The sequence below is a fragment of the Vibrio penaeicida genome, from assembly GCF_002933855.1.
Classification (GTDB): Bacteria; Pseudomonadota; Gammaproteobacteria; order Enterobacterales; family Vibrionaceae; genus Vibrio; species Vibrio penaeicida_A.
Genome location: NZ_BFAQ01000027.1, coordinates 23,259 through 80,929, shown reverse-complemented (window position 1 = coordinate 80,929; position 57,671 = coordinate 23,259). Strand labels below are relative to the sequence as shown.

The 57,671-nt window shown below is 43.9% G+C and carries 49 protein-coding genes; 26 read left to right on the top strand and 23 right to left on the bottom strand.

All coding sequences use genetic code 11. The features are described from left to right. Window positions 1-9: 9 nt before the first annotated feature. Together VPNCDNU1_RS15670 and VPNCDNU1_RS29010 are read right to left on the bottom strand one after the other, a co-directional pair. Window positions 10-1,527 (bottom strand): hypothetical protein, encoded by a 1,518-nt coding sequence (locus VPNCDNU1_RS15670; RefSeq protein ID WP_201797132.1) that lies wholly within the window; start codon window positions 1,525-1,527, stop codon window positions 10-12. Between the two features lie 16 nt (window positions 1,528-1,543). Further along, a complete protein-coding gene (locus VPNCDNU1_RS29010) occupies window positions 1,544-1,765 on the bottom strand; it encodes a hypothetical protein (protein ID WP_201797131.1) in 222 nt (73 codons plus the stop codon). Between the two features lie 270 nt (window positions 1,766-2,035). Here VPNCDNU1_RS29010 and VPNCDNU1_RS15665 point away from each other — a divergent pair, with 270 nt between their 5' ends. Then, window positions 2,036-2,326, top strand: coding sequence for a hypothetical protein (locus VPNCDNU1_RS15665; protein ID WP_104401189.1), 291 nt, complete (start codon window positions 2,036-2,038; stop codon window positions 2,324-2,326). A 568-nt stretch (window positions 2,327-2,894) separates the two neighbouring features. Here VPNCDNU1_RS15665 and VPNCDNU1_RS15655 read toward each other — a convergent pair. Next, window positions 2,895-4,085 (bottom strand): benzoate/H(+) symporter BenE family transporter, encoded by a 1,191-nt coding sequence (locus VPNCDNU1_RS15655; RefSeq protein WP_104401187.1) that lies wholly within the window; start codon window positions 4,083-4,085, stop codon window positions 2,895-2,897. An 88-nt stretch (window positions 4,086-4,173) separates the two neighbouring features. Between VPNCDNU1_RS15655 and VPNCDNU1_RS15650 the strand changes: the two genes are divergently transcribed. Together VPNCDNU1_RS15650 and VPNCDNU1_RS15645 are read left to right on the top strand one after the other, a co-directional pair. Then, on the top strand, window positions 4,174-4,740 hold the full coding sequence (locus tag VPNCDNU1_RS15650) for a helix-turn-helix domain-containing protein (RefSeq protein ID WP_104401186.1): 567 nt from the start codon (window positions 4,174-4,176) through the stop codon (window positions 4,738-4,740). Window positions 4,741-4,862: 122 nt separating this feature from the next. After that, window positions 4,863-5,408, top strand: a complete 546-nt coding sequence (locus tag VPNCDNU1_RS15645) for an AAA family ATPase (RefSeq protein WP_104401185.1) — start codon at window positions 4,863-4,865, stop codon at window positions 5,406-5,408. Window positions 5,409-5,468: 60 nt separating this feature from the next. Here the strand turns inward: VPNCDNU1_RS15645 and VPNCDNU1_RS28840 are convergent, their stop codons facing one another. Continuing rightward, window positions 5,469-5,633 (bottom strand): hypothetical protein, encoded by a 165-nt coding sequence (locus VPNCDNU1_RS28840; RefSeq protein ID WP_167404811.1) that lies wholly within the window; start codon window positions 5,631-5,633, stop codon window positions 5,469-5,471. Between the two features lie 487 nt (window positions 5,634-6,120). Between VPNCDNU1_RS28840 and VPNCDNU1_RS15640 the strand changes: the two genes are divergently transcribed. Then, window positions 6,121-6,720 (top strand): hypothetical protein, encoded by a 600-nt coding sequence (locus VPNCDNU1_RS15640; protein WP_104401184.1) that lies wholly within the window; start codon window positions 6,121-6,123, stop codon window positions 6,718-6,720. A 92-nt stretch (window positions 6,721-6,812) separates the two neighbouring features. Here the strand turns inward: VPNCDNU1_RS15640 and VPNCDNU1_RS15635 are convergent, their stop codons facing one another. The 3 genes from VPNCDNU1_RS15635 to VPNCDNU1_RS15625 form a co-directional block, all read right to left on the bottom strand. Further along, the gene (locus tag VPNCDNU1_RS15635; RefSeq protein ID WP_104401183.1) at window positions 6,813-7,808 is read right to left on the bottom strand and encodes a trypsin-like serine protease; all 996 of its coding nucleotides are present in this window, start codon (window positions 7,806-7,808) and stop codon (window positions 6,813-6,815) included. Between the two features lie 494 nt (window positions 7,809-8,302). After that, a complete protein-coding gene (locus tag VPNCDNU1_RS15630) occupies window positions 8,303-10,003 on the bottom strand; it encodes a S8 family peptidase (protein ID WP_104401182.1) in 1,701 nt (566 codons plus the stop codon). A 234-nt stretch (window positions 10,004-10,237) separates the two neighbouring features. Beyond that, entirely contained in the window at window positions 10,238-10,735 is a 498-nt protein-coding gene (locus VPNCDNU1_RS15625; protein WP_104401181.1) for a GlcG/HbpS family heme-binding protein, read from the bottom strand. A gap of 159 nt (window positions 10,736-10,894) precedes the next feature. On the opposite strand from VPNCDNU1_RS15625, the gene VPNCDNU1_RS15620 reads away from it, so the two are divergent. Next, complete coding sequence (locus VPNCDNU1_RS15620) at window positions 10,895-11,575, top strand: response regulator (protein ID WP_104401180.1); 681 nt, start codon at window positions 10,895-10,897, stop codon at window positions 11,573-11,575. Continuing rightward, window positions 11,553-12,977 carry a sensor histidine kinase gene (locus VPNCDNU1_RS15615; protein ID WP_104401179.1) on the top strand — a complete coding sequence of 475 codons (1,425 nt, stop codon included), beginning with the start codon at window positions 11,553-11,555 and terminating at the stop codon, window positions 12,975-12,977. Before VPNCDNU1_RS15620 ends, VPNCDNU1_RS15615 begins: the two co-directional genes overlap by 23 nt. Window positions 12,978-13,043: 66 nt before the next feature. On the opposite strand, the gene VPNCDNU1_RS15610 is transcribed toward VPNCDNU1_RS15615, so the two are convergent. Continuing rightward, window positions 13,044-13,991, bottom strand: a complete 948-nt coding sequence (locus VPNCDNU1_RS15610) for a bile acid:sodium symporter family protein (protein ID WP_104401178.1) — start codon at window positions 13,989-13,991, stop codon at window positions 13,044-13,046. A 413-nt stretch (window positions 13,992-14,404) separates the two neighbouring features. On the opposite strand from VPNCDNU1_RS15610, the gene VPNCDNU1_RS15605 reads away from it, so the two are divergent. Further along, complete coding sequence (locus tag VPNCDNU1_RS15605; protein ID WP_104401177.1) at window positions 14,405-15,982, top strand: S8 family peptidase; 1,578 nt, start codon at window positions 14,405-14,407, stop codon at window positions 15,980-15,982. A 188-nt stretch (window positions 15,983-16,170) separates the two neighbouring features. Here the strand turns inward: VPNCDNU1_RS15605 and VPNCDNU1_RS15600 are convergent, their stop codons facing one another. Continuing rightward, a complete protein-coding gene (locus tag VPNCDNU1_RS15600) occupies window positions 16,171-16,746 on the bottom strand; it encodes a TetR/AcrR family transcriptional regulator (protein WP_104401176.1) in 576 nt (191 codons plus the stop codon). An 82-nt stretch (window positions 16,747-16,828) separates the two neighbouring features. Between VPNCDNU1_RS15600 and VPNCDNU1_RS15595 the strand changes: the two genes are divergently transcribed. Continuing rightward, entirely contained in the window at window positions 16,829-17,278 is a 450-nt protein-coding gene (locus VPNCDNU1_RS15595) for a GFA family protein (RefSeq protein WP_104401175.1), read from the top strand. A gap of 1 nt (window position 17,279) precedes the next feature. Next, window positions 17,280-17,846: a hypothetical protein gene (locus VPNCDNU1_RS15590; protein WP_104401174.1), complete on the top strand. Its 567-nt coding sequence runs from the start codon at window positions 17,280-17,282 to the stop codon at window positions 17,844-17,846. 15 nt (window positions 17,847-17,861) lie between these two features. On the opposite strand, the gene VPNCDNU1_RS15585 is transcribed toward VPNCDNU1_RS15590, so the two are convergent. Continuing rightward, complete coding sequence (locus VPNCDNU1_RS15585; RefSeq protein WP_104401173.1) at window positions 17,862-18,296, bottom strand: DUF2000 domain-containing protein; 435 nt, start codon at window positions 18,294-18,296, stop codon at window positions 17,862-17,864. Window positions 18,297-18,405: 109 nt separating this feature from the next. On the opposite strand from VPNCDNU1_RS15585, the gene VPNCDNU1_RS15580 reads away from it, so the two are divergent. Continuing rightward, on the top strand, window positions 18,406-18,849 hold the full coding sequence (locus tag VPNCDNU1_RS15580) for an Lrp/AsnC family transcriptional regulator (RefSeq protein WP_201797133.1): 444 nt from the start codon (window positions 18,406-18,408) through the stop codon (window positions 18,847-18,849). A 421-nt stretch (window positions 18,850-19,270) separates the two neighbouring features. Continuing rightward, entirely contained in the window at window positions 19,271-19,681 is a 411-nt protein-coding gene (locus VPNCDNU1_RS15575) for a hypothetical protein (protein WP_104401171.1), read from the top strand. Between the two features lie 108 nt (window positions 19,682-19,789). Here the strand turns inward: VPNCDNU1_RS15575 and VPNCDNU1_RS15570 are convergent, their stop codons facing one another. Beyond that, window positions 19,790-20,815, bottom strand: a complete 1,026-nt coding sequence (locus VPNCDNU1_RS15570) for an AraC family transcriptional regulator (protein ID WP_104401170.1) — start codon at window positions 20,813-20,815, stop codon at window positions 19,790-19,792. Window positions 20,816-20,940: 125 nt separating this feature from the next. On the opposite strand from VPNCDNU1_RS15570, the gene VPNCDNU1_RS15565 reads away from it, so the two are divergent. Then, on the top strand, window positions 20,941-21,675 hold the full coding sequence (locus VPNCDNU1_RS15565) for an AraC family transcriptional regulator (protein WP_104401169.1): 735 nt from the start codon (window positions 20,941-20,943) through the stop codon (window positions 21,673-21,675). Here VPNCDNU1_RS15565 and VPNCDNU1_RS15560 read toward each other — a convergent pair. Continuing rightward, window positions 21,665-22,567, bottom strand: coding sequence for a DMT family transporter (locus tag VPNCDNU1_RS15560; RefSeq protein ID WP_104401168.1), 903 nt, complete (start codon window positions 22,565-22,567; stop codon window positions 21,665-21,667). The genes VPNCDNU1_RS15565 and VPNCDNU1_RS15560 overlap by 11 nt on opposite strands. 244 nt (window positions 22,568-22,811) lie before the next feature. On the opposite strand from VPNCDNU1_RS15560, the gene VPNCDNU1_RS15555 reads away from it, so the two are divergent. Both VPNCDNU1_RS15555 and VPNCDNU1_RS15550 read left to right on the top strand, forming a co-directional pair. Beyond that, window positions 22,812-23,840, top strand: a complete 1,029-nt coding sequence (locus VPNCDNU1_RS15555; protein WP_104401167.1) for a DUF2804 domain-containing protein — start codon at window positions 22,812-22,814, stop codon at window positions 23,838-23,840. Between the two features lie 33 nt (window positions 23,841-23,873). Then, a complete protein-coding gene (locus tag VPNCDNU1_RS15550; protein ID WP_104401166.1) occupies window positions 23,874-24,776 on the top strand; it encodes a sterol desaturase family protein in 903 nt (300 codons plus the stop codon). Between the two features lie 44 nt (window positions 24,777-24,820). Here VPNCDNU1_RS15550 and cysS read toward each other — a convergent pair whose 3' ends face one another. Further along, entirely contained in the window at window positions 24,821-26,200 is a 1,380-nt protein-coding gene (cysS, locus tag VPNCDNU1_RS15545; RefSeq protein ID WP_104401165.1) for a cysteine--tRNA ligase, read from the bottom strand. 678 nt (window positions 26,201-26,878) lie between these two features. Here cysS and VPNCDNU1_RS15540 point away from each other — a divergent pair. Then, a complete protein-coding gene (locus VPNCDNU1_RS15540; protein ID WP_104401164.1) occupies window positions 26,879-27,694 on the top strand; it encodes an arylamine N-acetyltransferase family protein in 816 nt (271 codons plus the stop codon). Window positions 27,695-27,775: 81 nt separating this feature from the next. Here VPNCDNU1_RS15540 and VPNCDNU1_RS15535 read toward each other — a convergent pair whose 3' ends face one another. The 3 genes from VPNCDNU1_RS15535 to yegD form a co-directional block, all read right to left on the bottom strand. Beyond that, window positions 27,776-29,455, bottom strand: coding sequence for a PKD domain-containing protein (locus tag VPNCDNU1_RS15535; RefSeq protein ID WP_167404810.1), 1,680 nt, complete (start codon window positions 29,453-29,455; stop codon window positions 27,776-27,778). 366 nt (window positions 29,456-29,821) lie between these two features. After that, entirely contained in the window at window positions 29,822-31,630 is a 1,809-nt protein-coding gene (locus tag VPNCDNU1_RS15530; RefSeq protein ID WP_104401162.1) for a S8 family serine peptidase, read from the bottom strand. 734 nt (window positions 31,631-32,364) lie between these two features. Further along, window positions 32,365-33,735 (bottom strand): molecular chaperone, encoded by a 1,371-nt coding sequence (gene yegD, locus VPNCDNU1_RS15525; protein WP_104401161.1) that lies wholly within the window; start codon window positions 33,733-33,735, stop codon window positions 32,365-32,367. A 509-nt stretch (window positions 33,736-34,244) separates the two neighbouring features. On the opposite strand from yegD, the gene VPNCDNU1_RS15520 reads away from it, so the two are divergent. The 3 genes from VPNCDNU1_RS15520 (at window position 34,245) to VPNCDNU1_RS15510 (ending at window position 38,280) form a co-directional block, all read left to right on the top strand. Continuing rightward, window positions 34,245-35,564 carry a hypothetical protein gene (locus VPNCDNU1_RS15520; protein ID WP_104401160.1) on the top strand — a complete coding sequence of 440 codons (1,320 nt, stop codon included), beginning with the start codon at window positions 34,245-34,247 and terminating at the stop codon, window positions 35,562-35,564. 339 nt (window positions 35,565-35,903) lie between these two features. Then, window positions 35,904-37,277, top strand: coding sequence for an MATE family efflux transporter (locus VPNCDNU1_RS15515; protein WP_167404809.1), 1,374 nt, complete (start codon window positions 35,904-35,906; stop codon window positions 37,275-37,277). Next, on the top strand, window positions 37,267-38,280 hold the full coding sequence (locus VPNCDNU1_RS15510; RefSeq protein WP_104401158.1) for an AraC family transcriptional regulator: 1,014 nt from the start codon (window positions 37,267-37,269) through the stop codon (window positions 38,278-38,280). The genes VPNCDNU1_RS15515 and VPNCDNU1_RS15510 overlap by 11 nt, the downstream gene beginning before the upstream one ends. Window positions 38,281-38,299: 19 nt before the next feature. Here VPNCDNU1_RS15510 and VPNCDNU1_RS15505 read toward each other — a convergent pair whose 3' ends face one another. From VPNCDNU1_RS15505 to VPNCDNU1_RS15495, 3 genes are all read right to left on the bottom strand, one after another. Further along, the gene (locus tag VPNCDNU1_RS15505; RefSeq protein WP_104401157.1) at window positions 38,300-39,583 is read right to left on the bottom strand and encodes a patatin-like phospholipase family protein; all 1,284 of its coding nucleotides are present in this window, start codon (window positions 39,581-39,583) and stop codon (window positions 38,300-38,302) included. Between the two features lie 3 nt (window positions 39,584-39,586). Then, window positions 39,587-42,712, bottom strand: coding sequence for a hypothetical protein (locus VPNCDNU1_RS15500; protein ID WP_104401156.1), 3,126 nt, complete (start codon window positions 42,710-42,712; stop codon window positions 39,587-39,589). A gap of 378 nt (window positions 42,713-43,090) precedes the next feature. Beyond that, window positions 43,091-44,476 (bottom strand): multicopper oxidase family protein, encoded by a 1,386-nt coding sequence (locus tag VPNCDNU1_RS15495; RefSeq protein ID WP_104401155.1) that lies wholly within the window; start codon window positions 44,474-44,476, stop codon window positions 43,091-43,093. A gap of 140 nt (window positions 44,477-44,616) precedes the next feature. Here VPNCDNU1_RS15495 and VPNCDNU1_RS15490 point away from each other — a divergent pair, with 140 nt between their 5' ends. Continuing rightward, window positions 44,617-45,138, top strand: a complete 522-nt coding sequence (locus VPNCDNU1_RS15490) for a DUF2058 domain-containing protein (protein ID WP_101110214.1) — start codon at window positions 44,617-44,619, stop codon at window positions 45,136-45,138. 87 nt (window positions 45,139-45,225) lie between these two features. Here VPNCDNU1_RS15490 and VPNCDNU1_RS15485 read toward each other — a convergent pair whose 3' ends face one another. Next, a complete protein-coding gene (locus VPNCDNU1_RS15485) occupies window positions 45,226-45,423 on the bottom strand; it encodes a hypothetical protein (RefSeq protein WP_145959462.1) in 198 nt (65 codons plus the stop codon). 265 nt (window positions 45,424-45,688) lie between these two features. On the opposite strand from VPNCDNU1_RS15485, the gene VPNCDNU1_RS15480 reads away from it, so the two are divergent. Then, entirely contained in the window at window positions 45,689-46,456 is a 768-nt protein-coding gene (locus VPNCDNU1_RS15480; protein WP_104401153.1) for a hypothetical protein, read from the top strand. A 14-nt stretch (window positions 46,457-46,470) separates the two neighbouring features. Here VPNCDNU1_RS15480 and VPNCDNU1_RS15475 read toward each other — a convergent pair whose 3' ends face one another. Continuing rightward, complete coding sequence (locus VPNCDNU1_RS15475) at window positions 46,471-47,361, bottom strand: LysR family transcriptional regulator (RefSeq protein ID WP_104401242.1); 891 nt, start codon at window positions 47,359-47,361, stop codon at window positions 46,471-46,473. Between the two features lie 160 nt (window positions 47,362-47,521). Between VPNCDNU1_RS15475 and VPNCDNU1_RS15470 the strand changes: the two genes are divergently transcribed. Continuing rightward, window positions 47,522-49,441: an amidohydrolase gene (locus tag VPNCDNU1_RS15470; RefSeq protein ID WP_104401152.1), complete on the top strand. Its 1,920-nt coding sequence runs from the start codon at window positions 47,522-47,524 to the stop codon at window positions 49,439-49,441. A 60-nt stretch (window positions 49,442-49,501) separates the two neighbouring features. Here the strand turns inward: VPNCDNU1_RS15470 and VPNCDNU1_RS15465 are convergent, their stop codons facing one another. Continuing rightward, window positions 49,502-50,707, bottom strand: a complete 1,206-nt coding sequence (locus VPNCDNU1_RS15465) for an acyltransferase family protein (RefSeq protein WP_167404808.1) — start codon at window positions 50,705-50,707, stop codon at window positions 49,502-49,504. 706 nt (window positions 50,708-51,413) lie between these two features. On the opposite strand from VPNCDNU1_RS15465, the gene VPNCDNU1_RS15460 reads away from it, so the two are divergent. The 5 genes from VPNCDNU1_RS15460 (at window position 51,414) to VPNCDNU1_RS15440 (ending at window position 56,956) form a co-directional block, all read left to right on the top strand. Next, window positions 51,414-53,366, top strand: a complete 1,953-nt coding sequence (locus VPNCDNU1_RS15460) for a PTS mannitol transporter subunit IICBA (RefSeq protein ID WP_104401241.1) — start codon at window positions 51,414-51,416, stop codon at window positions 53,364-53,366. 110 nt (window positions 53,367-53,476) lie between these two features. Continuing rightward, window positions 53,477-54,625 (top strand): mannitol-1-phosphate 5-dehydrogenase, encoded by a 1,149-nt coding sequence (locus VPNCDNU1_RS15455; RefSeq protein ID WP_104401150.1) that lies wholly within the window; start codon window positions 53,477-53,479, stop codon window positions 54,623-54,625. 53 nt (window positions 54,626-54,678) lie between these two features. Continuing rightward, window positions 54,679-55,209 (top strand): MltR family transcriptional regulator, encoded by a 531-nt coding sequence (locus VPNCDNU1_RS15450; protein WP_104401149.1) that lies wholly within the window; start codon window positions 54,679-54,681, stop codon window positions 55,207-55,209. A gap of 143 nt (window positions 55,210-55,352) precedes the next feature. Further along, a complete protein-coding gene (locus VPNCDNU1_RS15445; RefSeq protein WP_104401148.1) occupies window positions 55,353-55,937 on the top strand; it encodes a sugar O-acetyltransferase in 585 nt (194 codons plus the stop codon). Window positions 55,938-56,008: 71 nt separating this feature from the next. Further along, complete coding sequence (locus VPNCDNU1_RS15440; protein WP_104401240.1) at window positions 56,009-56,956, top strand: alpha/beta fold hydrolase; 948 nt, start codon at window positions 56,009-56,011, stop codon at window positions 56,954-56,956. A gap of 100 nt (window positions 56,957-57,056) precedes the next feature. Here VPNCDNU1_RS15440 and VPNCDNU1_RS15435 read toward each other — a convergent pair whose 3' ends face one another. Beyond that, the gene (locus tag VPNCDNU1_RS15435) at window positions 57,057-57,608 is read right to left on the bottom strand and encodes a TetR/AcrR family transcriptional regulator (RefSeq protein ID WP_104401147.1); all 552 of its coding nucleotides are present in this window, start codon (window positions 57,606-57,608) and stop codon (window positions 57,057-57,059) included. Between the last annotated feature and the right edge of the window lie 63 nt (window positions 57,609-57,671).

Below are 57,671 nucleotides of genomic sequence, written 5' to 3'. Positions count from 1 at the left end.
ATTCTATTACTATTTATTTTCGTGTAACGGAGCAACTTTCGGCCATTGTTCAAGCCAGTATTTAGCTTTGTCTACTCTTTTTCTTAAAGTTCGTTCGCTAATTTCACTACCTACGCTACTCTGCAGCATATCTAAAAATTTACTCAATGATATTTTTCTAATAATGGTGTTATGCCATAGGTAACAAATGCCGAGTAGTAAACCTTCAAGTTCCTCAACCTCCATATTGAGGTTTTCTTTCAAGGCCTCCTCAATGTACTGACCTTTACATAGCAATCCCGCCAAATATAACCCCTTTTCTTTCGATAGGTTTTCTGGTGTATAGAAAACACAAAACTTCGTACGGTCTGAAGGGTATTGAACCATTATCGGCTCCTTCAGCCATTGTGAACTATCAAACTCATTAAGATATTTAGGAATCAATAGTACGGACTGTGCAAGCCCTAATTTTTTAAAGGACATGTTCCTTTGAGCTATATGTTCGGTACTCGTGTTGTTTTTGTCTCCAAAGTAATGCTCCATTAAACCAATCGGTTCAGGTAAACATCCCCAAAACATCCAAGGAAAGAGGCCGACTGGATTGCAATCAAATAACTCTTTGAAATCATCAAGTAAAGGTTCATCAGTGACATCTTCCCTCTCAGGAAAACAGATCAATTTGGTTAGAAAGTCTTGCGGGTAACGCTTTTTCAGCTTAGCTACGCACTCTCGTACTTGTATGTACCAAGGAGCATTATTCATGATCGCAAAATAAAACATGATCATGTTACACAACACTATTTTCCGTACTAGTGTTGGATCAATTTGCTCTAGTGGGTCTTGTAGCCTTTGGGCGAAATCGTCTGGGTGGGGCTTTAAAAAACGCCTTAGTGATAGCTCTCGCTTACGCAATCTATCAAACTGAGGGGTGACATTTCTACTGTCCAATTCGTGATCATATTTTATCGGTATGCTGCCGCTGTAAGTTCGGTAATACTCTACCGAAGTACTACTTTCGTAATGGCGACACAATGCGTGTAGTATTGGTGCCCACTGAGTATATTTTTTACCAGCCAATAATGGATGCGGCACTTCTTCTAAAGGGTCTTGCCCCAAAGCATGTTTGCGGGCTATCTCTATATAGTGCTCATGTATTTTTCCAAGGTTAAACCTTTCATTATTGGTTTTACTGTGTCCCTGATGAGTAAATAAATCATAAGAATGAATTATAAACGGAGTTAAGCTATCTTGGGACGGTCCATATTCGACATGTACTAAACTTGACGTTAGCTGTTGTTGATCCACGAGTTTAGATAGTGCAACTAGAGTTTTATCCTTAATTTCAATTACTTGTTCCCGATCATGAGTGCGATCTAATTTCGCGCGAATTAGATAGTAAGCGCGAACAATTTCTTTTGGGTCTAAAGAAGTAGAGGTTGCTGCCATATTAAATAACTGAAATGACATTTGGGGATAATTTTCACCGAGAATATATACACATGCTTGTAACTTGCCGCTAAAAGGCAAAGTAGGATCTAGATGACTCATAATTACCTGCATCGTGTTATATCGTGTTATATCGTGGATCAAATGCTTTTTTTAAGATCTCATAGTAGTTCGGTCTCTCTGTAAGTGGGATGCTAGAAAAAAGTCGACTAAGATCAATTACGCCCGCTTGTTTTCGAGCTTCTAAACTTCCAAAAATTAGGTTATAGGCAACCCCTGCTTCAAACCATTTCCTCAACACATTTTCAGCCTCACTTAGCTTTAATGCAACTATTGCCATTCACATTTTTCCTTAAATTGCAATACACAAATCAAAATATAACTCAGATGTTAAGCCAAATTAGTACAGATTACTATGTTCAACAAGATAGAGCTTTGACTCTTAAGAAAATCTTACAGATTCCGTTCATAACATGAAATTGTTTGTTAGCGTTTCTGCCGTTGTTTCGAGAACGGGAAAATGAGGGAAAACTAGGTAAGGCCTTTCTAAACGAAAGGTACTGCGATTAGGTTTTTTAAATTCACTTATGACAATAAACTGAGAGGTCACATGATAAGTTTTAATGACATTGTTTCGAGGCTTTCCACTGATTTATTTGACGCTGCAACCGCAGCTAGAGCAGGGTTGAACGGCGCTCAAGACTTGTATCACTTCCAAATGAGCATTAAAGAGCATGGAGAAGTAAAAGTCGTTAATGAAACTGCACTTGTTTTACAGGAACGATATCGATGCTCGTATGCTGAAGCAGCCAGTATGGCATCACATCGTGTGCAAGCAATGCTGGAACTTTCAGAGGGGCAAGATACGTTTCAAACCGTTCGAGAAAGATTAAACCAATAAATACGTGAACTGAATTACATGAGGAGTAAGAAATGGAATGCGAAAATGAAACATGCGCTCAGGAACTCGATATAGATCTAAGGTCTTTAAACTGTGAAAATAACGGTAAAAGCGGTACTCACACCACGTCCTATATATATACAGGCATAGTAACCTGTGATAATTGTCAAACAGAGCATGAAGTAACGATCCATACAGATGAAGTAGATGATACTGGTGAAGTTCTTGAATCTGATTTTCAATAGCATCAAGTTAATCCCGCTGCCACTCTCGATTGATGGTAGCGGAGTCAACCAAAAAATCAGGCAAGATCAGGTCTGAATTAGTGCATATTAGAGTCGTTAGCAGTTACTAGCTTAGAGAATTACTAGTTGATTTTTCCAATGCAAGGGCTAATTAATTATTTTCTAAACTGATAAATTTGCCAACAAGTTTTTGTCCAATAACAAGTTAAAAATCAGAGGCATCAGCCTCCTATGCCAATCCAATTTCAAACCATTAAAGCTCTTTCTCAATGGTGGTTTTCTTAGGTGAGTGTCCCCGCTATTTCTCCTTTCCCTTCCAGCGATTATCGAGTCGACGAAGGGCTATTTGTTGGACCCGCACTAGCCTTATAGTTGTAAAACCAGTAGAAACCCAGCCCAGTACATAGCCCCCAAAAAGCACTGCCAATGCCCAATAAGTCGATACCTGAAGCGGTGAATAAAAATGTAAATAGTGCTGGCTCTCGGTATTGATTATCTGCCATCGACACCGCTAAGCAGTTCATTAGCGTCGGCAGTACTGCAAGACCTGCAACCGCAATAACAACTGCTTCGGGTACGGCGCTAAACAGGGAAAAAAATGACATCCCCATAATGCCTGCTAATAGGTAAAACACCCCCGTCGAAACCCCAGCCATATAACGTGTCTTCGGGTTTTCATCTGCATTAGCCCCCATACAAATAGCGCCTGTGATGGCTGCAAGATTAAAAGCAAAACCACCAAACGGAGCCGACAATAGGCCAGCCACACCTGTCACTGTGATGACTTTTGAGGAATCGACTTGGTAGCCATTCGCTTTCAATACTGCAAATCCTGGTAAATTCTGCGAGGCCATGGTGACGATAAACAGTGGTATCCCAACACTGAACAAAGAGAAAAATTCAAACTCTGGAGCAATGAATTCGGGCGTGGTTAAGCCTATCGTTACCTGACTGACATCGAGCTTGCTTAAACCTACACACATGACTAGGGCGATGATAAAAATACTAGGGATCAGCAAGTTTCCGAGCCGAACTTTGGCCAGAATAAACACCGCCAACATAACAGCAACAATATGGACTTCTTCCATCAAAGACGTAAATAAACCCAAGCCGAATTGTAATAAAATCCCCGCCAACATAGCGGAGGCGATGGATGTAGGGATCTGTTTTAGTACCTTTTCAAATATTCCGGCTAAGCCAACTAGCGTAATCAACAACGAACTAAACAAAAACACAGCCGCTGCCTGATTCATCGTTAACCCTTCAAGAGATGTAATTAACAACGCTGCTCCGGGTGTCGACCAAGCGGTAACAACAGGTTTTTTGTAGTAAAACGAGAGCAAGATTGTGGTTACCCCCATACCAATACCCAGCGCCCAGAACCATGAAGCTACTTGCGCGTCAGTAGCACCTGCACTCATCGCCGCTTGGAAAATAATCGCTGCGGCACTCGCATAACCAATGAAAACGGCAATAAAGCCGGTACTAACGTGGGAAATTTTTAGCTTAGCCATATTAATTTTTTCCTATGTGCGTTATAACGTCCATAGGTTCAATCTAGCACTTGTGCGTTATAACGCACAAGCTATTTGTAGAGAAAATATGCAAAAAGAAATAAATGTTGGTGATAACTTAAAGCGTCTCCGTAGTGACAAAGGTTGGAGCTTAGATAGGGCCGCGAAAGAAACGGGTGTCAGTAAAGCGATGCTAGGTCAAATAGAACGTGGTGAATCAAGCCCTACGGTGGCAAAGCTATGGCAAATAGCGTCAGGGTTCGAGGTGTCATTTTCGAGTTTTATCACAACCAGTTCAAACAGTGAGCTTACTAGCCTATTCAGGGATGCGAATGAACTAAGGCGTGAAGAATATAACGTTGGCTTTTTCGTTAGCTTATTGTTTCCTTTCGAGCCCGCGCTCGGATTTGAGATATTCGAACTGACTCTTGTCCCCAATTATCAGCACGAATCTCCCCCACATAACCTTGGTGTTACCGAACACATTTTATGTATTTCCGGTGAAATAGCGGTGTTGTTTGATGGTGAATGGCATACATTAAAGGCAGGACAAGCCGTTCGCTTCAATGCTAACCAGATTCATGGTTACAAAAATATCGGGAAGGAAAATGCCGTATTTCATAATGTGATTCATTACCCTGAGAGTAAGCAGTAGGGTCAAACATTACGCCATTAGGAGTTTCCGCGATGTATCGTATTTTTGAAAATTAATTGATTTACCCATATTAAATCTAATAACTGTCACGTATGAAATGTCAGTAGTCTATGGAGTGTTATTTGAACAATCGAGTTGTCTTTACAGGTGGCCCGGGGGCTGGAAAGACCTCAGTTATCGAGCTTTTATGCCAGTTGGGTTACCAAAGTGCGCCGGAAGTTGGACGGAAAGTTATCCAAGCCCAAATGAAATCACAAGGTACAGCGTTGCCTTGGCTTGATAAAACAGCATTCCGAGATGAAATGGTTCTTGAAGAAATCAATAATTATGAATGCTATAACGATGCTGAAATTACACTATACGACCGGAGTATCATTGATTCGTATGGATACAGTGCGCTTGAACAAATACCCATTTCAGAACTTTTATTATCCAAATGTCGTGAACTAAATTATTGCCGTCAAGTTTTCATTTTTCCTCCTTGGGAAGAAATCTATGCAAATGATACCGAGAGAAAACAGGACTTTATTGAAGCAGTGGCTACCTATCATGCGATGGTGAACGCGTATACAAGGTTTGGCTATGACTTAATTGAAGTCCCTAAGGTTTCTGTTTTAGAAAGGGCAGAGTTCATCATTGGTAAACTAAAAGATGGATATCAAGCGTGATTCTGCACTCAAGCTACTTATGCCCTTCCTATATGGCTGATCCAGCGAGCTAAATACGCCTTATTTACTGAGTTTTAAGCCTGTAATTCTGGGTTGTTGGTCTACACAACCGTCGACAAATACAGTTAGCTTTTTCTCGTTGGTTTGCGCATCCAGCATCATGGTAAAAAGTCTGTCGGCAGCATTGGGCATCTCGTTTTCCAGCGTTGGAGAAATCAGATACACGTTTTCTTTAGACGTCCATTGGCATTTTTCAGGATCGTGAAAGAGAGAAGGGAAACAACAAATTTATACATAATTTCTAATTACCTTTACTCAAGCGAAGTATTCAAAACGGAAATGCTTGATGTTAAATCCCAAGCTTTTCCATAAAGCGCTCGCATGTTGCCAGATTATTGATTAATGACATCTTTAAAGCTTATGGCTGTAGAAGTGGAAAAGTCAGATTTTGAATAAAGGTTGCTTTTTGCTGGGGTAATTGTTTAAAACAAGGCTTAAATATAGTCATCTATAAATTAGTGGTTTTTTCAAAAATGAGCTTTAAAAGAAAGTGAAAATCGAAACTTTTTATATGTATAGAGTTCAATATCTCACTTATCGATAAAAAGTATTGTTCGCTGAAAATTTTCCCGTACTCTTCTGCGAGAAACGGGGTTCGTAAAACATCCAGGGCTATGAACACCTAAATATTTATGTAATGTGAGCCTTTATTTTGAAAACCAAATTTGATTATTTTATTTATTTTCTCGTAACGATAATAGTATTAGCAATAGTTGCTGCTGCAATATATTTTTCCATTGGTGAAAAAGAAGAACCAAAAAGAGACATTAATAACTACGTGACTCTAATGGAAGAGCTTAAAAACTCACTAAACCCTACGAACAAATACATGGAGTTAAAAAAAGAGCACCGCTGTATAATGGAGTTTGGTTGGGGGTTAAATTTCGACAAATCTGCTAAAGCGTTAACAAGGAACCCACATTTGTTATTGCAAGATCACTATATTGATCTCGCAGTGGCAGGTGCAGAAGTATCACTTAACTACGTTAAAACCATTAAGGTAGACGGAACAAATGCTTGCTTTAGTGCGTTAGATTTGAAAGATGAAATCAGCGAGATGATCAATATTGATGAAATGTGCAGAAACGAAATAAAAAAAGGATCCTTTGGTGATTTCCCTAACGTTGACTTTGATAGCTTCTCGGACGAGCAAATCGTTGCAACGCTTTCTATCTTAAATTCTAAATATTTAAGTGAACTCCCTTTTTCAAATACGAAGTTAGAAGAATTTTTAGGTTCTTGCAGTGAGTAACTTATCTTTAGGGATTGGGTAGGATATTGAAATTTAACAATAATACCAGTCAACTAATTGACTGGCATTCTACAATTCAGCAAGCTAAAGATTTAGTAATCAGGGAAGATAATTGGTCTAAACTCCGGTTTTTCTTCTGAAGATAAGCGGTTTGCTGTTACTCGTGTCTGAATATCTTTCACCGTTTCAACGATCCAATTGTAGGCTCCTTCGCGGCCAAAACCTTCATAGAAGGTAGCTACATTGTGTGGTGCTGAGAAAATGTTGGTAACGGAGCTTGCTACCCCATAAATTTTGCCATCAAATATAAGCGGACCTCCACTATCACCTCTCGTGCTGCCATATTTAGTGACAAAACCGCTACTTTCATCTAAAGAGTAATCTGGATGAGAAGGAGGTAAAGACGGGTTTTCAACACTAATTGTATATTGTGTTTGGCTTATAGGTTCTCTTCTATTTTCGAACGCATATTCCAAATAACTGCACCTAGCCTCGTCTCCTTTCACACTTGGTTGGTTGTAGTAGGTATTTGAATAATTAGGGGAGTTAGGGCATTGGGAGAAATACGCCTCGATGTAATAAGCTTTAGAGTTCTCTTTTGCCGCAACTCTCGCAGGAACAGGCATCTTTTTCAATTGACCTGAAGAATACCCGAGTGGGTAAACTTCGGCACCCAATGGAATACTGCCTGAAGCAACTGGAAGAAACTCAACGTGGTCAGGTGTGCTTTCAAGCTCTAAAATCGCGATGTCGTAGTACTTTCTAGGATCATCAAAAGTGTATAAGTGGTTAATTGAATGAGCTTTAACTACTTTTCTGCTTTCACCATTTACAGTCCCATCTTTATTTTTGGAATATAGAAAATGAGCGTTCAAATTGTCGAAAGCGCAATGTGCAGCGGTTAGAACAGTGTTTGGAGCAATGAGTGCTCCACTACACGTCGTTCCTGCACCCAGTAAGTAAACCATGTAAGCTTCGTCTTGAGGTACCACTTCGACCCCGTTATAAACTGCGTGAGCTTGAGAAGAATAAACCGCTGCAATAGTAGCGATTGGAACAAAGTAAGTCAGCATGCTATTTTTTTTCATAGTTATTCCTTTTTATTTTTTATTAAGGCGTGTAGGTACTAAGTAATATTTATTAGTAAATATTACACTTAGGTTTATTTATTGATTTAGAAAACCTATGAAGATATTAGTTAAATAATTTTATTGTTTTTAATTACTTTAAATTGGTTTTATTTATGTAGTTATATTTTTATTATCTTCTTTATTTACGATGACGCTATATTGATTGGGTTGAAAGTGAATTTCAACTGATTGCGATAGTATGAAGTTTGTTTGTTGTAATAAAAGGAGTGGAGATCACAGGTTGGAAGTTATAAACATTAATTGACATTCTTCTAGCAGAATAAATTTGGGCTTAATATCACTAAAGATAGTGGAAGTGTATTATAGTCGGCTCCAACTGAAAGCTTGAGTGCATTCGAAAACAAAAAACGCCCGATGCAGCACATCGGGCGTTTTAACGAATAATGCTTCAATCCATAAAAGAATGGTTTTTCAGCATTGAGCTATATCTACTAATCCAACTCAGCGAAGACTGCTTCAGCGCTCACTACACCACCTGAACTAGACAGGCTGCTAAATGGAACCAGCGTTTCTGGTGAAGAAGGTTTCTTAACCAGCAGCTCTGGGTACGTTGTTGAGTAATCCTTCAGCAACTTTTTTAGCTCTTTTGCTGATAAATCAGGGTAACGAGACCAAATCAGTGCCGCGACACCAGAAACAACCGGCGCAGCCATACTTGTGCCACTGTAAGCGGCGTAAGTGTTGTCTGGCGTGGTCGATAACACTCGGTGACCCGGTGCAAAAACATCAACGGATTTCTGCCCGAAGCTACTGAAGTAAGTAACCAAGGTTTCATCTGCCAATTTCGACGAAGCGCCTACATCCATCCACGTTGGGATAGGGTAAGAAGCGTAGTATTTAGCGAATCGGTTTGGATAGCTTGGCTTGATGTCGTTGTCGGTGCTGCTATTACCCGCAGAGTGAACAATCAACACGCCTCTACTGGCAGCGTAAAGGAAGGCGTTATCAACAATGTATTTGCGAGGTGAGTAGCTTTTACCAAAGCTCATGTTGATGATTTTCGCACCGTTATCGACAGCATAACGAACCGCATTGGCAATGTCTTTATCGCGCTCATCACCATTTGGAACCATGCGTACTGCCATGATTTGCGCGTAATCCGCCACGCCATCTACACCCACATTATTTCCACGTTCTGCGGCAATAATACCGGCGACGTGTGTACCGTGTCTGCCGACAGGTCCTTTCACATCGTTGTTACCATAGCCTCTCTCCCAAGGGTTTCTTGGGTCGTCCATCACAATGTCTCTACGAGGATCAAAGTCTAGGTTGTAGTGGTAGTTAATGGATTCTTGATAGCGGCTTAAACGCGAATCTAGGTAGTCAAACGAGCGCCACTTTTCAAACACAGTAAGCAGGCCTTGCGCGGCAATAACCACTGCTGGGTCGGAATGCGTCAGCAGTACTTGAAGCCCTTCTTTCGTGAAATCGGTGTGAGCGACAACAGCCAAAATATCGGCTTTGAACTGATTTGCTTGAACAATGGCTTGGTTAACTTCATCTAATGCGTTTTGGTAGTAGGTTACCGACTCTAAGTAATCGGCTTCCACGCCTTCGTAGTAGGCGCGTTTTTTCGGTGGGATCCAGTACCCTGCTTCTTTAAGGCGAAGGTACTTTTTGTATTCACGGGTCACTTCTAGGGTGTCGTGATCCATGTTGATGCCAAGTGAGTTCCCCAAGAAGTTCCAGCCATGAACATCATCGATGTATCCATTGCCATCGTCGTCGATGCCGTTGTCTGGGATTTCATCTTCGTTAGTCCACAGCTTATTTTTCAAGTCTTCGTGTTCAACATCCACACCCGAATCCAGTACCGCAACAATGATAGGTTGAGGCTGAAGCGGTGGCATAAGGTGGTCGTAAACGAAATCGACGCCAGAGCCTTGAATCACAGAAGAGTTTGGCGAAGCATTGAACCAATCGCCGCGGTGGGCGGCTGGGTCGCTGAACATATTGCGTGAAAGCTCATTGCGCTGAACGGGGTGAGAAGAGTGATCTTCAACGATGGTGCCTTTCACATTTTTTATGAAAGGGGAGTTGATAGGGTCTTCACCAACGTTAGCGAAGGCAGAAAAGCTGCTGCACGCGGTAACGGCTATCGCGAGCGCTGAAAGTTTATATCCTTTATTCATTGTGTTTGCATCCTTTTATCATTATGTGCTTAAAAAGCGACCTGAAGATAAAATGGATGGAGTTGAATATCATTCGTAATGTTTATGAAATGCGTATTTGATTCCATAATGCGATGTATTGCATATGAAAAGCATTGTGAATCTTAAATGGGAGACCAAGAGCTCCCACTCAAGATTTCCCACTGATGTTCCTTAAACTCAGCTCGTTAGAGCAATTCCTTTAGGCTCAGGGTATTAGAGCACTTTTTTAATCGCGGCTTCTGCACAAGCAACATCGAGGTGGCCACCCGGAGCACCACCCACGCCGATTGCGCCGATGATTTGGTTATTTACTTTGAGTGGAATACCACCCGCCAATAGCAGTAGGTTGTCGTCCATGTCTTTCAATGGTTGCAGAATCGGTTTTTCTGAAATGGTCTTCATTAGGTTTGCTGTTGGTTGCTTCATGCTCACAGCGGTGAACGCTTTCTTACGTGAGCTTTCTAGCGTGTGAGTGCTTGCGTTGTCAGCGCGAAGCTGCGCCACGACTCGTCCGGCGGTATCCACAACCGTGGTACTCACTCGGTAACCTTGCGAATGGCATTGGTGTACCGATTCCATCGCTAATTTAAACGCGGTTTGTGAAGCAATGTTAGCGACGTTCACGGTCTTACTTTCTGCGGCGAAAGCATTGGTGCTCATCAATCCAGTTAACGTAAGTGCAGCAGCTAGAGCAGTGTGTTTGATGTTCATTTTTTCTTCCTCATTATTGGCGGTTTTTGTTTGACGAACCCATCCTATAAGAAGCGGAATTACAGAATGCTTTCACCAAGATTACAAACTTGTAATGTTCAAATTATTCGCAAAAAAGCTGTTAGAATTTTCCCGTAGGTTAATGACAAGGAAGCCAGAGTGAGAGTGTTACTCATTGAAGACGATAGCTTTATCGCTGATTTTGTTGTTCAAGGTTTAGAGCAAGAAGGGTACAGCGTTACTCACACTGCTAATGGGCTAGATGGTGCGCATCTTGCCAAAAGCGAACCGTTCGATATTCTGATTCTCGACATTATGCTTCCCGGGAAGGATGGCTTTCAGATTTTATCTGAGCTTCGTGGTGAAGGGCACGCGATGCCTGTGATCATATTAAGCGCCAAACATTCGGTAGAAGAGCGAGTGCAAGGGCTAAAAGCAGGGGCAGACGATTACTTAATTAAGCCGTTTGCATTCAGCGAATTATTGGTGCGTTGCCAAACCTTATTGCGTCGAATGTCGGTCTCGTCTACCCAAAACAACACTCTAAAATACCGCGATGTGGAGCTCGATCCTCTTAAGCGAGATTTAACACGCAGTGGCAAAGCGATTGCCTTAAACCAGCGGGAATTTGCGCTGGCGTATTTGCTGTTGCAGAACCCTGATATGGTGCTGTCGAAAACCAATATTTTGGAATCGGTTTGGGGGTATCAATTCGATCCTCAAACCAACGTAGTGGATGTATTAGTTTGCCGCTTGCGAGCCAAATTGGATAAAGGCTTTGATCAGTCGCTTATTCATACCATTCGAGGGGTAGGGTATGTCCTCAAAGCAGAACATTGAGTTGGCGCTGCAACAAGCCAAAAAGCAGCTGTTTACCCAGTTTATGACTCTGCTATTTGGAGGTTTGGTGGTGATCTTAATGTTGATCGGCATTGTGTTTTTCTTCGACTCGTACCAAGAGGAAAAGAAATATCTGCACAGCTTGTCGACGGAGTACCAACGCATTCTTACCTACGAATCGGACGAAAAATTGGTGCATGTTATCGAATCTAATCAGCAGCGATTGTATGAAAACCATATTGCTGTGTATTTGTCTGACGAGAAAGGTGCGCTGAATTATCTAGCGGGGGACGAATTCCCTATGTACGGGCTAGAAAAGTCGGTGATGGATTGGGATTCTCAGAATTTCGCCTATTTCCTCACGCAGCCTCATCTTGCCATTCAACTGAATGGCAAAAAACAGGTTTTTCGTTTGATAGTGGATTTGAATTCTCGTTATGCCTCGGCGTTTAAAAATTGGCTGATTACCTGCCTTTCAGTGGTGCTGTTGGCTTTGATTACTGCCTTATTAGTCCATAGGTTGTTAACCAAAACACTGCGCCCGTTATCCCATCTAGCGGAGGATATTCAACGCTTAGATGAAGGCAATTTAAGTGACATCGCCACAACCCAAGTAGGGAACGTGAGTGGGGGTTTTGCTTTGCTTTATAGCAGCGTTCATAACATGTTGAGCAAGCTGACAACCTGCATTACGACACTCGATAGAACGTTGGACGCCATTGCACACGATTTACGAACGCCGCTGACTCGCATTCACTTAACCGCAGAAAAGGCGCTGTCTCTCCCTAACCTTTCCCCAACACCAGAGCACCTTATACAGTCAAATACCACGCTTACCCAAGCCCTTAGCGATTGCGCAGAGAATTCAACTCAAGCCAATAACTTGCTCACGGCACTAATGAAGCTTAATGACGAGTTAACGGGGAAAAAGCCAACCCTGTTGGAAAACATCGACCCCAATACCATCGTGAAAACGGTCGCAAGTTGGTATGAAGACATCGCAGAGGTAAACGGTATCACGTTGAATCTGGAATTGGCGGATAGCCATTTAGCGAAAGCCGATGCCAATAAGCTAACGCAAATTATTGTTAACGTGTTGGATAATGCTTTGAAATACACGCCAGAAGGCGGAACCGTGACCCTTTCTACGATGATTAATTCGGCACACCAATACCAAATTTCTATCGTAGACACGGGTATTGGCATTGAGCCGGAATTCCACGAGTTGATCTTTAAACGTTTATTCCGAGTCGACGAAAGCCGAAACTTAACCCACGGCTATGGGCTGGGGCTGTCGTTAACCAAAGCCATGGTTGATAGCCTAAATGGATTGATTTCAGTGGAGTCGGAGCTGGGAAAAGGTAGCCGTTTTAACATTGTGTTAGAAGTGGTGAAAGCGTGATTGATTTATCAGCAAGTCCATCAGCCGCTAGCACCAAGTTTTACTAACGGCTGATGTTTTTAAGAACTAGGGCGATGTCTGCTCTTTCAAACTTTCGTCTTCAGGTTGTTTGCTGTCTTTCGACCAGAAATACGCCAGTACGGAACCAGAAAGGTTGTGCCAAATCGAGAAAATTCCAGCGGGTAGCGCCGCTAGAGGCGTGAAGAACTTAAGGGCAAGCGCAGTGGCGAGCCCAGAGTTTTGTAAACCCACTTCGATTGCGACCGTTTTACAGGTGGTTCTGTCGAACCCTAACATGCGACATGCACCATACCCTGCGGCTAAACCAACGCCGTTGTGAATCACCACAGCAATCAATACCCAAGCACCGACATCGGCAATTTGATCTCGATTTAGCGCTACGATGATCGCAATCGCTAGCACGATAGCCGCCATAGAAATCAGAGGCAAAACTGGGCTAATTCGTTCGATAGGCTTGTGAAATAAATGATTGATCAACACGCCAATACTAACAGGCACCAGCACAATTTTAATGAGGCTGAATACCATTTGAGTGACAGGTACATCGACTTTAATACCCAAAAATAGGTCAACAAGAAACGGTGTCATTAACACGCCTAATAGGGTAGATACTGCCGTCATGGTGATAGACAACGCGACATTCCCCTTTGCGAGGTAGCAAATCACGTTCGATGCTGTTCCTCCCGCCACACTGCCGACCAATACCATGCCGATGGTGAGTGAGTCGTTCATATTGAACGCTAACGCGATGATGAATGCGGTAAGAGGCATCACCGAGAACTGGAGAAAAACACCCACACCAACAGCTTTTACGTTAGAAGAAAGACGACGGAAGTCTTCTAATTTAAGCGTTAGCCCCATTGAAAGCATGATGATGGTGAGTAGGGGAACTATCTGGCTTTTCAGTGGAACGAAAATGTGAGGTACAGAAAAAGCCGCCACTGAGCCCAAGATAGCCCATAAGGGAAACCAATTGATGATTGTTTTAAGCATAGTGAATATATGTGTGTTAGTTCATTGATGTGTTTGATAATCCACTAAATCGAGTGCCGTGTATATACCCAAGTAATCTCAAAGGTATAGCTCATGACCAAAAAAACAACGTCGCTGCTATTGATTTTTCTCTCATGCCTTAGCACGTAAATTCCAATTGATGGCGATAAAAATCCTATTTTGGATAACTGTCTCACTTGAATAGAAACTGACCGAAATTGAACCACGAATTAAGGTAAAGCAATCCCATTTTCGACTGTTTACGTTGATTTATAAATGCAATTAGTCTCATTGGTGCATAGCTTTGATTGTGAAAAAAGAAGCCATGCTCACATGGTGTTCGAACTATCAAATTTGTTAGTAATAACAAATATTTATGCATCAATAAATTAGAATAATCACAGGAAAACAGTATGTTAAAGAAAGTACTAGGTTGCTGTATCGCCGCTTCGTTCGCGGTGATTTCAACGTCAGGCTACGCACAAAATAATGAAGAACAAGGGTTCACGTCAGAAGGTCAAACGCTGGCACCATTGGTGTCTGCGCCTGAAAGCCAAGGGGTCAAAAATCAGTACATAGTGGTACTGAAACAACCTTTTTCAGTGGCAAGTAACCCTGAATCAATTCAAACCTTTACTCAACAGACGGTATCAAGCTTGGTAACGGAGCAGGCTGTGGAGGTCGACAAAGTGTTCGACCGTTCAATCAGTGGCTTTGTTGCAACGTTATCAGAAGAACAGCTTCATTCACTGCGTGCCGATCAGCGAGTAGAGTTTATTGAGCAAGACCGAATCATTTCTATTGATCCTCTTATCTCTGCCAATGCAAACCAAGGGAACGCGACTTGGGGGCTAGACAGAATTGATCAGCGCAACCTACCGTTGAACAGCAACTACAGTTACAACTACGACGGCACAGGTGTTACTGCGTACGTCATCGATACGGGTGTGACCAATACACACCAAGAATTCGGTGGCCGTTCCGTTTCGGGTTACGACTTTATCGATAACGATGCCGACTCAACCGACTGTAACGGTCATGGTACGCACGTTGCGGGTACCATTGGCGGTTCGAAATACGGTGTCGCGAAAAACGTGAATATTGTCGGTGTTCGAGTCTTAAGCTGTACAGGTAGCGGTTCTACTTCCGGGGTTATCGCGGGTGTGGATTGGGTAGCGGCAAATGCGTCTGGTCCATCTGTTGCCAATATGAGTTTGGGTGGTGGCGTGTCTACAGCGTTAGATCGTGCAGTGGCAAACGCTGTGAAATCGGGTGTGAGTTTTATGCTGGCAGCGGGTAACGACAATGCCAATGCCTGTAATTCTTCCCCAGCTCGTGCCGCTACTGGTGTAACAGTAGGTTCAACGACTCGCAGCGATAGCCGTTCAAGCTTTTCTAACTGGGGTAGCTGTGTGGATGTCTTCGCTCCGGGCTCTAGCATTACATCGGCTTGGTATGACGGCAGCTACAAAACCATCAGTGGCACATCTATGGCAACACCACACGTAGCTGGTGTTGCAGCGCTTTACTTGCAAGCAAACCGATACCTTTCTCCTGCTGCGATTTCTAACTTGATCACTCAACGCGCAACAGTAGGCAAGGTTAAAGACACCAAAGGCACTGTAAACAAACTGCTTTATAGCCTGAGTGACAGCAATTGTGAACCCGATTGTGCGAACCCAGGTGATGGCAAGTTAACAAACGGTAAGGCAGAAACAAACATCAGTTTAACTCAAGGTGGACAAGAACATTACTACATTGACGTTCCTGCTGGCCGACGCTTATCTGTAACAATAAGTGGTGGAACAGGCGATGCTGACTTATACACGCGTTTTGGCTCCAAGCCGACAACCGGTTCATGGGATTGTCGCCCATACCGTAACGGTAACAGCGAAACGTGCACCGTAACTAGCACGAAAAGCGGTCGCTACTTCATCATGTTAAGAGGGTACCGAGCAGCCAATGGTGTGAGTTTGAAAGCGAGTTATTAGAAGTGCAAACTACTTTTAGATGACTAAACTCAAACCCTAAGGATGGCTTACTTTGTGAGTCATCCTTCTCTTCCGTAGTACCCGCCACCCTGTTTTTCTATCATCCAACCGATTATGAGTTGGAATTCAAAGCCTTTAACGACATTGATGATCAGCTGTTTGCATCAGACTGAAAACGTAAGTATCGGTTAAATAGCGACAAGCATGTCATGTGCTTCTTTCTTGCTGGAAGACAATAAAGCTAAGATGGCTCGGTCATCCTCCATTGTACGAGCAATGGCGACGGTGCCGATAACCAACGCAGTAATCGCCAATACTTTGCCTTCGTCACATTCTTTGTATCGTCTAACGTAGTTAAGAATCGTCTGGTTCATATTTTGATAGATGCCTGAAAAGGTCGATTTTACACCAGAATTTTTTGTTGAAATGTCGGTTGCAAAAAAGGCGAGGGGGCAAGGTGTTTTGCCTTTTACGTGTTCAAGGCTGAGGTAGGTATTTAGCAAAAACTCTACCCATTCTTGGGGCGAAAAATGCGCCGGCTTTTGTTGCGCTAAATGCGTTTCGCTTGCCCCTTTAGACAATGCGTTTTCATACAGCTCTGCCTTGCTTGAAAAGTGGGCATAAAATGCACCTCGCGTTAGGCCGCAATCTTCCATCACCATATCAATGGTGACGAAATCAAACCCATTACGTGAAAAAAGATGAAACGCACTTTTTAGGATCTTTTCGCGGCTCTTTTGTTTATGCGCTTTTTTATAAGGCATCGTTTCTTTTTAAATATGTTCTTTAACATATTTTATATGCTACCTAGTATCCCAATGACAGCAAGTTAATTGGGAGATAAATGTGAGCAGCTATAAAGTGCAATGCCATTGCCAGCAAGTTGAGTGTGAGGTTTCAATGCCTGTATCTACCGTGGTGCAGTGCCACTGTCATAATTGTAGGAAGATGCAAGGAAGTGATTACAGCACGTGGGTAGCCGTACCCAATGCGCAGTTTAAAGTGATTAAAGGCGAGTCTTTCTTGTCGAGTTACAAAGTGAATCAGCGTTCAAGTAAGCACTTTTGCTCCCTGTGCGGTACAACGGTATTTGCTATTAATGGGAAGCATTTTTTAGATCATAAAATGGTAACTCTAGGGTCGATAGATCTTTGTACGCCAGAGCTGTGTACGTCAGAGCATTGTACAGCAGGGCTTCTTCCCAAAATGCAAGTGTATACCCAAGACAAAGCCCACTGGGTATCCGTTCATCCTGAAGTACCTGTATTTACGGGTGAAAATGAAAACGGAAAGTAGGATGGAACAGTTGAAAATAGCCATAGTTAGGCATGGCAAGCCGAGTTCGGCATCCAACGATGTTGTGGACGCATTAGGTTTTGAGAAATGGGTACGAGCCTATGATTTATCTGATGTGGACACCCAAAGCATGCCACCTTTGGAGCTACAGCTAGAGTTAGAAAAGAGTTACTCACTAAGCAGCGATCTTAATCGCGCTCTGCACTCGACTTGGCTTTGCACCAACAAAGAAACCGACTGTATTTTAAAAGAATTAAGAGAGTTTGAAATCCCTTGTTTCCGTTGGCCATTTAGGCTTTCTATTGGCAGTTGGTTATTATGTTCTCGCTTAGCTTGGTATATGAATTTTGTCGGTAAAAGTGAATCAAGGCGCGCGGGTCATAGGCGGTTAAGGAAAGCGGTTGATCTCATCGAGGAAAAGTCATTAGAACAGCCCAATATCGCAATATTTGGGCATGGTTTGGCGAACAGATTTATAGCCGCAGAGCTTAAGCGTCGTGGTTGGACAGAGGCTTCGAGTGGTTCAGGGTATTGGGGAACCATACGGCTAGTTAAAGCATTGAATTGAGTTTTAGTCTGGGTATCACTTATACAAACTGAACTTCTTGGTTATGCTTTGAATCGTTTCTGTATCACCGAATAAGCAAACCCCGAGGTACTCCAAATCCGATTCCAGTGTGTTTTTTGTTCGTTGCTGTTGGGCTTCAGATCCACCTTCGATCATGGTGTCGGTAAAGTCGGCAACACGGATTTTGTTCTCTATCGCTGTTTCCTTCAATTTTCTCAGCTTATTTGAATTGTCTGCTTTCAATATAATGAAAGGATAATGAGAAATACTTGGGTGAATGTTGCCATTGTTATCTACGTAATCAACAAATTGCGCTTCCCCTTCTTCTAACAAATTCGACACGGCTACACTCAGGTGCCCAAGGACATTTAGCGCTCTTCCCGTGTCGATTTTCTTACTTAATACAGCGACAAAGCGCTTTTGGTGTGCATCCGGTAGTTCGCTGTTCATTTTTTACCCTTTTTATGATCTGATTCTTTAATCCAGTATATTTTCATTTACATCGAATATTCTTGTTTATATTGTTTTGAGATGACTGATAGGACAATAAAAAATGAATATTGACAGAATTGGCGCAAGAATATTGCAAGAGCTCCATGAGGATGGTCGAATTACTAATGCCGATCTCGCCTCGAAGGTTGGGCTATCACCCTCGGCTTGTTTAAGACGAGTGCAAGAGTTGGAACGATCAGGTGTGATAAAAGGTTACCGAGTGACCTTAAACGGTGAATTAGTCGGGCGAGGGTTTATTGCGTATGTGAGTGTAGGGTTATCGATGCACACCAGAAGCGCCCAGAAAGAGTTCGAAGATGCCATCTCTCTGTCGCCTGAAGTGACCGAATGCCACAATGTTACTGGTGAGTTTGAATATTTAGTGCGGGTAGAGACTAAAGATCTGAAAAGCTACAAAGCTTTCCATTCTAAAACATTGGGGATGTTGCCTTACATTGCAACCATGACGACACATGTTGTGATGGACTCACCCAAAGATGAGCGCGAATAACAAACTAACGGTTTTTCTTATTATATTTTAAAGACATTTAGTGATCTTTATTCCAGCCAAAATGGTGATTGGTTCATGTTGAAAATAATAGTCAGATAGCTTCTTTTATTTTGAAAGTTATAAAAGTCCAATTGAATCGAATAAAATCACAACCTTTTGAAAAATAATATGAATTTTAATTGGAATTAAGCTCATATAATCTATCGTTAAATACGATTGTTTTTTATTTTAAATTAGCGAAATCTAAATTTATTAACGTATTGATCATTAATTATAGTTTTCATTTATGTAATTTAATGGCTTACATTGGTGAGGTAAATCTCTTACATTTTCGGAAGAAATACGCCTATTGATACTTATTTTTCTAATGAGCTACATTCGGCTTGGGAACAGTCCCAAATCAAATGGAGAAATCAGAATAATGAAATTTTTTAAACTTCTTAGTCTAGCGGCTATGTTGGCGACCTCTGCTGCTTCAGCAAACAATGCAATCGTATTCCCAGGCTCAAATTCAGCGGTTGGTGATGCGCCTATCGTTTTCCCTAAAGCGAAAACACCTGTACCAATTGTTGGTGGTTACACGTTAGAAAGTGGGTTACTGACTGCAAGCACATACAATTGTGGCATCAACCTAGATGATCTTGATATGGAAGCGAAAGTTCACTGGGAAGGCAAAACACCTCAACTTCTTGTTGTTGGCGACTACCCAAGTATCATGTGTCGATCTGGCAGTACTGGCGAGTTTACGTTGGATCTAACACAGTTCATCCACAACACACCTGTGCACATTTTGGATCGATTGGAAGTCGTGACTAACCCTCGTTTCCGTTAATTTCCTAATATTCCTTAATCAATAAGTTAAAACAAGCCAGTTTCTCCCCCTTACTGGTTTGTTTTTTTTCGTTTTTGGTCAGCTTGATTATGGAAACAAATGTATGGCTTAATCCCTGAAGGCTTTAGGAGCTCTTCCTGTCCAGCTTTTAAAGCCTCGTCTGAAATTACTGGCGTCGCTGTAGCCTAGTCGATGGGCGATTTCATCAACGGATAATTCGGTATGAACCAAATACTCTTTCGCTAATTCACAGCGAACTTGGTTCAATAACACTTGGAAACTAGTGCCGACTTTTGTTAACTCTCTACGAAGCGTTCTTGATGAACAGCCAAAGTGGGTTGCGATGTTCTCGATAGAAGGAAAGCTACCAGCACTGTGGTACAGCATTGTTTTGATTTGATTGATGAGTAAGTGAGGCGATTCCAGTGTATTAATGATGGCGTCACACGATTTCAGACATGCCTTGAGCGTGTCAGAATGGTGCGATTTTAAAGGGTGTTGCAAGATACTTGCGTTAAATCGAAGCTCAAAATGTGTACTGATGAAGTGCGTTTGGCAACGGAAACGGTCGCGGTATTTATTGGCATAGACAGGTTCTGAATAAGGTAAGTGCAACTCAATAATCTCAAGCTTCTCTTCGGTCATTTCTTCAAACAGAGAGACAATGGCGCTTAGAAAATACTCCGTACAAAATGGCAGTAAATCACCAATGTCTAAGGTGTTTTTGATGCAAATATAGGCAATTTCACCTTCAATCGTCACTTTAACAGCAAAAACAGGGCCATTCAATCTTAAGTATTTGAAGCCCGTTCTGACGGCCTCCTCAACCGATTGGCTGCATAAGATGGCGTAGCCCAGAACGCCAAAGTGGCTAAACTTCGCGAATTCGCCCAGAGTTATGCCGAGCCCGTCATTAGCCAGCATCTGATTCACTTTACCAAACAATATTAATTTATCTGAGTAGGTAATTTGGCATTGCGGATTCTGCCAATCCAGCGTTTCCAACCCAGTGCTTTTCAAAAGTTGAGCCGTGTTAATACCGCGTTCGTTCAGCACATTGAGCAACAAGGCAACATCCAGTGTGCCCAGTTGGTAGCGGTGATCGGTTGGCAGGTATTCAGCAATAACGGTCATTGGGGTCGCGCTTTCTTGAGTTATCCGAAGCTTGGGTATTGGATACTCACAAATATCGGAGTATTCATACTGGCTCGTTTGGGTATAGACTAAGTCCATCAACCCATAATGTATAGTCGAACGTATTGCGCAGAAAAATCACCATCCGAACTTACACCCGCTCCTCGCAAGGGCACAGCCATACCCATTACCAAGTACTGATTCCGACGCGTGGATTCATTGATTTAAAAATGGATGGCGAGCCACTGAGCCTATCTTACGGTGATTGTTTGGTGATTCCGCCGGGTTGCTATCACGAGTTTCGGGCTCGGGAAGACTTTCGGTTTTTGGTGGTTGATGTCATCGATTTGCCCGACCCTTTAGTAGGGCTAAACAACGCGGTCATACCTTTAAATGAAGCAGCAAATAACTACGTTCAGTTTATTGAAAAGCAGTTGGATTCCGATTTTAGCATTGAGGTCGAGAATCAGATTTTGGCGTTGCTGTTTGAGTTGTTAGCGATGCAGGATCTGAACAGTAAAATCGATCTTCGAATCAAAAAAGCAGTGCAATTCATTAATCAAGATATCGCTAAGAATCACACCATAAAAGAACTGGCAAACATTGCTTGTTTAAGCCAAACGCAGTTCAAGCATTTGTTCCTCAAACACATCAAACTCACGCCATTGAAATACTTAACTAAAGTTCGTATGGAACGAGCCCGAATTTTGCTTAATAACACCGACTTGCCGATTAACCAAGTGTCTGAAAAGGTTGGCTTTGCTTGCCCATCTTCCTTTACTCGTAGCTTTTCTGCGTACTATTCCCTTTCACCTAAACGCTATCGAGCTCAAATAACGGGTGTTTGGCTCACGCCCTAGATTCGCTCACTTCTACCTGTCGTGCGTTTCGTTTGCGATAAAGCACAATGGATATCGCTACGATACCCATCCCGCAGAGGGAAAATAAACTGAGTGTTTCCCCAAACAAAACATAGTTAAACAGATACGCGAGCAAAGGAATGGCGTAAAACAAGACACTCACGTTGTCGGCGTTTTCACTTTTGATCATATAGAGCAGTAAAAACAGTGCCCCAACGGAGACAACAATACTCATCCAAAGTAGGGATACGATGAATCCAGTACTCCAGGTTATCTGCCAGCCCGTGGAGAGCGCGATTACGATGAAGATAGGCATTGAGAACATGCTTTGGTAAAGCATAGCTTGCGCTGGATTGGTATGAATGTGGGCTTGTTTGATGGTGCCGTATGTAATTGAGATTAGGGTCAGCACCGCAAACACAATACCGATGCCAGAGACGGATTCAATGCTTTTCGCACCCAAAATCGCAATACACAACCCAATGAACCCCAATACTAATAAGCTGGTTTTAATGGTATCGAGTGGCTGCTTACCCATTAAAGGGGTAAGCATAGGCTGCAACCCAAGCACTAGGGTAACAAGAGCTGGCGACATGCCTGAACCAATAGCGAGAATGTAGAAGGTGACGTAAAACACCTGCAGCATTAAACCGACAATCGCAATACTTTTGAATTCACTCAAACTTAGACGAGTAAACGCCAATTTGCCTCGTGTCGCCATAACGCTCAAGATGAGGAGCAGACAAGTAAAAGAGAGCATCGATCGAGCGGCTAGGAAGCTCCATTCCGACGAATATTGCAGCCCCACTTTCACCATAACCGCACCGCTGCTCCACATCAGCAGAAATAGAATAGGCGCTATGGCACTGAGTGATAAATGAGTACGCTTCATGGTTTAGTTCGCTTGGGTCTTTTAGTTGGCTTTCAATATATCGCCTTTTCAACACCCGAAATTTTCCCATAAGACGGTTTTTTGTTTCGTGAAGACGAAGCTTCCACAGAAAGAATGTGTTCGATCTTGGAGTGGAATGAGCGAAAAGTGTGAGTTAACTAGCTAACATGTCCGAAATTAACCTCCTATAAAAGGGCGTTTCCCGCCAAACTGTTAACAGTATGTAAACTATGCTGGTTTGAAAATGATCGTAACGCGCCTTGCACCTGAAACACTTATTGCCGCGAATGGTAAGCCTCAATATGGGCAGTTTGATGGCATACCCAAACAACTCACAATCGAAGAGTTTGATTACCGCAATACCATGGATGGAAAAGCGTCGGCGTTGAGGCGGTATTTCCACTATAAGCAATTTCAGTTTGTCAGCGTGATTACCGATCGCTACGTTATTGGGGTAGCGATTGCAGATATTCGCTATCTAGGATCGGCGTTTTGTTATGTCTACGATATCGAGAAAAATGAGCTGATAGAAAACAACTGGTTACGTCCATTAAATTGTGGCTACGCAACGGCACCATCGCCTTATACCAGCTTTGCTCATATTGCATCTAAGCAGATTCAGTTCCATCTTTTTGAAGGCGGTTGGCAGGTGAAGCTGAACACCAAAAACGTCAAAGCTGATTTAACCTTGTTTGCGCCCAGTGGAAGCTTACCCTTGGCGATGTGTACACCTACGGGTTACACCGGTTGGACATACACCCAAAAACACAACGCTCTATCTGTAAAGGGAATACTGGAGATTGGCGGCGAGCCAGTTCCTTTAGATTTCGCTTTGGCAGGGTACGACTTTTCTGCAGGGTATATGAGGCGTGAAACCAGTTGGCGCTGGGCAAGTATCAATACTTGTTTGGGTGAAACCACTTTAGGTTTAAACCTCGCGGCGGGAGTTAATGAAACGGGAAGCTGCGAAAATGTGTTGTGGCTAAACGGCGAGAGGCATTTTCTTTCGAATGTGCATTTTGAGTTCGACCGCGATAGTTCTGATCAAGACAACACCGACCAACATTGGCGAGTTTTCTCTGAAGATGGCTGTGTCGATTTGGTTTTTAAACCATTAAACAAACGCAGCGAAAAGTTGAATCTTTGGCTATTAAAAAGCAATTTCAGGCAGTTTGTTGGGCAATTTTCTGGCTCTATTAAAGATAATCACGGGCAAGTGCACCATCTCGATGAAGTACTTGGATTAACAGAAGACCATTTCGCGCGCTGGTAGGTTCGATGTGCTAGTGCAGATAAGGACGAATTCATGGACATAGACTCCCTTATTCACCATCCAGAATGGTTGCTTATTGTCTTAGCACCATTGTTTATCGTCTGTATTTTGGCGGAATATTTCATCGGTCAGAAAAAAGGAAAGTTACCAGACAATGCGACCTATAAACTTCCGGAAGTCGCCTGCAATTTTGCTCTTGCGGGGATGCATCAATTCGCCGACTTGTTGACCGGGTTAATGGTAGCCCAGCTTTACTTGTGGCTGTTTGGTTGGCGTTTACTGGATATTGAAATGGGCTTAGCAAGCTTTCTAGTATTAGCGGTACTGCAGGACTTTTGTTATTACTGGTTTCACCGAGCCAGCCACCGAATTAGATGGATGTGGGCAGCGCATGTGGCGCACCACAGTTCTGAACGGATGAATTTCAGCACGGCTTTTCGCCAAAGCTTTATGTACCCTTTAGCTGGAATGTGGGTATTTTGGTTACCATTAGTGATCATCGGGTTTGATCCTAAGTGGGTGGTGTTTGTGGTGCTGTTAAACTTAGGCTTGCAGTTCTTTGTTCATACGCAATGGGTACGTACGCTCGGCATATTTGAATACGTATTTAATACGCCATCGCACCACCGTGTGCATCATGGTCGAAACCCGCAATATATTGATAAAAACTATGCGGGTGTATTGATCATCTGGGATAAGCTGTTCGGCACTTTTGAGCCTGAAGTTGAAACGGTGCGCTATGGTATATCCAAACCCGTAAACAGCTTTAATCCGCTGGTGGTGACGTTTCATGAATGGCGAGACATGTTTAAAGAAGCCAGTCAAAAAGGCCTGTCGATACCGCAACGTTTCAAGGCGTTATTTTCTCCTCCGAGCGATATGTCCATCGTATCGGCAAAGAGAGCAGAGCCAAAGAAACAAGGTGCAGAGCAATAGCTCGCTAGAACTCAGGTGAACAAGCTATTCCCTAACACTTTAGGCTATTTCGGATCTTGCTTGGTTACGGTTGATTGTTGCCCTGTATCTTTCACTTGATACCCTTGCGCCAAGATCTGGTTTCGAATGGCGTCTGCATCTTCATATTTCCCCTGTTTTTTAAGTGCGGTGCGCTTTTCTGCCAGCTCTAGAATACTTTTGGGTATGCTTACTGCTTCTACTTTGTCTATTTCAATGCCGAATATTTGGTCGAAATACATCAATGTGGCTTTTTTGTTTTCCGGTGCGATTTGGCTATCTAACACTTCCCAGACGAGTGCCAACGCTTTCGGCATATTGAGATCACGATTGATGTGTTCAAAAAATGCGTTTTTGAATGATTCATCGACGTGACCACCCTCAGGCAAAGCGGCGACTTTTGTTCTCAATCGATTGAGGGCTTTTTGCGCGCCTTTCAAGCTATCCCAAGTGAAGCTTAAATGGCTACGATAGTGGCTAGTGAGTGCCAAATATCGATAAGCCAGCGGGTCAAATCCTTGCTCTAGCAAGCTGTCTAACCGCAAAGATTTTCCTGATTTGGAAATCTTCTCATTGTCTATTTTTAGAAAGTAACCATGCATCCAGAAGTTGGCTTGAACGTGGCCATTTTTCGCTTGGCATTGGGCAATTTCGTTGGTGTGATGGACAGGAATATGATCTTCACCGCCAATATGAATATCGAAGACCTCACCCAAATATTTCTCTGCCATCGCAGAGCATTCAATGTGCCAACCTGGAAAGCCTCTTCCCCATGGGCTTTCCCATTCCATTTGTCTTTGTTTGTTTCCGCTGAACTTCCAAAGCGCAAAATCGGTAGGTCGCTTTTTTTCTCCCATGTCCACTCGGATACCGGCTTCTAAACCTTGTTTATCAAGCTTTGCCAGTTTGCCGTAATCAGGCAACTTGTTTGTATCGAAATAGACACCATCGCTAGTTTGATAGGTGAACCCTTTTTCTTCCAGAGATTGAATGAAGGCTATTTGTTCTTGGATGTGCTCGGTTGCTCGGCAAGTAGTGGAAGGGGCAAGAATGTTCAACCGTTTAAAATCTTGAAAGAAGGCTTCTTCGAAATAGGTCGCAATGTCCCAAGCCGACTTTTGTTGTTTGCGAGCGCCTTTCTCCATTTTATCTTCACCTGTGTCGCCATCGGATACCAAGTGACCAACGTCGGTAATATTCATGACGTGGTGAACATCGTATCCATTGATTTGAAGCACACGGCGCAGCACATCCACAAATAAGTACGTGCGTAAGTTACCTACGTGAGCGTAGTCGTAAACCGTTGGACCACAGGCGTACAGCCCAACTTTTTTTTGCTCGATGCTGGTAAAAGGCATGAGCTCCCTGTTCATAGTGTTAAACAATTCCAGTGTTAACTGAGCCATAATTCAATCCTTGTGTCGGGTTTTATTAGTACAGACCCTAATAAATAAACAAATGCAAAAAGGCCGTAGATGGAATCATCTACGGCCTTGGAATTCGTATGAGTCTTACTTTGTGGTAACTAGTTTTGGTGATAACCAGTTTTTAGTGGTGACTCGATGGCAAATACGCGAAAGCGGCCGTAGATGAAAGATCTACAGCAACAACAAGATTGGTGAGCAATCGCGAATATCGAAGTCATGCTTTTAAACTAATCGAGATAATAGGGAATTGCAATGGTTAGGGGCGAGATGTTCAGATGGCTTGTTCAGATTGCTTAGGTATTTGGTATTTAGGTATTGACCTCTACTTAAGTTGAGGTTTTAAGGTATATACCCAAGTAACCTCAAGATGCTTGGTTCAGCGACTTCTTTACCAAAGAATAGTTAACTTGTGTTCAGACAAGGCACCGATATGAAGATCTAGTCATTCTAAATCAAAAATCGGTAACGCAGTATGAAAGCCAGTTAAACTCGCCTTTGGGAGCCCATATTCTGTCTCATTTCATCGTCAAAGAACTTGGAAAGGACTCGTCATTCCACTGCGTCCTTTTCCTTGAACTGAGCCAGAATATGCGGCTCTGAATCCTGTATCTTGAGGTCACTTGGGTATAGTTCTTCGAAATCAACAATAGAGTTTACATGCTGACAGAAACACAAAAAGAACAATATTTAAAAAGGCTAGGTATCGATCCTATTTCGATGCAGACAAGTGCGCATTCAGGCAAAAGTACATGGCTCAACGTGCTCCACCATGCTCATCTACAAAGCCTTCCGTTTGAAAATTTAGACATCAGTTATGGCAGAGAGGTTGAACTGTCTGGCGATGCAATTTTCCGTAAGTTAATAGAAGAAAGGCGAGGTGGATTTTGCTATGAACTGAATTACGGATTCTACCTGCTGCTGTCCTCTCTGGGCTTTTCAGTGCAATTGCTTTCGGCAAGAGTTTACGGAAAAGATGGGGTCGGGCAGGAGTTTGATCATTTAATGTTGCTGGTGGATATTGAAGGTGAACGGGTAATCGCCGATGTCGGTTTTGGCGACAGCTTTCTTTACCCAGTGTCATTAAATGGTGGTGTTCATGTTGAAGAGAGCGCCCAATTTCGAGTGAAAGAAGAGCAAGGTGAGTTGTATCTGTTGAGTAGTGAAGACAATAAAACATGGCAGCCACAATACTGTTTTACTCTAACACCAAGAAAGTTAGACGATTTTTCTGAAATGGCGAGCTATCACCAAACGTCTCCAAAATCGTCGTTTACTCAAAAGTCCGTCTGTACTATTGCGACCCAAAATGGGCGAGTAACGTTAAGTGACCGCAAATTGATCACCACAATACTGGGGGAGAAGTCTGAGCGAAATGTTCTCAATACGGCGGAGTACATCGCATTATTGAAAAAGCATTTTAGCGTGGTGCTTCCGGTGAGTTTTTCTATTGAAGATTGCGTAAATACGCCTTAGTTGTTGTAACCCTGAAAAGCCGGAGTCATTGCTCCGGCTTTGTTTTGGGTATCACAATAATTTTGGGATCATTATAACGCGTTACTTACATGCTCCTAGGTTTTCCCAAACTTCCCACGAACCAGAGTTCTGCTCTGGGTTTGCACCTTGAGTCCACCAACCCGCTTGGTACTTCACACCACCAAGCTGTACGGAATCTCCCGCTAAGTAAATAGCCTTGTCATCCCAAACAGGTAAACCAGCACATAAACCGCCACCTGTTGAATCTTTTTTCACCGTAATACTTTGGCTGTATGTGTCAGATAAGTTCGCGTCATCTGTGACAACGAGCTTCACTGTGTAGGTCCCATCGGCTAAGTAAGTATGTGAAGGCTTAACAGAGCTAGAGTGGCTGCCATTACCAAAGTCCCAGCTGTAGTTCAGTTGCGCACCTTCGTGATCAAACGACTTAGAACCATCAAAAGTACAAGCGAGTTTGTTACAGCTGTATGTGAAATCGGCAACTGGAGGGCGATTCACATCAATAATGTCGATGTAGCTGTCAGGTACACCAGCTGGGAAGTGAGAAGACACTTTCGGCCAGATCTTGCTGATGTGTGCGCCTTTGTTGTAGCAACCACCAAGGTGGTGCAGTGCGATAACACTGTTGCTTTTAGCGGCTAAAACAGGAGAACCAGAAGACCCACCTTCAGTATCACACAAATAGCCAGCATCGGTGTTGGTGCCACGGCCATTCACAACAGGGCGATCGACCTGACAAACGCCAGCGGTGTTGGAGTCGGTTTCGATACCCAGCTCTTTTTTGCGCCCACCCGGGTGTTGTGGAATGAAAATTCGCTCGGACAAGGAAGGGATACGAGGGTCTAAACCTAGGTGACCGAATTGAGTGATTTTAGCGAAATCTTTCACATTAAAAAGGGTGTAGTCGAGCGTGTAATCTGTAGAAAGAAGTTGGTTTGCTTGCACTTTTACGGTTTTAGCACTTGCGCCACCACAACTTGCTTGTTGGTAGTTAAACCACACTTCGGTTGAAGCCGCTTCTGCCGCAGATTCAACACAGTGGTTGTTGGTCATCATTAAATTATCAGGACCAACACGCCACGCTGTACATAGGCTACGTCCGCCAATCAGCAATCGAGCAACAGGGCGCGACAGTGCGTATTCTGTTGGGTGAGAAGTTTCGTAGCACACTGCGGCTTTTTTCTGGTCAGTGCCGCAGATAGATTCGGTGCCATCTGGGTTTAAATTAATGATGGAATCAATTTCAGCTTGTGTTTTACCTTTCTGATATTGGTCTATCACAACATTGAAGGTGCTGTTTGGATCTTTCGCTTCACCAATGACCTTAACGTGCACTGTGTCACCTTGAATCGAAATAGCCGAGAAGCGGTTCACACCATCATCTCCGGCATTTGAATCGTAGGTTTTCGCAGTATTTAAGCCCGGTCCGTAGTGCAGCACTTCGTTTCTGTCTGGCGAAGAAAGCTCTATCGCCATGCCTTCTGGTACTTGAAATTGCGAGAAGTGCACTTTAATGAAGCTCGCATTCGGAGAGTAGAGTAAGCTTGCACTCTCCTCATTGACTTGTGTGGCAGATAAAGACAATTGAGCCACCACATCTTCCGAAATGGTCGGCAAAACATCTGGGATTTGATCGTTTGCCGCGAAGCTTGACGTCGCGGTTGCAATACCGATTGCCAGAGCACTGACGGCAATAAGTTGTGATTTTTTCTTCTTAATTTGTGTAATTGTATGATTCATTTTTAATTCCATTTTATGCATCTGTAAATTTCTGCCTCGCTGACGTTTCTATCCAAGCGCATAGTGCGTAAGTGATAAAATCGTCCTTTTTCTTCGAGGCACTAAAAATCTAGTTGGAATTTATAATTTCGCTTTAAATGAATGTAAAAAATTCAAGTAGTTTTAATAAGTTATGAGAATAGTTCGGATTAAATGAAATTAATAAATTTCACATTTAGTGATTTAGTGACTGTGTTCCAAATTGTGGATGTTTGGGTTTGGGGTGCATGAAGTGAGGGTCGGATGACGTGAAAGTAGGGAGCTTTGGGTACAGGCATAAAAAAGCCCGACATTAATGCCGGGCAAATGGATTGAGATCCATGATTTTTATGGAGTCCACGTAACTGTCAAATCGACGTTTGAGTATGACTGGTAGCCGTTTAAGGCGATGTACCACTTGCCAGCGGCTGGATTGTTAACAACACAAGATTCCGTGTTGCCGTTTATCCAAGGTGCACAGTCGTTATTGTATGTCGAAGGTTGGCTGCCAAACTTAAGGTATAAGTCCGCATCGCCCGTTCCGCCTGCAATGCTAACCGTCAGTTTGCTCATGCCAGCAGGAATATCAATATTGTAATGGTCCCAACTTCCTTGTGCGCCAGAAAGGTTACTCACCTGGGCGTTACCACCTTGGCCTGGTGTTGGATCCGGATCTGGCGTTCCGCCGCCACCAGCCAATTGGAGAGCGCGGTCAACGGCGGCATTGGCATCCAGCATACCTGCGCCACATCCGCCATTGTTACAAGAACCTGGGAAAGGACGCGCTGAATCTTTAATAATAGATTCAACTTGATCAGGCGTTGCAGCTGGGAAGGCTTGCTTAACCAAAGCCGCAACACCAGCAACATGAGGGGTTGCCATTGAGGTACCATTCATGCGTGTCGAAGACGGGCCTTGAGGTGTCGCTGTACCTGAATCGACCGTAGACAATATGCTCACACCGGGCGCCATAATATCGACCTCAGAACCATAGTTACTAAAGTTAGCTTGGTTGCCGTTTGTGTCGGATGCACCAACAGTGATGATGCCTTGGCAGTTTGCTGGGCGTACGTTTTGAGTGTTGACTCTATCGTTACCGGCTGCAACAACAACTACAGCACCATTGTTTCTCGCTGCGTTTATCGCATTTTGATAGGTGTAACCACAGCTGCCTCCACCACCAAGGCTTAAGTTGATAACTTGTGCTGGATTTGGATTGTTAACGTTACCTGCCCCCGCGGCCCAGATGATGCCATCTGAAATATCGGAAACGGATCCACCGCAACGGCCGAGTACGCGAGCTGACGTGAGCTTCGCATCAAACGCGACGCCAACACCGTATTGTCCATTTCCTTCAACAGCACCAACGGTGCCAAGCACATGAGTACCGTGCCATGTTGAGTTTCTTGCAGGAATAGGGTTACCGTATTTGTCGTTTCCACACTCGCCATAGGCGCTGCGGTCGCCTGCATCAATACCGTTAGAGTCTCGACCATCGCCGTCACGGGATGTCCAAGAATTACTGATGAAATCGTAATGTGATACCAAGTTTGGTGTGAGATCTGGGTGGTTAGTAAAGCCTGTGTCCACCACACTTACCGTTACACCTTGACCTGTCGCTTTGTTCCAAGCCTGATCCGCGCGGATACCGACATTAGGGTTACTGTAATGCCACTGGTTCGAATATTGAGGATCGTTAGGCGTATAGAATGGTTTTGCCCAGCCATCCAGCTCAACACTTTCTACGTTCGGATCAGCGTTTAATTTACTGATTATCGCTTCCAACCCATACGCGTTGGTGTGGCTATCAATTTTTACAACGTGATGATCGTCAAGCAGCATCGCGCGTTTGTATCGAACCTCGTTGCCTAACTCATTCGTAATATTGTTAGACAAACTACGAATGGAGTCCGATTGCTGCGCTTTAACAATCGACGCCATAAACCCACTTTGGGTTTGACCAGACGACTTGTATTTAACGATCAGCTGTACTTTGTTAGACGGAATATCCTGTAGCGCACGCGAAAGTGCTTGGTAGGAATTTTGTGGCTGAACCAGCGATGATGAAGCGTCTGCTGCCATTGCGCTCGATGCGGTTGCTCCTGCAAGTAATAAGGCTGAAACCACTGCCGTTAATTTGAAGTTAGAACGTTTCACTTCTTTTCTCCGTGACTATTTTGGGTGCGCATATCCAGAGACACCTATTTATTTTTGCTCCTGCTATACAGGTGGGGCTATGCCTACTGTCATTCGGCAATCCTCACACAAGCATTAAAGCGCTGAAATGGTGTGTCCGTTTAAAAACGCTAAAGATTTAGCAACACGTCCTTGATTCGCTAAAGCTATATATGACGACGAATTCCGTTCGCCGCCTATCTACCCAAATAACACTTGATGAAACTAACATCTTGAGAGTTATTGGGCTTATTTGTACTCAATAGCAACGTAAGTCATGTCGCTCCCCTGAAGCTTTCTTCATGACAATTGGACAATCGAGTACATGTAATGCATGCCAAAAACATTAAGATATAAAAAATCGTGTTTATAGAATTCAACTGAATATATGGAATCATGTATGGATAACCTCATGTACATTCATGAAATGTATTTTGTCGTGTCACCAAGAATTTGTTTGAGATGAAATTTCTTGCATAAGAGGCTTAATCAGATTTTGTGTTGTAAAGTACGGTGGATATGCTGGGTTTATAGATAAATTGACTGTGTTTTTAGGAAAGTTTCAGGGATAAGACAGGGATTTTAGGTGAGTAGTGAGATCTCATCCTGTGCAAATAGTGAACGTTGTGGGTGAAAAAAGCACAGCAATTCGAGCTGTGCTTTAAATAGTCCTTCAAGCATTGCTTTGGTATTAGCACTTCAGTAAGTGGGGCGTGTTACCGAAAGCAGGTATTTGCCCAATGGGTGAGCCCTGCTGTTACCGATCCAAAGAAGTTGCCGCTAACGATTGGGATGTTAGGTAGCTGAGCCTCGATAGCTGCTCGCAGAATTGGAGAGCGAGCGCTACCCCCCGTTAGGTAAACAGCATCCGGATTCTTTCCACCCAAGTTGACGGCTTCTGCGACCAATTCAATCATTTTTTCTTGAGGAGTCGATACAGCTTCTGCCATCTGAGCTTGCGAGACATCCACTTCCAACATTTCAGAAATCAAATTTAACTGAGTTGTGAATAGTGGCGCATCAGAAAGTGAGATTTTGGCTTGCTCTGCCTGACGAATAATACTGTATCCGAGAGTTTCCATGTAAGCCTGTAACAAGCGTTCGATTTTGTCTGGCTCTAGGGCATCTTTTCTTAATTGCTTGAGTACTTTGTGATTCTCTCTGCCATAAAAGTCGCGTTGCGCTTCAACATTATTGATGGCGACGGGGTTCCAAAACTGATTCAAAGGGATATCGATACCCGCGTGGGTTTTCGAACCTTTACCAAATGCAGGCATAAGCTGTTTGAACGCAAGGTATATATCGAAATCATTCCCTCCAACTCGTTGGCCACTGTGCGCTAATAAACTGGCAGTGCGGTCGGTTTGATGTGCCCAACTTGGTCCCATCTCTATCAACGAACAGTCGGTGGTACCACCGCCGATATCGACCACTAAAACGGTTTTGTTTTCGCTCAAGGTGTTTTCATAGTCGAGCCCTGCTGCGACCGGTTCAAATTGGAATTCAATATTGCGAAAGCCAGCGCGAGTCGCTGCGTTGCGCAATATGGTTTCGGCTTGCTGGTTCGACTCTTCACCGCCACGGCCATGGAAGTTGATTGGACGCCCAATCACCGCATCATTTATCACTTGATCGGTATGGTGCTCGGCATTTTTTTTGATATTGACCATCATCGAACAGACCAAATCTTCAAAAAATCGGATCTGGACTTCGTGCAACCCGCTGGCACCTAAGAAGGATTTAGGGGACTTAACGTAATACACCTCTCTAGGGTCTTCGAGGTACAAGTCCAATGCCGCTTGACCAAATAAAATGTCTTCTGACAGGACATCAATGTCTTCTTCGCGGTTAAAAGCGATGGAGCGCCTGAGCACTTGCTCGCCAACGGAATCACTTGGCGAAATTCCATGATGACGAAACAACGCTTCAGATACGGCTTCCCGTGTTGGTGCGCAAAGAGTAGAAGGAATGAAGTTGCTGTCATTTTCTAGTGGGATTAATACGGGCTTATCTTTCCCTGATGTCGTGTCTTTCACCATGGATGCTACCGAGCAATTCGCGGTTCCATAATCAAAACCTATGTACATGTCATCTCCCGTATTTGAGTGAAAAAGGTCGGTGATTCTACAGCAAATGGTTGAGCGGATAAATAATAAAGTAGGCCAATTTGTTTTATACCCAAACATCTTGAGGATAAAGGCTCTAACCGATACCGTGCTGCGTATTGTGATCTTTATATAAAACAGAGATCTAAATTAAATTTCAGAGATTTTAAGATTTGTTTAAAAGTTGACTGGAGATCAATTAAAGGGAACATTCCCATTGACGGAAAAAATGAAAATCAATAGGTTTCTTCGTGCCATCGAAACTTCGCAAAGCCAATATTTATAAGGGATGCAGTCCGATATGAACTGGCTAAGTAGTCGGAGTCGGTGTTTTTGTTTTTGGAATCATTTTTTAACTGTATTCCATTGTCTGTTGTTTGAATTTTTATTTTTCTAAGCATTTATTCACTTCAGATACGCATTTTGTATACGTCATTGCGAATTTACGCAGAACTTCTGACGTTCAAATAAAAATAATACCGGAGAACACAATGAAACCCCTGAATCTCTCTAAATTGTCGCTTGCAGTCGTATTTACTCTGTCTTCAGCGTCAGCTCTAGCTCAAACGCCATCCTTTACCGAGGGGCTAGAAGGGCGTGTTATGTCCTACTCGGAGTTTGTTGATAATAAATCAAACCAAAAAATGTTGATGACATTTGCCGATCAATCTCAAGCGGGTTCGATTGTATTTAACATTGACCATACCTGTGGCTATGTTTTGGGTACGCTAAACCTGAATGATCCTACTAGCGCTTTTGGTGGTGGGATGAATATTAAACTCAATAAATTTGGCAGCACCCATCGATGCAGTACAGAAGAGTTTGATGATCTTCGAACGTTGGTAACGGCAGACAACATCAACAGCATAAGACTGTTCACCACGCAAACGAGCCTGTCTTCTAAAGTCACTGGTGCAACGTTGTCATTTAGTGATGTTACAAAAGAAGTAGAAGCACAACGCGCTCGACAAGCGGTGCTCGATACTTACTGGGTTAGAGGAAATGACTCTGCATCCGGCAGCCAATCCGATGAGAAGCCTTCTGTGGACCTTTACTTGGAGCGAGTACAACAAGCGGCAACAGACTTCCCATATTTTGTGGTTCACAATCACGCATTACGTATCTTTGAAAGCGATAAAACAGACACCGGAATTGCAGCAGAAACTCTTGTAGGCAGTAGGTTCGGCGGTTTCAATATCACAAATGGTATGAACAGCGAGTCGATTGTTGGAAATCAAGGAACGACATTTGGGTTTGACCACACACATGCAAATGGTTTCGACCTAACTCAAGGGTCTATTAAGTTTGGTCAGTTTCATTGGCTGGAGCGGATACATTTGGAGTGGCCTAGAGAGCTGAGTTCTAAAAACCGTTTTCAAGTGAATGGCGATTCGCTAACGCTGTCTTCCGATACTTCTGAGGAGATCATTAAATTTGATCGTTTGGTCAAATCCGCCAAAATTGAAGATCTTAAAAGTACAGAATGGGTGGGGAACATAGCGAGCGAGAACGTGACGGCGAAGTTTGCGAGCCACTCCTTGGAAGAGATGGTCGTAAGCTTTGAAGGGATTGGTTCTAGAGCTTTAGTTAAACTAAGCGCAAACGACAGCGGTTCATTTAATAAAGCAGAAGTTGTGGGTGCAACCCACCAACATGCTTTGGTAACAACGCTGAAGAACGCATTACCAGAAGTAAAGTCGGTTGTTTTGGATTACTCTGACGCGAATAGCCGCAAGCTTCATATCATTACAGAAAGTGAAATATTCTCGTTAACAGAGAAACGCGCTGCGATTGCTATCACTTTTAATTAAGCTCGCTTTTTAGGTAAACAATACCCCCCGATAGCCCAATCGAATCAACGGTTGGGCTTTTTTGTTTTTGTAGTTTTGATTCTTTCAGCGTGTTCGGTTCTATTTTTCCCAAGCTGACGTTATTTATCCAAAGTTGAGGTTATTTCTTCTGCTCCATGGGTATGCTGATACCATTTGTAACATCAGTTGCATTCGCGCTCTACAACCTCAAGATGCTAACTCCGATACCCACAGTTTTAAGCTACATAAGCTGGCAATCGAATCATCGCAAGAATTGAAAATTCTTTTAGCCAGTTAACACCTAGAATGTCGACCAGGCTTAATAAAAAAGGAATCAACATGTCCGCAAGGAACACCAGTAAAGAAGCATCGACTCAACAATTAGCGAATACGCCAATCTTCCCATTGTTTATGCAAACCGCCATTCCCATTTGTATAGGGATGTTGGTGATTGGTTTGTACAATTTGGTGGATGGTATTTTCATTGCGCGATGGGTAGGGGCTGATGCGATTGGCGCGGTGTCGATGGTGTTTCCAATGCAAATGCTGATCGCCTCAGTGGGTGCCATGATTTCCTCGGGCACGGCAGCGATACTTACGCGGCTTATCGGGGAAGGGAAACTGTCGGACGCGGGAAACGTGGCGGGGAACGCCGTTTTTCTTACTGCTACCCTTAGTGTGATATTTTTTGTTATCGGATGGCAGCACCTAGACGCTGTGCTTGAATTTCTAGCCGTTTCGCCTGTCTTTTATGATCAAGCGTTCCAATACGCTCAACCTATCGTTCTTATGGCTATCGTAGCGATGATGCTCCCCGTTTTTGGCGACGTATTCCGCGCGGAAGGTAAAGCGCAGATCATGATGCTGTTAATGCTTACGTCTTCTGTTTTGAATATTGTGTTGGACTATATTTTCATTGTCGTCATGAATTGGGGTGTATCTGGTGCGGCTTGGGCAACGGTACTCTCTCAAGTAGCTTCCCTTAGCATCGGGATCTACATGTATTTAAAAGGAAAAACCTTGGTTCGCTTTTCCTTTCAATTCAATGTTCGGCTTTGGGGCTCTATTGCCGCTTTAGGTGTGCCTGTGTTGGTCGCTCAAATGGGGATGGCGATTCAAACGGGCTTAGTGAATTTTCAATTTACAGAAATAGCATCTAAAGATTGGATCAGCGCTTACGGTATTTTGGGGAGGCTATCGATTTTCATTATCCTGCCTATGATAGCGATGCTGATTGCGTTTCAAACCATATGTGGCTTTAACCTTGGTGCCAAGGCGATGGACCGAGTTCAACAAAGTATTAAAGTTGCTCTTACAGCAATGGTTGCGTATTCCAGTTTTGTCACCCTCCTATTGATTACGGTCCCTGAGTGGTTGATGGGTGTATTTACAGCGGAAGCGGAATTGATTTCCTATGGCAAGATCATCATATTTGCCACCATTTGGGGCTTACCATTGGCTGGAATCAACATGCTGGCGACAGGGTTCTACCAAGCAAAAGGCAACGCCAAACTGGCAACGATGTATAGCCTGTTGCGTGTTGTGTTTATTATGAGTCCATTGCTGTTTATTTTGCCGTACTTTTTTGATTTGGAAGGGGTGTTCTTGGCGATTGTAGCAAGTGATGTTCTGGCAGCAGGCATTACTTTATTACTGTGTTTTAAAGAGTACAAAAAACTTTCTGTACCGGAGTTGAGTTACGTTGACGTTTAGTGTGAACTCCCTGTCAGCCAGCAGTTGGCAGGTTTATAGTGAAAGGCTAGAGCCCGTTCTAGCCTATATTCATCAGCATGTGGATCAGCCACTGACGCTTGAGAAAGCGGCGGAGCTGAGCCACTTTTCCAAATATCACTTTCAGCGAATCTTTAGCGCGATTATTGGTGAAAGTTTATCGCAATACAGCAATCGATTAAGGCTTGAAAAAGCGGCAAACGCGTTGCTTTTTCACGAATCATTATCGATAACGGATATCGCCATGCAATTTGGTTTTTCCAGTAGTGCGAATTTCTCACGCTCATTTAAAGATCATTTTGGTATCACGCCCTACGGCGTAAAGAGTGGCAAGCCCACTTCGTTGAATGGCGCGAAAGTGCCGCTGAAGCAGCCAATTGATACGGCTATTTTACAGCACATTCATACATTGCGATCCGAAGCCAAAGTTTGCCCACCTAGTGAGGCTATTACCCCCGACAGGATCTTTGAATCGCCAGATACTGAGCTTTGTATTTTGAGGTCGGAAGAAGGCTATTTATTGCCAAGTATATTCCAGTGCTGGAATACGTTGATTGATTGGGGGCTAGAGAACGACATAGGTGCCATGGATCAAGTTCGGCTCGCGATGTGCCACGACAACCTGCTTTTTACCCCCAGAGAAAAGTGCCGATATGATGCGGCACTTATGATCACGCCAGAACAGCGAAGTAAAATCCACGAACCGTTCGAACTCGGCAAGTTAAACGCAGGTCGGTACGCAGCGTTTCGGTATCAGGGCAAACCAGATAACGCCGCGAAGTTTCAGATAAGCTTGTATGCGAAATGGCTGCCGTATAGCGGGTATGAGCCAGATGTTGCCCCTCTCATCGAGCGCTATGACCGACCAATTTCGGCGCGGTTTGATAAAAACGGCAAGCCAGAGTGGGTTGATATGGAAGTGTGGATCAAAATAAAACCGCTCAGAACGTTGAACGAACTGAGCGGTGGTTGTTATGGAGACTAGATGCTATGGAGACTAGATGTTAAGGCGATTGACTAAAATACGCGTCGACGGAACGTTCGGCCTCGGCGATTGGCGTCGCGCTTTTACTCGCGGGTGGGGCAAATTCTGTTGTCTCTAAATCGTAGGTGTAGAGATCAATGGATTGATCCCGTTCATCCTGACTTCGAATTTGTCCTTCCTCTGACGGGTAAAGCACCGTACCGAGTACATCACCCAAGTGGCATAACAGCACATCAAACGTACCTTGTTGTGGTGTGGCACTGCGCCTGCGTTGCGATGGCGGGTAACCATCCGTCAGTCGCAAACCCAAAGTATTTGCGTTTAACGGCTTAAGGTTTGGGTGTTGTGGTGATACCGAAGGCGATAGAAAATCAAACGCATGAAGGGGGAAGTTGTTTAACACCCCACCGTCCATCCACATTCCATGATAGTCGTCAGCTCTTTGGTTGTATTGCCCTGTAGGCACATTCGCTTCCACGTGAACCGGTTTAAACAACACTGGTAAATTCATCGAAATCCCAACGGCTTCTGCAACGGGGAAATCCGGTGTATGCCGTTTAGAAAATACCGACGGCCGGTGTTTAGTAATATTAGAACCTGTGATCACTAAGTCGACGCCCGTGAGGTCAAAGAACTCACGAAAGTTAAGTTCCGAACCATTTACGGCGTAGATAAGCGGCGCTTGCCCTTGCGGAGTTCGCCGGTTAACCAACCTTTGCCACAAAGTGCCATAGAGCGCACCTTGCAGAAAGTTTCGGGCTGCCACTCCCGGGAACATGCCTCTGTCGAACAGTATGTTAAACAAATAGTGCTCAGGGTGAGCTATCAACCTGCGTACAATAGGATCGGATGTGGAGCCAAATGCCCCATTCCTCGCCAGATTACCGACTGCGCTCGCCAGCATCGACAAGCCCCGAATACTTTGGCTTTGTTGGCGAATATGATCGATAGGGCGAACCCCATTTGGCGCACTGGTGTGCAAGTCGGGTCGATTGTTCCTATCTACCGAGCGAGACAGCCCAATGCTTGGTCCATCAAAAAAGCCAGTAAAGGTACTGGAATTATTAAGCACCTGCTGCAGCTGGGTGGAGTTATACCCCATCGCTAAAAACATGGCGGTGATAGCGCCGGCCGAAGCACCACTGATCCCCCGAATCTGGTTTTGCCCGGGCGTATCAATGTTGATAGGTAGAACACCGTGCCGCTCCAAGGCGCGAATGGCACCGAGGTAAGTCACCCCTTTGCCTCCGCCACCTTCTAGCGCGAGATAGTGTACATCCGCTGGATTAGAGATTCGTGCCATGGCTTAATCTCCATCCAAATCTTCAACCCACTCTCCGTCTTCATTCTGTTTCCATTTCGGCAACTTGTCGTCGGCTCTCAAGTGCACCAGTGAGGTTGGGATCCGAACATCCCAAGGGTCACCTTGTGGCACTTCTTCTCCGGGTCTATCCAGACGTTCTGCAATTTCGTCTGCAATTGGGAGATAGAGTGGGTTTGAAATGGTGGGCAGCGGACCCCCATCCCACAATTCACCAAAGGTAATGAAGTGGTCAACCGCACCTTCAAAACCCGGACGGATTGGCACAGAGACACGGCAATAACCCGCTTTAAGGAACTGGTTGAAAAGTGGATCGGTATCTTCATAAGCGATACGTTCATCCCATAGAGGTTTTCTTCCCCAGAAATATGGATAAGTCACCCATGTCACATGTTCCCATTCGAATGCTTGCTCAAAGAACCTAACGTACGGGCCTTCTGCTTCGTTTTCAAATATATTGATTTGGGGGAAGCCTTCACCGCCCGTCTCGATGGAGTTAAACAAGTCGAAGTGCTGCTCGGTAAGAATACTCACGCAATGCTTTTTAAGTTCATCTTTCATGAGCTCTAAATTGAGCGTGGGGTTCTTCCCTTCTATGGCGACACCGGCTTGCAGTTCGGCTGCTGAAAGTTTTTCTTCGTATTCAGATAGGCGAGCTTTGTAGGCGTTGGTCAGTTTGGCGTGGGTGTCTAGCCTCCATTTCATCATGGCGCGGTCGGTTCGTTGACACTTCACTTCGACAATGGCGGCTATGTCGGAGACCTTCCAGGTTTGCAAGCCAAATGGAATGCTCTCTCTTTCGCCACTGAGGCTGGTGCTCCAAACCCAATCGCCGTTTTCGAATCGATGGGATCGATTACCAATCACGACATCAACAACAAAATTGTCTTCCCAGATATTCACGACATTACCCACAACCCCGTGAATAGCCTTATAGCCTTCGTCTATCTGAATGGTGCCAGAGTGGTTGTAGTGCGTGTCGTCATCGCCACCACCGGCTTTAAAGTCCAGTGATTTGGTGATGTAAATTTCAGGTGGCGCACTGACATCGGTCGCACCGTACTCTTGAACCCATGAATGGTAGTTGTATTCAGTAATTTGATCAGGGCGCAGGTTAAATTCCATCGGTTTTTCGATGTGCAAAGCGCTGGCATGAGCATCGGATAGTGTTTCAATCAGGAAAGCTCCGGGCTCTGGCACCATAAAATCGTACATGGTGCGAATGCCATAATTGTACATTTGCGCTTGATAAACCTTATTCACCCATTGGTATACGCCAGCGATATGGCCATCGCCGTCGACGTTATCAATGCCGTGTGCCGATGTTTCGGTGACTTCATTGGTGACTCTTAATGAAGATCGTTCCAATACACGCTCGGTTATCTTATTGGCGCTTCGTTGTGTCACATCTTGCGAGAAACTGGCCGCGGTTTTAGTGGCTTCCTGTTTACTTCGAGATATCGAGCCTTCTGCACTGGCAGAAAATTCCACCACGGGTCCGTATTTCCCCGACACACTCAAACCTGCTTTAAGCGACGAGTCTTGCTTAATGGTTTCGCTGGTTTCTCGGCTCATTTCGAAACGACTGGTGGATTCTAACTCCCGCTCTTCACTGGTTGTGATTTCGGTTTCTTGGAATAGGAGTTCTTCGGTTTCCCGACGCCTTATGTGTTCCCTTTCTTTGGTTTCGCCTTTGAGCACATTTTCAATGTGAGCAATATCGGTGCCTTCATACGCCTTGAGTTGCTGCTTAATCACCAACAAATCGGCAATGCCTGCGGGGGCAATGCTGCCGTGTGTTCTCGGTACACGGGTGTCCACGAGCAGTGGAGCAACCCAGTTCCCTAAGTTACCTAATAAGCCAATGGTAATGTTGTTCCAAGCTGTCGCGATTGGCGTTTTGGTCATAACCAACGCTTTACCCATTCGCTTAAACGATTTCTTCATGGGGCGGCCGAGCAAACCATCCAAGTCGCTGGCAAGCATGTCGATTTCTTCTTGAAGCTTCTGAACAATTTCGTCGATTGGATCTTTCGTTATATCCAGTTTACGTGACGACAGAATTTTTCGGGTACTGTCGGTTAGCTTAGTGCCGGCTTGCTGGGTAGCAAGAAAACCTACCTTTCCTAAATCGACGGGGGTAAAGGCTTGCGTTCCGCTTTTAAAGTGTCGGGCTTTTTCTAGTAGTGACGTAAGGGATTTGCTTTCGCTGCCCACATCAATAGAAAACTGACCTACTTTTGCTTCTTTTAAGTTGTCGTCGATGATCTTAGATCGGTCAAGAATGCCTTTGGTGAAAGCCCTGACCAAGCTGTTTTCTCGCTCGAAGGCGGCCGTGGGGCGTAATTCCGCAGCAACCATAAAGCCTTTTTTATTGTCTTGCTGGATATGAACCAAAGAGTGACCTTCTAACCCAGAAAGTTCTTTAACGGCGTTGTTCAGCCGAGTGTGAAGGTTTAATTGACTCTCTGCCTGTTTTCTCTGACGTTCCAAGGCTTCTTGCCTGAGTTTTTCCCTCTGCTTTTGCGCCTCTACAGTAGAAAGTGACGATTTCAATTGAGCGTCTGTGGGCATTTTTAAGGAACGTCTTCGGTAGCGCCTTAGTGCTGTACCGGTTCCGGGAAATGCATTGTCATCATCTGTTTTCGCTATTAGTTCAAGATCACGCAGCATCTGTGACAAGATTTCGATTGGCTTGTTGTGTTCCTGCGGAAGGTATTTGATGGCGAGAACACTGTCTCGCAGTTGCTCTACCGCCTTCTTATACCCTCCTTGACCGACAATTTGATTGGGGTCAGAACCAAACGCTGCTTTGATGGCGTTAGAAACCTGCTGGTTGGTGACGGCATCATTGGGCTCTAGCGAATCTAAAGAAGCCGCGAGTGCTTGCCATGGTTTATAGATGTCATGATTTTTGGGGGTATGGACAAAGCGCTGACCTTGTACATATTTGGTGGCTGCGGTTTTTAATGCCTTGCGAGAGTCATTCTGTCCCTCTGCTTGCCCTAATTCGGCTTGAAAATCGGTGGCTTGTGATAATTCAATGCTTGGGGCGTCTTCACTTTGTGATACTGCCGGACGTTTAAGCACCAATCGAAATAAAGTTTCCATTTGATTTCTCCATAAATCGAAATGCAAACTGCGTTTTACTTTCCACGACTGTTCTTTTGGCGATAACGATTTTACACCGCTATGACGGCTTTATTCACGCAATTGAGTTCGCACAGTCGAACAATAGAAAGATCCGGCAACTTGCAAATGGTCTTCATACTTAAGGTGATGAAAGGAGCAGTGCAAGACGACTCATACAAGTTGCTCGGTTTTTATAATGAGGCACGTTAGTTATAAATTGCTAATGTATTTATAACTAACGTGTGATGTTGATTCCGGTAACGGTGTGGAATGGCTCGGATTCTAGTTTGGCGTCTAAAGGGTGAGACAAATTTGGTACCACCTGAAATCCAAAAGGGATGTAAATCAGTGTAGGAATTACACTACCTCTATGTACCCCATGAGCCCCGTTTTCATGTGCTCGATAACATGGCAGTGATACATCCAGCGACCGAGGTTATCGGCAACAAATGCAGCGCGTGCTTTGCCGTTTTTACCAAGCAACACGGTGTCGGTATGGAAAGGTTCATCCAGTTTTTTTCCGTCCAATTCCAACACCGTAAATGTATGACCATGAAGATGAATAGGGTGGTGATACTGGGTGACATTTCTCAAGTTGAAGATGTAAGTTTTGCCATATTCTAGTGTCGCGAGTGGCGCTGGAATCGAGTCTTTACTCATGCCTTCCCAAGCTCGTTTGTTCATCAGCCAGAATTTAGTGTCGACTTTGCCATTTTTCTTGGTAGGAGAGATTGCCCCTTCCCATTCGAAGACAAAATCGATTTCTGTTGCATTGGCTAAGTCCAGCTCAGGTACGGGATTGAGTGGCAGTTTAGGGAAGGGTTTGCTTTCTGCAATATCAGAAGCAATGGATTCGAACTCACACAGTGGAAATGGGAATTTTCCTTTCAAGAATCGAACGTAAAATCGCTCGCCTTGTTTCGGTGCATGTACTGCTAAATCCACCCGCATTCCGGGGCTAATTTTATGTGCTTTCAATTTATAGGGGGTTTTAATAGGGTTGCCATCGATCGCGATCACCCAAGCGTCTGCGCCTTCAACCACAATAGGGTAGGTGAGCGTGTTGTCTACGTTAGCAATACGCAGTCGAGTGGTGGCGTTTTCTTTCAGCTGATAAACCGGCTCATGTTTACCATTAACGGTGCCCCACTCTCCGGGGGTGCCCATTCTAGCGCTGTAGCGCGGGATCATCAGCTTTTTCCATTGGCCCTGTTTGTCTATGTGCCAATGTTTGAGGATCAGTGTATGTTCTTCATCAAATACAACAGGCTCTTCTTCTTCAACAATAATAGCACCGACCAATCCTTTACCAAGCTGAACCACACTGTTGACGTGGGGGTGATACCAAAATGTGCCGGCATCTGGCGGTGTAAAGGTGTAGGTAAAGGTTTCACCAGGCATAATAGGCGGTTGGCTTAAGAAGGGCACGCCATCCATTTCGATGGGAATGCGCAGCCCATGCCAATGGATCGTCGTTGGTTCTTTCAGTTTGTTCGTAAAAATGATGGTAACGGGTTCGTTCTGGCGACAGCGAAGGGTAGGGGCAGGAATACGTCCATCGAATCCCAATACATCGGTTTGGAACCCATTCACCAATTCGGCCGTGGTTTCTTCCGCGGTGAGTTCGTAAATCCAACCTTTCTTTTTGCTGTGGCTTGCTTTAGTTACGGTACATGCAGGAAGCGCAAACAGAGAAGAGATTGCTAGCCCTGCTTGAAGCAATCTGCGTCGACGGATATCCATAATTTCATTCCTGATAATAGCCTGATATTAGAGCCTGATGGTTTTTCGTGATTATTTTTGCGTGAAACCATAACACATTTGGTTTAAATCCCCTGATGCCTTCGTTAAACTGGCAGCAGTTTAATTAGATTGGATTGGAAATGGCTAAATTAACGCTTCAAGAGCAGATGTTGAAAGCTGGCTTGGTAAACGAAAAGAAGCTGAAAAAAGCGAAAAAGAATTCGAAGAAATCACGCGTGCAAGCACGTGAAGCGAAAGCGGCTGCAGAAGCGACAAAAGCAGCGCAGCAAGCGAAAGATAAAGAACTCAGTCAGCAGCAAAAAGAGCTTAAGTTATCTAAAGAGATCCGGGCTCAGGTTAAGCAGTTGATCGAAATGAATAAGCTTGATCTGAAAGATGGTGACATTAAATATAACTTTACAGACGGTAAGCTGATTAAATCTTTGTACGTCGAGTCACTTGTACGTGACCAATTGCTAAAAGGCATTTTAGCCGTGGCACGTTATGAAGATGGGTACGCAGTAATTCCTGGCGTGGTAGCGACTAAGATCGCAATGCGTGATGAAGAATCCATCATTGAGAATAAGTCGGCTGAAGAAGAGATTCCGGCAGAAGACGATCCGTACGCCGATTTCGTCGTACCGGATGATTTGATGTGGTGATTCCCCACACTTTTTCAACGTATCGACCTAGTAAAAGCAGCGGAAACGCTGCTTTTTTATTGGGTGTAATTTAAATCGAAGACACCTTCACAAAAATGGCTGCGCTTTTATGTTCAGCCGTTGGCGAATGTGACCCACTGCTTGAGTAGCTGGTTCGGCAATTACTTCGCTGGTAGCTTCGTTCGGGCTTTTAGGTTGCTGATTTTTAACAAGATAAAAACCGTAAAGCGCCACGGTGGCGTAAATCGTAATCAGTAGAATAAGAATTTGTGTGGATTTCGTCATGCCCAGCCCCCTTGCAGAATCAGAGTGATCACCCAGCAACAAAAAATGTATCGAAAATTCACTTTGTTGCATAAACAGTTATGAGGGAAAAAACCTAACATTCAGACGTCAATTTCGCCTTTTAATGATGGATTTAGCCTAACAAAATGTAATTTAATGCATCAGTAAGCCCTGCTAAGTTGATGAGTATTCGATTTCGTCGACTTTTTCATAGGGTTTGGACGTCCTAAATCATCAGAAAAATCGCCATTAGTTAGGGGTTAATATGAGACATTCTTTGTTAGCTTTCGCGACAGCCCTCACCTTTTCTTCAGCTGCCGTGGCCGAAGAATCCGAGATGATCGACCCAGCCGATCTCACACGCGTTTATACCCAAGCTGCGGTGTTTGTTACGTCGGACGCCGATGTCCGTTTATCTTCCATGCTGACAGGCGCTTGGACGGAAAATATTCAGTTTGGAGGTTTTCTTGAAGCTAATTTTGGCGACAGCCAAAGCACAGCAGGGAAGGATTCACTGGGTACGGATTATTTGGGTTCCAGAGCTCAGTATTTCCAAGTGTCTGGTACCGATAATTCCTTGATTCCACGGGCAGGGTTTATGGCTGATATCATTCATCAAAAAAATGAAGGTTTGGATGATACCGCGCTGTATTCATTCGGAGTGATTGGGGCTATTAACCCGGAATACACTGGGGGAGTGATGTTGTTCCCTAATGTAAATTACACGTCTGGTAAGGTGTTTGGCGAATCCACAAAAGGGTACATGCTAAATTTGTTTGCCACGATTCCTTTTGGTGATACCGGCGCCTTTATTCAGGCGTGGCCCGAATATTTCACCGTTTCTGGGGATACTGTTGAGATGGAATCGAGAGCGTTAAATGTGATGTTCAATGCGCCGCTAAAATCAGACCGGACGCAGTGGTTAATGACTAAGCTTGAATACGCTTCAGCAAACATCGTTACGCCTACGGGGATAAGCATAGAAGGAGACTACGAACTGAAAGCCGAAGTGGGCGTTAAGTGGTTCTTTTAACATTCATATTCATCTTAGATAAAGTGCTTCCTTGCGTATTGTGATATCACTTCCTTTATGTGAAGAAGCTCTTTTTCTTTTTCGAGGGCGATTGGGTAGTAGAAGGCGACACCAGATTTTGGCGGCGAGATAGCTTGTTCAATCCGAACTTCCTTGAGCACATTTCTTTCTAAATAAGGCTGTGCTTGTGCTTTACTCAGAATCGACCAGCCGTCACTTTTTAGCAGTTCAATTAACACATCGTTATTGCTAACAAATCGAAGGTCTGGCGATACGCCAAACATATCGGGTAGGGCATCATAAAGGTTTTCCGTGATGTATTGCTTTTCGAGCTTCAATTCATCAAGAGAAGCGACTTTGGATTTGGCAAGTGGGTGCTTAGGGTTACAACAGACGACGAAGCTTTCTGCCCCCAAATTCAAAAAGCGGTAGGGCACTTTAATATCACTGGTTAAGCGATATTGCATTAACGCCAGTTGGTGTGTTCCCATGGACACTTTATTGAGGATTTCTTCTCTGTTCCGATGAAGCCAATTCAGCTTAATGTGGGGAAAGTGCTGCGTGAAATTGGATTCCACATGGGCAATCATGGTGGTAGGAACCAGCGCATCATGATAAATATCAAAGTGCGTGAACTGGTGCTGGTAGCTATTCATCATGTGCGATTCCAGCGCTTCGCTGCTGCGTAAAACCAACTTAGCTTGCTTATAAAATGCTTCGGCTTGTGGCGTCATCACTGCCTTTTTCCCTTCGATATTGAACAGAGTTACGGCATAGCCATCTTCCAGTGCTTTGATTTGTTCACGCACGGTTGTTCTGTCTTTCTTGAGTTTACGAGCGGCTTGGCTGTAACTGCCTTCTTCTGCTGCGGCGCAAAATGCAGCTAAGTGTTCATAGGAAAACATGATAACCCCAATATGTTGGATAAACCCCCTCATAATGCATTACTTCGAACGGGATTTCATTGGTATTTTGTCCCCATAGTGTTCTGGATTGTTTAAGACGGGACACAGTTCTCAATATGTGTTTTAAAGCATATAAAATTTCTGATAAGCAGGTGTCCAAATGAACAAGACAATGAAATATTCAGCAATAGCCATCAGCTTAATGACCGTACTAGGCTGTACTTATAAAGAGCAAGATAAGGCGCACGCAAAAAATGACCTGAATTTGGGCAGCGCGATCACTGTATACGTGTCGAACGATCTGATTACATTGGCAGACAACACTCCGAAAGGCAGCAACGCGGTTGCGGTGCAAGACGGCAAGATTCTAGATGTGGATCTTAAGCAAAACTTGGTGAACAAATACCAAGCGCACCCAGACTTTTCCATCAACTACGACTTTGCCGACAAAGTCATGACCCCTGGCTTTGTTGAACCTCATATCCATCTTTGGTTGAGTGGTATCTTGCTTGGCACAGAGTTCATCACACCAGCCGATTGGCAACTGCCATGGGGAGACGTGAAGGGTGTTCAAGGTGCAAAAGCTTATAATGAACGATTGGTTGAACTAGAAGCAAGCTTACCAGAAGGGGAAACCTTAATTACATGGGGCTACCACCAATATTTCCATGGTCAGGAAATGAGCAAAGATCTTTTGAACAGCATTTCTGCTGATAGACCGATAATTGTATGGCACAGAAGCTTTCATGAGCTTTATTTCAACGACGCAGCTAAAAGAATGTTGGGTTGGTCTGAAGCGGACTGGACAGGCGAAGGTGCAGCGTACGATCAATTAAACTGGGAGAAAGGACACGCTTACGAGAATGGTGGAAAGATCATTCTGAGTGATGTACTTAGCTACTTGATGGAGGAAGGCGTATTTGCGACGGGTTTGGAGCGCACGCGTGATTATGTTCATTCTGGCGGTATTACAACTGCCATCGACCCGGGAGTAGTGATAACGCAAGACGTATATCAACAGATGGTGGATGTCTTATTGAACGACGATTTCCCGATGGATTATTGGTTGATGCCTGCGGGTAATTTTACTTACTCAATGGGCGGCTACAATGCAGAGAAAGGCAAAGCGATTGCTGAAGGACAAACTCAGATCTTCGAAGAAACAGACCAAATTCGCTGGCTACCTAAGTTTGTAAAACTGTTCTCAGATGGTGCGATGTACAGCCAATTAATGCAACTTAAAGACGGTTACACCGATGGGCACCACGGTGAATGGTTGCAAACTCCAGAAGAACTAGAAGACAGCATGCGCCCTTACTGGGAAGATGATTACACGGTGGTGATTCATGCCAATGGAGACTTGGGCTTTGAGAGCGCAATCGAGGTGGTTGAAAAGCTTAACTCGGAACATCAACGCGATGATCACCGCACAAGCTTTCATCATTTGGGTATTACCGACAAAAACGACATTCCAAGAGCTGTCGAGTCTGGGGCAAATTTCAGCGTAAACCCTTTCTATACACACGTTTTAGCCGAGCTTTATAGTGAGTTTGGTGTTGGGCAGGAAAGGGCCGAAGTGATGTCGCGGGGGCGTTCATTCATTGATGCCGGAGGCGTGCTTTCTTTACATTCCGATGCTCCGATGGCACCTGCTCAGCCTTTGTATTTAGTTTGGGCAGCCGTGAATCGCATTGGGTTATCTGGCTCAACAGTGATGGGACCGCAGGAAAAAATCACAGTGGATGAAGCCATGAGGGCTATAACAATTGATGCTGCTTATACCGCAAGGTTGGAAAACCAAATTGGAACGATTGAACCAGGGAAATACGCAGATTTCACTATATTAGACAGTAGCCCTTATAAGGTGAACCCGAAAAACATACATGAAATTGGTGTGGAAGCGACGGTATATCGAGGTGTGCCTGCCATTATTGAAAACAGCAATTCTGGCTTGGCGCTTAGTGCAACCAACCAGCGTGTCATGAGAACGTTGGCTATGCTTCCTGGTCACAACCATAGCGATGAGTTTTGTACCACCAGCCTAATGTTCCAACACGCAATGGCTGAAGCGGTTAAATGATGTAAAACCCAATTATGAGGCAGCCTAGTTGCTGCCTCTATTTTGATGGGGCGACACGCCTTAGCTATCCGCTGAGGCTTTTGTCAATTTTGAACGCTTTTCTTTGCTTTTTCCTCGCAACAAACGTTGGGCTGGGCGCTCGATACCGTAGTAACTCAAAGTAGACACGACAACGGTAATGGTAAGGAATAAAGTGATGCCGATTAGCCCGGCTGTCCAAGATGTTTGTTCGTACCACCACGCCAGCTTTTCAGGAGCAATGTAATGAATCACTTCCGTGCCCGCAAGTAACAGCACGGCGTGCCATAGGTAAACAGAGTAAGAAATATCACCCAGAAATTGAGTGAATCGGTTATCCAATATTCGAATTAACACTTGCTTTGGTTGCACTTGAGCAGCAGAAATACCCACCAGCAAGGTCATAAAAACGTAAGTCGACATAAGGGAAAGCTGGCTTGAACGAAAGTGCATAGAAAACACCACACCTGCAACCATTGCCCAAACCCAGAATCCGCCCTGACACCTTGCCATCCAGCTGTTATTGACGCTGCTGCACATCCACGTGCCCAACATAAACCCACTTACGCCTCGCACTAATGCTTCCGCAGACTTGGTATGATCCAAACTGTTTGATTGCGCTACCAAGGAGTAAATCATTATCAATGAAATAATTGGGATACCATAGCTTCTGCCAAAAGGCTTGAGCAACAAAAGTGCCATAGCAGGGAAGCACAAGTACACTAGCCACTCGATACTGAGTGACCACGACGATATGTTCCAACTCAGCCCACCAGACGTTTCCATGCTTTGCAGCATAAGTAAGTTTGAAAGAATAGCATCGCCACGGTTATAAGGTCCTTCAAATGGTGCTTGCCCAGCGAGCCCCCAGCTTTCTGCCAAAGGACCAGCATAAAACAGAATGCCTTCACTGGCTTTGAAGCTTTCCCAAACAATAAGCGTTAATAGAGTAACAAGGAACAAGGGGTAAATACGACTGAAACGGAGCCACATAAACTCACGCCAATTGGAGAGCGTTACCCCATCTTTGAATGTATTCCGATAAACATGGATCATCACATAACCGCTTAGGATGAAAAACAGATCGACCCAGATGTAGCCCCTTTCAAGGAAGTATGTGTAATCCGCAATGGGGGATTTCCATTGAGGGAATAAAACAAGCCGCGCGTGATAGAGCACCACAAACAAGGCTGCAAAACCTCGAAGTGGAGTCAGCAAAGGTAACGGACGTAAAGATGACGTAGCCATACAGACACCGGTTGTCGTTTTTATTAAGTGGTGCCAGTGTCTTACACCTAAGAAAAAGATTGCCATTGGAGAATGGTTAAGCTTTGTTAATGTTAGGTATTGCTTCGCATTTTTATAAAGTTTACAAAAAACTAGCGAAGTACGTTATTAGAAGAAAAGCCTGTTTCTTTGAGCCTATCGATAACATTGCCGCGAATTTTTTTAAACACCATTAATATCGCACCCTGCTAGATAGGTTATTCCGTGCTCATTCGCCCATAACCCTCGGTGAGCAATTTCTGTTATTAAATTTCACAATTAGATATGCGTGACGAATATCAATGTTAATTCGCCGAGTATTACTGGGTTCAGTGTGATACATATCACTTATGGGGTTAAATTCGAGATGAAAAATAAATAAATAGTGATTTGCGTCACTAATAAAATTGATTTCAGATTTAATGAAATGAGACATTTGTCAAATTGATTTATATTGACAAATATAAAAATAGGTATTTGTTTTTAAGTTACAAGCTGATTTGTTGCGATAGATCACTTAAATGTTTCACTTGTATTAATAATTTGTGATGCGTACTGCAAAAACCCCGTTGTCAGTTCTGATTCGGAAATGTGTGATAGTTTGATTGAGTGCAAAATAATCAAACAAGCGGTTTTGGCGAACCGTTTAATTCAACAATATTCATCAGAACATCGAACGGGAACAGTTATGATATCACCTGATACTAAGATCAAGATACAAAATTTTGGTCGTTTTCTGTCAAATATGGTAATGCCTAACATAGGCGCGTTCATCGCGTGGGGCTTTATTACCGCCTTATTCATCCCTACCGGATGGTTACCAAATGAAACGCTAGCATCTATGGTTGGTCCTATGATCACATACCTGCTTCCGCTGCTTATTGGCTACACGGGGGGTAAACTAGTTGGAGGCGATCGCGGTGCGATAGTTGGTGCCATCACAACAATGGGAGTGATTGTCGGTACTGACATCCCTATGTTTATGGGGGCAATGATGGTCGGCCCTATGGGCGGCTGGGCTATTAAAAAGTTCGACAATTACATCGATGGCAAAGTAAAGAGCGGCTTCGAAATGTTGGTGAACAACTTTTCTGCTGGCATTATTGGCATGCTTTGCGCGATTCTCGCTTTCTACTTCATTGGTCCATTTGTAAAAATCCTTTCGGGTGGCTTAGCAGCTGGCGTTAACTTCTTAGTTTCAGCGCATCTACTGCCACTAACTTCCATATTTGTAGAACCTGCGAAAATCCTATTTCTAAACAATGCAATAAACCACGGTATTTTTTCTCCTTTAGGAATTCAGCAAGCTTCAGAAGCTGGGCAATCAATCTTCTTTCTTATCGAAGCAAACCCAGGTCCTGGCTTAGGGATCCTTTTAGCCTATATGGTGTTTGGTAAAGGTACTGCACGTCAAACCGCTGGTGGCGCGTCAATCATCCACTTCTTTGGTGGTATTCACGAGATTTATTTCCCGTACATTTTAATGAACCCACGCTTAATCTTGGCTGCTATTGCAGGTGGAATGACAGGTGTATTCGTTTTAACAATGTTCAATGCGGGTCTCGTGTCTCCAGCGTCACCTGGTTCAATCTTCGCCATATTGTTGATGGTTCAAAAAGGATCGGTTGTGGGTGTATTGGCTTCAATCGCATCTGCTACAGGCGTGTCATTTGCAGTGGCAGCACTCCTTATGAAGACACAAACGTCGACAGAAGAAGATGGAGATGAAGCAGCATTAGAAAAAGCAACTTCACAGATAAAGGATATGAAATCTGCATCTAAAAACGGTGGGGTGGTACAGAAGCAAAACAACAATGAAGTAGACCTTGCAACCGTCCAAAGCGTTATTGTTGCGTGTGATGCTGGCATGGGGTCAAGTGCTATGGGGGCAAGCATGTTGCGCAAGAAGGTGCTAGACGCTGGCTTAGACATCAAAGTAACCAACCTCGCTATTAATAGCCTACCTGAGAGTGCCGATATCGTGATTACTCATAAAGATCTAACGGATCGTGCACGTAAGCATGCTCCAAATGCACACCACATTTCACTTTCTAATTTCCTAGACAGCGAAATGTACAATCAACTGGTTATTAAACTGTTGGCTTCGCAAAAACAACGTGCAGCTAACGACGACCAGTTAGTCAAAGTGTCGGTACTCGCTGCTAACGATGATAGTTTTGAGCCGCAGCAGCCTTCAGTATTCCAAATTCAACATGAAAATATTTACCTAGGTTTAACGGCGACTGATAAAGAACAAGCAATTCGATTTGCAGGCAATAAACTCGTTGAGCTAGGTTACGCAGAACCAGAATACGTAGATGCAATGTTTGAGCGTGAAGCTCTGGTTCCTACTTACCTTGGTGAGTCTATTGCGGTGCCTCATGGCACTGTAGATGCAAAAGATCGGGTAAAGAAAACAGGCATTGTTATTTGCCAATACCCATCGGGCATCCAATTTACCGAAGATAAAGACGATATAGCGAAACTGGTTATCGGTATTGCAGCCAAAAACGACGAGCACATTCAAGTGATTACTACCATTACAAATGCACTCGATGATCCTGAAGCAATAGAGAAGCTAACGAGCACCAACGATGTGGAAGAAATTCTGAACATTTTAGGTGCACCACAAGCAGCATAATTACTCTTTTAAACGGCTCCCGAGCAAATTAAGGTCGGCTGTAATCCCTATATAGCCGACCTCACGCTAGGACCGAGAAGTTAAATTTCAGACATTGGTAGGTAAAAGTTATGAAAAATGCAGTTCACTTTGGCGCAGGTAATATCGGTCGGGGGTTTATCGGCAAACTACTGGCTGACGCAGAAGTCGAAGTTACCTTTGCAGACGTTGATGTACCGCTGGTTGATCAACTTAGCCACAAACAAGAATACAAAGTAAAAGTTGTCGGCACTGAGTGCCAAATCGATACTGTTACGCATGTAACTGCTGTTAATTCAGCGAGTGAAGATGTGATTGATAGAATAGTGAAAACCGATTTGGTAACGACGGCCGTAGGTCCAAACGTTTTAGACATAATAGCGAAAACCATCGCGACAGGTATTTCCAAGCGGCTAGAAGCAGGTAACGAGGCACCACTTAACATCATTGCATGCGAAAACATGGTTCGTGGTACAACACACCTAAAAGGCGAAGTGTACAGTCATCTAGATGCCTCGCTGCATGCCAAAGCCGATAAGCTTGTTGGCTTTGTCGATTCTGCCGTAGACCGCATCGTTCCACCAACTGGGGCGGCAAACGACGATCTTCTTGATGTGACGGTAGAAAGTTTTAGCGAGTGGATTGTAGATGAACAGCAGTTTAAAGGTGAAGTCCCAGAAATTGCAGGGATGGAAAAAACCGACAACCTAATGGCATTCGTAGAACGTAAACTGTTTACGCTCAATACAGGTCACTGCATTACCGCATATTTAGGTTGTTTGAAGGGGCATCGAACCATCCGAGAAGCAATTGAAGATCCCGACATTCATGCACAAGTGAAACAAGCAATGCATGAAAGTGGAGAAGTACTGATCAGACGTTATGGTTTCGATCGCGACATGCATAACGCTTACATTGACAAAATTTTGAGTCGCTTTGCTAACCCATACCTGATGGATGAAGTTGATCGTGTAGGACGTCAACCCATTCGAAAATTAGGTCCAAATGATAGATTAGTGAAGCCTTTACTCGGTACAATAGAGTATGGCTCTGAAAACCAAGCAATTTTGAAAGGGATTGCCGCCGCATTGAAGTACACTAACGACACAGATTCACAAGCTGTGGAGCTACAAAAGTTGATAAAGGAAGTGGGTGTGAAAAAAGCATTGATGACACACACTGGGCTTGCAGAAAATAGCGTTGAAGCCGCAAAAATTGAAGCATGCTACAACCAACTTTGATTTACTTGGGGAGCCTAGCTCCCTTATATAATAATTAAAAAAGTATTCAGTATATGGAAGATATCGTCAACGAAACCGAGATTATTGAGCGATTAAACAGCGCCCCATCGGTGCGAGGCTTTTTTATTACAGCAGTCGATGTATTTAATGATTCGATCGACGGCTTGATACAGCGAATTTTTCGTAAAGACAACTTCGCAGTGCAATCAGTTGTGGGTCCATTACTACAGGATTCAGGACCATTAGGTGATCTATCGGTGCGCTTAAAGTTGTTGTTTGGGTTGGGGGTGTTATCTGATGAGATTTATCATGACATCGAGGGCATCATAAAACTTAAAAACGAACTTAGTAGTGATTCACGCGAATACGTGTTCACCGATCCAAGTGTTCTTCACGCCGTTAAAAAGCTTCATCTACTTAAGAATGTGGGTATAGCGCAATTAGAAATCAGTGAGCCAGACGATGATATCGACGTAGAGTTCTATCAACTACAACTTCAGCGTCAGCAGCAAATCGTTAAGTCGGGGCTATCACTAGCCATAGTCGAAATCTGCAATGAACTTAACAAAGAAAGCCCATTCTAAAATCACTTAAGCATATAAAAGTAAGGACTATGTGTCGCTCAACATATCGGATAATAATGGCTAGCCGTTAAATTGACGTGGTCGATATTATTGAGCACTCAATTGCCTATAATGCCATATTGCTGACAATGATGGTGATCGTTATGACTGAATTTGAAAAGATGTGTTCGGGTGCCGATTATGACGCTTTAAGCCCAGAATTTGATGAACTGAGAAACAACGCGTTCGAATTACTTCAAAAAATTAACCACACGCAGTTCGAAGCAGGCAAACCTTACGTGGTTAAACTGCTTAAGCGGGTAGGGGAAAACAGTATTATCTGCCCTCCTTTTCTTTGTGAGTATGGAAAAACAATATCTATTGGGTGCGATACGTTTTTAAACATGGGCGTAACGATGTTAGACAACGCCCCAATTACCATTGGTAATAACGTCTTAGTTGGGCCCAATACTCAGTTTTACACCCCAACACATCCTCTTGAATACCAGAAACGCAAAAAATGGGAGATTACCTGTTTACCCATTGTCGTTGAAGATGATGTATGGATTGGGGGAAATGTCGTGATTTGCCAAGGCGTGACCATTGGAGCGCGCTCAGTGGTTGCAGCAGGCTCAGTTGTGACCAAAGATGTCGCGCCGGATACTCTTGTAGGTGGGACGCCCGCAAAAGTAATCAAAGCGCTGAATGCTGAAGACCACCGACAACAAAGTGCGCTAAAACCCATTTAGCCTCGCCCGGGTTGTTCTGTGCAACGGAATAGCGGTAATGTGTGTGTTCGATGCAAAAGGGGAACCATGGCATGAAAAAAATCCTTCTACTGTCGTTCTCGGGGTTCGTGTTAATTGCCATCATTGCCTATGCGGTTACGCCGATTTCGACACTCTTTCGATATGTGGCAAATGCTGAGCGAAGCATGGCAGGTCTAGAGCTTAAGCAAATCCAAGTGGGTGAACTCGATATCGAATACCTTCGTGGGGGAAGCGGTCCTCCGCTCGTGTTACTTCATGGTTTTGGCGCAGATAAAGATAACTGGGTTCGAATATCTGGCGATCTCGTGGGCGACTTTGATGTTATTGCGATTGATTTACCAGGCTTTGGGAACAGCACGCAAAACATTGCGTTGGATTATGATGTGCTCTCACAAGTTAAAAGGGTAAAGCGAATAACAGAGGCTTTGAACCTCACAGAGTTTAATCTAGCTGGCAGCTCAATGGGTGGATACATAGCTGGGAACTTTGCAGCTCAATACTCCAATACAGTGGAACACTTATGGCTTATTAGCCCCTTTGGCGTAGAAGGATCGGAGGTTAGCGAGATGTTTGCTGCCACCAAGAAAGGGCTTAACCCAATAGTCTTACCCAGAACAGAAGCCGAGTTTATGGATCTGCTTGATTTTTTGTTTGTTGAAGCGCCATTTATCCCTTCTCCCATCGTGCACCATTTAGCAGGTAAAGCGAAAGAAAGAGTCGAGATAAACACCAAAATCTTCGAGCAAATACACCGAATGAAAAATGGCGAGCCTCACCCTGATTTGCCGTTGGATAGTGTTTTAGAAAATTACAGTGGTTCGGTACTGATCACATGGGGCGAGCAAGACAGAGTGCTGCACGTTTCGGGTGCGTCGGTTTTAAAGCAAGTTATCCCGCATGCCCAACTGGATATCGCCCCTAACGTCGGCCATCTACCTATGGTAGAAGCCCTTTCAGAAACCGCTGAGTCGTTTTTATCTTTTTCCGCGGAATTCTAATTGCTCGCACTTCATAACTGATTAAATTAAGAGCAGCCAGTAATTGGTTGCTTTTCTTTTTTCATCAGAAACCATCGAGAAACTAAAATATATTGTGTTATTAAGAACAAAGTACCTTTAAAACAGCTTTGCTTTTTGCACACACTTCGGTGCCTTGGTGAGTCATGTGGGCGGTGGTAATTGCACCTTCCTTCATAATGCAGATTGCATCGAGGAGGTGGGGGTTTTCATTACTGAGTTTGCTTTCGATGAGTTGTTTTACTTCCCTTTTGTGGAAGGTGCAATACTGCAGAATGTCGCTCTCAATGTTACTGAATTCCGCAGAGGTATTGATAAAAAAGCAGCCTCTAAACTTGCCTAAACTTTTTGCATTTCCGTTAAACCATTGCGCTAAACCATCAAATAAATCATCAATCAATTCTTGATCGGATTCTGCCTTTTGTAATAACACCTCTAACCACTGCATAAAGCGTGAATGCCTTTGCTCTAATGCGGCAAGAATCAACGCGTCTTTGCTTTCAAAATGGCTGTAAAGCGTCCTTTTGGCGATGCCAGACACTTTTAAAACTTCATTAATACCAATCTCATGAATGCCCTGATGGTAGAAAAGATCGAGCGCGGTATCGATCAGCAGTTGACGTTTTTTACTCATAACTCACCGACGTGGTTTCAAAGTGAAGACAAAAAGAGTTTGACAAAAGTAGACAGAGTTGTC

Bases quoted from the DNA above. Each gene is read 5' to 3' on its own strand.
- VPNCDNU1_RS15670 (WP_201797132.1), bottom strand. From the start codon at position 1,527: ATGAGTCATCTAGATCCTACTTTGCCTTTTAGCGGCAAGTTACAAGCA.
- VPNCDNU1_RS29010 (WP_201797131.1), bottom strand. From the start codon at position 1,765: ATGGCAATAGTTGCATTAAAGCTAAGTGAGGCTGAAAATGTGTTGAGG.
- VPNCDNU1_RS15665 (WP_104401189.1), top strand. From the start codon at position 2,036: ATGATAAGTTTTAATGACATTGTTTCGAGGCTTTCCACTGATTTATTT.
- VPNCDNU1_RS15655 (WP_104401187.1), bottom strand. From the start codon at position 4,085: ATGGCTAAGCTAAAAATTTCCCACGTTAGTACCGGCTTTATTGCCGTT.
- VPNCDNU1_RS15650 (WP_104401186.1), top strand. From the start codon at position 4,174: ATGCAAAAAGAAATAAATGTTGGTGATAACTTAAAGCGTCTCCGTAGT.
- VPNCDNU1_RS15635 (WP_104401183.1), bottom strand. From the start codon at position 7,808: ATGAAAAAAAATAGCATGCTGACTTACTTTGTTCCAATCGCTACTATT.
- VPNCDNU1_RS15630 (WP_104401182.1), bottom strand. From the start codon at position 10,003: ATGAATAAAGGATATAAACTTTCAGCGCTCGCGATAGCCGTTACCGCG.
- VPNCDNU1_RS15625 (WP_104401181.1), bottom strand. From the start codon at position 10,735: ATGAACATCAAACACACTGCTCTAGCTGCTGCACTTACGTTAACTGGA.
- VPNCDNU1_RS15615 (WP_104401179.1), top strand. From the start codon at position 11,553: ATGTCCTCAAAGCAGAACATTGAGTTGGCGCTGCAACAAGCCAAAAAG.
- VPNCDNU1_RS15610 (WP_104401178.1), bottom strand. From the start codon at position 13,991: ATGCTTAAAACAATCATCAATTGGTTTCCCTTATGGGCTATCTTGGGC.
- VPNCDNU1_RS15605 (WP_104401177.1), top strand. From the start codon at position 14,405: ATGTTAAAGAAAGTACTAGGTTGCTGTATCGCCGCTTCGTTCGCGGTG.
- VPNCDNU1_RS15600 (WP_104401176.1), bottom strand. From the start codon at position 16,746: ATGCCTTATAAAAAAGCGCATAAACAAAAGAGCCGCGAAAAGATCCTA.
- VPNCDNU1_RS15590 (WP_104401174.1), top strand. From the start codon at position 17,280: ATGGAACAGTTGAAAATAGCCATAGTTAGGCATGGCAAGCCGAGTTCG.
- VPNCDNU1_RS15585 (WP_104401173.1), bottom strand. From the start codon at position 18,296: ATGAACAGCGAACTACCGGATGCACACCAAAAGCGCTTTGTCGCTGTA.
- VPNCDNU1_RS15575 (WP_104401171.1), top strand. From the start codon at position 19,271: ATGAAATTTTTTAAACTTCTTAGTCTAGCGGCTATGTTGGCGACCTCT.
- VPNCDNU1_RS15570 (WP_104401170.1), bottom strand. From the start codon at position 20,815: ATGACCGTTATTGCTGAATACCTGCCAACCGATCACCGCTACCAACTG.
- VPNCDNU1_RS15560 (WP_104401168.1), bottom strand. From the start codon at position 22,567: ATGAAGCGTACTCATTTATCACTCAGTGCCATAGCGCCTATTCTATTT.
- VPNCDNU1_RS15555 (WP_104401167.1), top strand. From the start codon at position 22,812: ATGATCGTAACGCGCCTTGCACCTGAAACACTTATTGCCGCGAATGGT.
- VPNCDNU1_RS15550 (WP_104401166.1), top strand. From the start codon at position 23,874: ATGGACATAGACTCCCTTATTCACCATCCAGAATGGTTGCTTATTGTC.
- cysS (WP_104401165.1), bottom strand. From the start codon at position 26,200: ATGGCTCAGTTAACACTGGAATTGTTTAACACTATGAACAGGGAGCTC.
- VPNCDNU1_RS15540 (WP_104401164.1), top strand. From the start codon at position 26,879: ATGCTGACAGAAACACAAAAAGAACAATATTTAAAAAGGCTAGGTATC.
- VPNCDNU1_RS15535 (WP_167404810.1), bottom strand. From the start codon at position 29,455: ATGAATCATACAATTACACAAATTAAGAAGAAAAAATCACAACTTATT.
- yegD (WP_104401161.1), bottom strand. From the start codon at position 33,735: ATGTACATAGGTTTTGATTATGGAACCGCGAATTGCTCGGTAGCATCC.
- VPNCDNU1_RS15520 (WP_104401160.1), top strand. From the start codon at position 34,245: ATGAAACCCCTGAATCTCTCTAAATTGTCGCTTGCAGTCGTATTTACT.
- VPNCDNU1_RS15515 (WP_167404809.1), top strand. From the start codon at position 35,904: ATGTCCGCAAGGAACACCAGTAAAGAAGCATCGACTCAACAATTAGCG.
- VPNCDNU1_RS15505 (WP_104401157.1), bottom strand. From the start codon at position 39,583: ATGGCACGAATCTCTAATCCAGCGGATGTACACTATCTCGCGCTAGAA.
- VPNCDNU1_RS15500 (WP_104401156.1), bottom strand. From the start codon at position 42,712: ATGGAAACTTTATTTCGATTGGTGCTTAAACGTCCGGCAGTATCACAA.
- VPNCDNU1_RS15495 (WP_104401155.1), bottom strand. From the start codon at position 44,476: ATGGATATCCGTCGACGCAGATTGCTTCAAGCAGGGCTAGCAATCTCT.
- VPNCDNU1_RS15490 (WP_101110214.1), top strand. From the start codon at position 44,617: ATGGCTAAATTAACGCTTCAAGAGCAGATGTTGAAAGCTGGCTTGGTA.
- VPNCDNU1_RS15485 (WP_145959462.1), bottom strand. From the start codon at position 45,423: ATGACGAAATCCACACAAATTCTTATTCTACTGATTACGATTTACGCC.
- VPNCDNU1_RS15480 (WP_104401153.1), top strand. From the start codon at position 45,689: ATGAGACATTCTTTGTTAGCTTTCGCGACAGCCCTCACCTTTTCTTCA.
- VPNCDNU1_RS15475 (WP_104401242.1), bottom strand. From the start codon at position 47,361: ATGTTTTCCTATGAACACTTAGCTGCATTTTGCGCCGCAGCAGAAGAA.
- VPNCDNU1_RS15470 (WP_104401152.1), top strand. From the start codon at position 47,522: ATGAACAAGACAATGAAATATTCAGCAATAGCCATCAGCTTAATGACC.
- VPNCDNU1_RS15465 (WP_167404808.1), bottom strand. From the start codon at position 50,707: ATGGCTACGTCATCTTTACGTCCGTTACCTTTGCTGACTCCACTTCGA.
- VPNCDNU1_RS15460 (WP_104401241.1), top strand. From the start codon at position 51,414: ATGATATCACCTGATACTAAGATCAAGATACAAAATTTTGGTCGTTTT.
- VPNCDNU1_RS15455 (WP_104401150.1), top strand. From the start codon at position 53,477: ATGAAAAATGCAGTTCACTTTGGCGCAGGTAATATCGGTCGGGGGTTT.
- VPNCDNU1_RS15450 (WP_104401149.1), top strand. From the start codon at position 54,679: ATGGAAGATATCGTCAACGAAACCGAGATTATTGAGCGATTAAACAGC.
- VPNCDNU1_RS15445 (WP_104401148.1), top strand. From the start codon at position 55,353: ATGACTGAATTTGAAAAGATGTGTTCGGGTGCCGATTATGACGCTTTA.
- VPNCDNU1_RS15440 (WP_104401240.1), top strand. From the start codon at position 56,009: ATGAAAAAAATCCTTCTACTGTCGTTCTCGGGGTTCGTGTTAATTGCC.
- VPNCDNU1_RS15435 (WP_104401147.1), bottom strand. From the start codon at position 57,608: ATGAGTAAAAAACGTCAACTGCTGATCGATACCGCGCTCGATCTTTTC.